Here is a 57,671-nt window from a genome sequence, read left to right as displayed (position 1 = left end):
TACTTATTATTATTACTAAAACTCAAAAGATAGCATTTGGGTTTTAATGTTAGTGTGGAGTTTTAAAAAATAAATCGTAAGGGTTATTATTTTTTTGATATTTAGCGTGGAAACAAAGTTTTCAAAATAAATTTGCAAGATGGAACAGAATCCGATAGACAAAATTAAGGTAGCGGATAACCCGGGCCTAATGGAATATGCTCATACAGCAGGCGGTGCAGTAATTCGGCCTGAAGATGTCGGAAAGGTTAAAGGCAAAGCACAATTAGCCATGCGTCAGCAAACCGGTGAGCAATTAAACAAGATTTACCGGCAAATGGAATTGCTGGCTCAGCAGGCCAAAGAAATCAAAAACAGAATTGATATTTCAGAACGGATTTATGATGCTGCCATTGGCTTTGAGCCTATCATTAATCATGTCTATTTTTTATATGAGAAAAAAGATGGTTCAGATATTCTATCCATGATAGCTCCGGCAGAATGGGGTCGTTCCTTCCCTTTTAACCAGTTTTTAGCAAGAGTTTTTTTATTAGCCGATCATACCTGGAAAGTAGAGTTTTTTCAGGATGACGACCGTTCTGATACTATTGGTTTAGATGAACTGGATTAAGTCAGAAATCAATTAAAGTATAATATGCCAGTAATGAATATTTTTATTAATTATATTTCTTCAGATAAATTATGACTTGGGAAACAATTAAAGAGTACGAAGATATAAAATTTAGTTTCTTCGAGGGGATTGCAAAAATCAGTATTAACCGTCCGGAAAAACATAATGCTTTTCGTCCTCAGACCGTAAAAGAAATGATAGATGCCATGGCATTTTGCCGTGAAGAACCATCGATTGAGGTAATTATTCTGACTGGCGAAGGAGGCAAAGCTTTTTGCAGTGGTGGAGACCAATCTGTTCGCGGACACGGCGGATACATTGGTGACGACCATATTCCACGCTTGAATGTACTTGACTTGCAAAAAATGATTCGTTCAATTCCTAAAGTTGTCATTGCTTCAGTAGCTGGCTGGGCTATTGGTGGTGGACATGTTTTACATGTGGTTTGTGATTTGACTATTGCTGCCGAAAATGCACGTTTTGGACAGACAGGCCCCAAAGTCGGTAGCTTTGACGGTGGATTCGGCGCAAGTTATTTAGCCCGCATTGTAGGTCAGAAAAAAGCCCGTGAAATCTGGTATTTATGTGACCAATACAATGCTCAAGAAGCTCTGGATATGGGATTAGTGAACAAGGTTGTTCCATTGGAGCAGTTGGAAGAGGTAACAGTAGAATGGTGTAAAAAAATACAGGAAAAGTCCCCATTGGCTGTCAGAATGCTGAAGTCTTCATTCAATGCTGAATTAGATGGTCAGGCCGGGATTCAGGAATTGGCTGGTAATGCAACTTTGCTTTATTATCTATCAGATGAAGCAAAAGAAGGGTTCAGGTCATTCTTAGAAAAGCGCAAACCTGATTTCAAAAAATTCCCCAAATTTCCTTGATAATATTTCTGGATAATCAGCCCCTTTACTGGGGCTTTTTTTATATTTACATTATCACTTAAAACTATCGATCAAAATGAACTATTGGCTTGTAAAATCAGAACCTTTCAAATATTCTTGGGACGATTTCGTTAATCAAGGCGTAGGGATGTGGGATGGTGTACGAAATTATGCTGCCCGTAATAATTTAGCTGCCATGAAACTTGATGATCTTGTGCTTTTTTACCATTCAAACGAAGGATTAGACGTAGTTGGAATTGCCAAGGTTGTCAGAGAATCTTATCCTGACCCTACAACTGAAGATCCACGCTGGGTAGTTGTAGATTTGTCGCCAGTCGAAAAATTGCCTAAAGGAGTTACATTACAAGCCATTAAAGCCGATGAGAGATTACAGGACATGGCCCTGATACGTCTATCCCGGCTTTCAGTACAACCAGTAAAAAAAGAGGAGTTTGACATTATTGTCGCTAAAAGTTATGAACGGTAACCAAAAATATGAGCATCAAAAGCCCAATCTTACATATGCTACCCTACCCTTATTAAGGCTATGTATATTGGCAGGCGTTACGCTTTTTTTAACATTAACTGCACAGGCACAAAGTGTTAAGCGTATTGAAATACAAACCAGCGGTGAGGACAATAAATATCAGGTTATTACCTTGAAAGATGAAGGTTTACTGATTTTATCAAAAACCTCAAAAAAATCCTTTAATATCACCAAATTTGATAGTGAACTGCAGCAATCTTGGTCTGTAAACGGAGATCTGGAGGAAAACCAGTCTTATGTTGACTATTACCGTGATGGCCGCGATGTGTATTTTCTTTTCAGCAAATTCAATAGTGATCTCTACCAGATTATTAAGGTATCAACGGGAATAGGGATCATGCAGAAATTCTTTTTTGAGAATATCTCCCGGTTTGAAGTATCAGAATTTAAAGTACATAATGATTTTGCCTATCTGGCAGGAATGGTAAAAGACGAGCCAGTATTGATGAGTGTGAATCTGCATAAACTACAGCCTCGTATTTTAGCAGGGGGGCTTAAAGGCACTGCAAGCATTTCATCAATAGATTTTGACGATGAAAACGATCTTTTGGTAGTTTCATATTCAGTTAAGAAAGGTCGCTCAAGCTACATGGTAGTTAAGAGAATTAACCAGAACGGTAAAATTGTTGAGCAACTAAGTGTTGAACCCGAGGATGACTATGGACTTCTTACCGGTAAATTGTTTTCACTCAAAGATGGGACTCAACTAATGATTGGAAATTTTGGATACAAAGGTTATCAATCTAATGGTGTACTTATGTCGCAAGGCTTGTATATCAGTAAAGTTGACGAAGAAAATCCTGAATATGTAAAGCTCCATAGTTTTACTGAATTTAAAAACTTTTTCAAATTTATGTCTCAGCGACAACAGGATAGAATTGAAAAACAGATTACAAAAAAGAAAGATAAGGGTGGAGATTTGAGATTGAATTATCGTGTATTAGTTCATGATATTATTCAAAAAGACAATCAGTACATTTTAGTAGCAGAGGTATTTTATCCTGAATTCAGAAATAACAATAATTTTTATGGATCAGGAATGTACGGAAGTCCATTTTATAGCCCATATGGATTTAATTCCATGAGTTATTACAGATATTATGGCATGAATTCATGGGCATGGAATCCATGGCTTTGGGCTGGCAACAGAGGCTTTAATAATCAGCAATTTGATGGTTTTAAATATACTCATGCTGTAGTGGCAGCATTTGACCAGAATGGTAACCTGATATGGGATAATAGTTTTAGTTTCGATAACGTAAAAAGTCAGGAATTGAAAGAGAAGGTTAAAATAAAATTAGATAACAATGACATTACTCTTGTCTATAGTAATAAAGGGAAGTTATCGAGCAAAATTGTGCGAGGAAATGAAGTAATTGAGGGTAATAAAGTAATTGAAGTTAGTACTAATATGGAAGGTGACAGGGTGAGAGATACTGCTACTGATGATCTTGAATATTGGTATCAGAACTATTATTTAGCCTGGGGCTACCAAAAAATAGCCAATAAAACTGGCGGTTCGAGAAGAGTTTTTTATCTTAATAAAATTTCATTTTAAAATTCATTTTCAAATATAGACTTGAGTAATTGAACGTATTAACCCATAGAGTTTGAAAATAATAGATTTGATTTCAACTTTCACATTCTGAATCGTTCGATTACTCAATCAAATAGTCAGTAAATTAGATTATTGATGAGAAAAGCATTCTTTATTATTTTTTTAATCAGTTGGTTTGATGTTTCTGCACAGATTTTAAAAACAGTAGAATTTGAAATTAATGGCCGGCCAACCTGGCAACAGTTAATTCCCTTAGGTAAAGATGGCATCATCCTGTTTGCCAAAAAAGACATTACGAAAGCTGTTATCGTTAAGTTTGATACTGATTTAAAGAAAGTGTGGGAATCGGAGATATTTCTTGACGTAGAAAAAAAACCCTCTTCTTATACCATTGATAAAGACCAAATTAGCTTTATGTTCAGCGAAAATCAAGGTATGTATTATCAGGTATTCAGTATTTCACTGGAAGATGGCAAATTTAATAATAATGGTTTTGAGCTAAGAGAATTTTTTCAGGACCAGGATTATGTCTTTTTCAAGAATAGGATTCTAATGGCAGGAGTGAATGAAAAAGGGGCAACTTTCTATAATTATAATTTTGATGCCGATTTAGGTGAATTCATAACTGCCGAACTCATAGGTAAAGCCCAGGTGCAATACTTTAATTATGATGCGCAAAAGAATACTATAGAAAGTCTTTGGGCTATTAAAGAATCAGCCTATTCTAATGAAAAAAAGAAAAAGGGAGAGTTTATAAAAGATGCTTATGTGGTTTATGCTAAATATGATACAACTGGAAAGCTAATTATTAAAAATACCATCGCCTCAAATGCAGGAAATTTTCCACTAACAGCCACTTTAACTGAGATTAGTTCTACCACTAAGTTTATTTCAGGGACTTATCAATCGAATTCAGGTGCTAAAGGTATGTTTATTTCCAAGGTGGAAGATGGCAAAACTACAATTACTAAATTCTACGATTATCGTCAATTATTAAAAGGTGTCCCTCCTATTGATGACACAACATTAAAAAAAATAATTGATAATTTTGTATTGCTTCCAGTCAAACCAGTATTTGGACAAAACTCGCTAACGATAGGTGGCACTTTCTTTCAGGCAAATTTCCAGACTGTTACTACCAGTACCCCATATTATAATGGATATGACCCGTATCCAAGTTACGGCAGATACAGTAATTCAAACTATAACTTTCCTCGTTCCCAGTCTAAACAGGTTTTTAAGGGATACAATTACCTGAATGGCTTTGTGGCTAATTTTGATCTTAATGGAAATTTAATTTTCCAACATAGAATTGATATGAACCTCATTTCACCTCAGGTGGAAGAGGCTTTGGCAGTTTCAGAAGATAAATCAACAGCAGTTTGTATCAAGGGAGCACTGACAGTCAATAATTTAGCCGAATTTGCTCGACCTGTGGTATTCAAACTTTCGGAAGAACCTATTGATGTAAAAAACATTCAGTTTGTGCCGAGTTATCACGGTGTACGAAATTGGTATGGAAATTATTTTATTGCTGATGGAAGTCGTATTAAATTTGAAGCCATAAAAGATTTAGATGCCCCAAAAGAAAAGCCTAATAGGCGAAAAAAAGGGCAGCAGCAACTTCCTCAGACAAATATCAAGAAAATCATTTATTTGAGTAAAGTGCAGTAAAATTGGTCTCATTAAAACATATTAACCTTGTATCTCCTTCTACAACCAAAAATAACTGACTACGAATTAATAGATTCGGGTAATTTTGAAAAATTAGAACGTTTCGGCGATTACATTCTGGCACGTCCAGAGCCACAGGCTGTGTGGGATAAATCTTTGAGCGAAGAGGACTGGCAAAAACGAGCATCGGCTATTTTCAGAAAAGCCAAAGGCAAAGACCAGTTAAGCCCTGATGAAAGAGGCGAATGGCATAATCTAAAAAAAATGCCTGAAAAATGGTACTTGCACTATGGGCAAGGTGGCCGGAAATATAAATTCAAACTCTCTCTCTCTGCATTCAAACATGTAGGTATCTTTCCTGAGCAAGCCGAAAACTGGCAATATATTGAAGACAAACTCCAAAAAATGGGTATCCAAGACCCAAAAGTATTAAATCTTTTTGCTTATACGGGTGGTGCTTCAATTGTTGCCAAAGGTAATGGTGCGGACGTAACGCATGTAGACTCTATTAAACAAACGATTTCGTGGGCAAAAGAGAACATGGAAATAAGCCATTTGAGTGATATTCGATGGGTGGTAGAAGATGCCTTAAAATTTGTAAAAAGAGAAGTAAAAAGAGGCAAAAAATATAATGGGATCATTCTTGACCCTCCCGCTTATGGACGAGGCCCGGATGGTGAAAAGTGGATTTTAGAAGAGGGAATTAATGAATTAATTAAAAGCTGTCTCCAGTTAATTGATGATAAAAATTTCTTTTTTATATTAAATCTCTACTCAATGGGTTTTTCGGTTGTGATTGCCGAAACTATTATCAAACAAAATTACGCAACTATCTCAAATGCTGAAATGGGAGAATTGATTTTACAGGATTCCTTTCAGAAACGTTTGCCATTGGGTGTATTTTATCGGTTTGCATCTATTTAATACGCTTTATAAAAAAGTGAGCGAAATCTCCTTTCATTCAACCTTATACTTATTAAATATATACCCATATTCTCTGCAAAGGTTTTTATTGTTAGAAAATTTTCGGATTTTTGTGGGAATTATTGGATTATGCCGACTGGCAAACCATTTAACAGATGCAAAAAAGCGTAAATATATATTTTTTACTGAGTATAACCGTATTACTTGCTGCTTGTGGGCAAGGCAACCGTGACCGCTCGAAGATTCCCCCCTCACCTTTTCAGGTAGAGAGTGTAATGAATACTGCTGCTGTTGATGCTTTAACCGATGCTATCAGGAGCAACCCAAGCGTGGCAGAAAATTATTTTAAAAGAGCCTCAGTCTTTCTTAAAATAGGTAATACTGAAAGAGCTCTGGAAGATATTAACCGGGCAGACCAATTAAAACAGAATACAGGAAAATATCTGTTTATAAAAGCCTTGATTTTAAGAAAAATGAAAAAGTATAATGAGGCTTTTTCATTTGCACAGAGCGCCGAAATCCTGAATGTCGATACCCCTGAATTATATACATTGCTGGGCGATTTATCACAGCAAAAAAATGACAATGCGTCTGCAGAAAAGTATCTGGCAAAATCTTTACAAATTGCCCCTTATGACGGTGAAACACATTTTTATAGAGGAACGTTAGCTGCAAGAAAAGGCGATACCCTAAAAGCTATCTCTCTGATTAATAAAGCGATAGAATTGAAGCCCTCTTTTAGAGAGGGATACTCTAAGTTAACAGAAGTTTTGCAGAATTACAGAATGTATGACTCAGCTCTGGTGGTGAATAAATCAGCTTTGATACAGTTTCCTGATAACACGGATTTATTGGTTGAAAGGGGGCTTGTATTCTTTAAATCAGGACGCTTAGATAGTGCATTGGTAAATTATGAAAAAGCTGCTATCATAGATAGTAAAAGAACTGATGTATTATTATATTCTGCGGCCATTTATTACCGTTGGAAAAACTACACCAAGGCTCTTGAAAACTATGAGAAAGTACTTGATATAAATGAAGATACTCCAAAGGTGAACTATTTAATAGGACTCACTCAGGAACAGTTGGGCAATATTGATGAAGCAGAAAATGCACTGAAAGAAGCCGTTGAAAAAAACCCGAATGATGAGCAGGCCATTATTGCTTTAAATCGGGTGTCAGGTCGCGTAAATGCCGGATTAGGCAACTATTCTCCTCCCGTTAATGTTAGGAAACCAGTAGCTGCTGCACCTAAACCAGTAGTTGTAGAAGAACCAAAAAAACTTTTAGATACTTCGCGTTTGAGAATCAATACCATCAAGCCCAAAGCAAAAGTGAATGTCAAAACAGATTCTACAAAAAGAATCGGGTTCTAAATGAACCATCGAATAGCCATTATTGATTATTTATATATATAGTACAACCAAGTGTTATGATTAAAATTACATTACCGGATGGAAGCGTAAGAGAATATCCAAAAGGAAGCTCGAGTTATGATGTTGCCCTTTCAATTAGTGAAGGGTTGGCAAGAAATGTATTGGCCGCCAAGGTGAACGGAAAAGTTCAGGACACCAATCTACCTATTGAAGAAGACTCAACCTTGCAACTTTTGACGTGGAATGATACGGACGGTAAATCGACATTCTGGCACTCTTCGGCACACTTAATGGCAGAGGCATTGGAAGCATTGTATCCGGGAGTTAAATTCTGGGTGGGCCCTCCTTTGGAAAATGGTTTCTATTATGATGTTGATACAAATGGCGTTATTATTTCGAATGATGATTTCAAGAAAATAGAAGATAAGATGTTGGAGTTGGCTCGTCAGAAAAACGATTACCAACGTATTCCAATGTCAAAGGCTGATGCCATTAAATATTTTGAAGAAAAAGGCGATGAGTATAAATTAGATTTATTATCTGGCCTGGAAGATGGTTCTATCACCTTCTATACTCAGGGTAATTTCACTGATTTATGTCGCGGGCCTCACATTCCTAATACTGGCTTTATCAAAGCAGCCAAAATTATGAATGTAGCCGGAGCTTACTTTAAAGGCGATCAGAATAATAAAATGCTGACTCGTATTTATGGGGTTACTTTCCCAAAACAAAAGGAGTTGGACGATTATCTGCAATTTTTAGAAGAGGCTAAACGCCGTGACCATCGTAAATTAGGGCAGGAATTAGAGTTATTTACATTCTCTGAAAAAGTTGGTAAGGGTCTTCCTTTATGGTTGCCAAAAGGTGCCATGTTGAGAGAGCGATTAGAGAATTTCTTACGTAGAGCACAGGTAAAAGCCGGATATCAACAGGTAGTTACACCACATATTGGTGGAAAACAACTCTATATCACTTCTGGTCACTGGGAAAAATATGGTAAAGATTCGTTTCAACCGATTACCACACCGGAAGAAGGTGAAGAGTTTATGCTGAAACCAATGAACTGCCCTCACCACTGCGAAATTTATCGGGCGCGTCCAAGAAGTTATCGTGAATTACCTTTGCGTTTAGCTGAATTTGGAACTGTGTATCGCTACGAACAAAGTGGAGAACTACATGGTTTAACACGTGTACGTGGATTTACTCAGGACGACGCGCATATTTTCTGTCGTGAAGACCAGGTAGAAGATGAATTCAAAAAAGTAATTGACCTCGTATTATATGTTTTCAGAGCCTTAGGATTTGAGAATTTCTCAGCTCAGGTTTCGCTGAGAGACCCGGAAAACAAAACCAAATACTTTGGAACTGATGAAGCATGGGATAGCGCAGAGAATGCCATTCGTAAAGCAGCCGCAGAAAAAGGTCTGGATACTGTTGAAGAATTAGGTGAAGCTGCTTTTTATGGCCCTAAGCTCGACTTCATGGTAAAAGATGCGTTAGGCAGAAAGTGGCAGTTAGGAACTATTCAGGTTGATTATCAGTTACCACAAAGATTCGATCTTGAATATGTAGGTTCTGATAACCAGAAACACCGTCCGGTAATGATTCACCGTGCACCATTTGGCTCATTAGAGCGTTTCATTGCTATTTTGATTGAGAATACTGCCGGCAATTTCCCATTGTGGTTATCACCAGACCAAATTGCAATCTTACCGATTTCAGAAAAATATGAGGATTATGCCAATGATGTATTTCTGACATTACAGGAAAATGACATCAGAGGTTATGTGGATCATAGAGATGAGAAAATTGGCCGTAAAATACGTGATGCGGAGGTGAATAAATTACCTTTGATGTTGATTGTCGGAGAAAAAGAAGCCGAAGAGGGTAAAGTATCTGTCCGCAGAAAAGGTGAGGGAGACTTAGGGTCAATGAGTATCGAAGAGTTTATTACTTATGCCAAAGCGGAGATTAACAAGAATATCCCACAGTTTGGACAGAAATAATTTTTAGAATATTCCAGTCATAAAAACAAACAATCCCTACTAAAAAATCGTTTAAAACGATAGTATTGTTTGTTTTTATGATTTTTATTTATAATTTCGTAAAATTCAATTATTAGCAACCTTAAAATCGTTAAATGGCACAACAACCATTCAATCGTAATTTCAGAAGACCAGTACAGAAAGAAGACGAACATCGTATTAACCAGAGAATACGAGTACCTCAAGTCCGATTAGTCGGCGACAATGTTGAGCAAGGAATTTTTGACGTCGAGCAGGCGTTAGCTATGGCAAAAGCCCAGAGTCTTGATTTAGTTGAGATAGTTCCTACGGCCAATCCACCAGTTTGTAGAATTGTTGATTATTCTAAATTTAAGTATGACCAAAAGAAAAAGCAGAAAGAAATAAAAGCTAAAGCTGCTAAGACGGTCATTAAAGAAATTCGTTTCGGTCCGCAAACCGATGACCATGACTTTAATTTTAAATTGAAACATGCCATCAGTTTCCTGAAAGAAAATGCTAAAGTAAAGGCTTATGTACACTTTGTCGGCCGACAAATTGTATTTAAAGACCAGGGAGCTGAGTTACTGAAGCGTTTCATTGCAGGATTAGATGAGTATGGTAAACCTGAAGGAGAACTAAAATTAGAAGGCAAACGTATGATTGTTTTCATTGCTCCTAAAGCGCAGAAGAAATAATTCAGATTATATAATTCATAAACAAAAGATGTATCGATTTGATTGATACATCTTTTTGCTATTATAAAGTTATTTGGTAACCTCTACCCGCCAGTCATTCCCGCTTGAAACGCCGTATTTATTGGCAAAACTATCCATATTGATTCCGATAGAAAGGTTCATCAGGCTGTTCAAGTAAAGGAGATTCTCCCCCTCTTTCACATCTCCAAAAGTATGTACATAAGGCATCAAGCCTTGAAATACAAGACTATCCCTGGTTAGAACCTTCACATTCAGCATATCTCCTGATTTTACTCCTAATTTATCAAAAGTATTCTTATCAATATTCGTCCACACATTACCATATTGAATATCTAAAATAGGAATACCGCCTGATACAATACTGTTTTCAAACCCGGGCTTTGGATAATTCAACATAACCAGCTGATTATCAGGGATAGCGTTTCCTACTTCAACAAAACTAATCTTACCAGATGCTAATTTAGCGCCTGAATAAGCAAAAACGTCTCTCCCATGAAAAGTATATGAGCCTTGCGAGTTTGGCAGTCTATTAGCTGCTGAAATTTCTCTTACCTCTTCTACTCCTTCACTTTCTGCCACTAAGGTAAAGAGTCCATTATCTGGCCCTACATAATAATGATTAGCCTTTGTTTTCAGCATGATTGATTTCCTTTCTGTTCCTACCCCGGGGTCAACTACGCAAACAAATACTGTTCCTTCGGCCCAGTAAGGAGCAGTTTGTTGCAAACGATAAGCACCCTCCCAGATATTATACGTAGGTATTTCGTGTGTTAAATCATGAATGGTTAGTTCAGGAGATAGTTTCAAAGCTACCCCTTTCATAGCTGCCACAGCCCCGTCTTTCATTCCAAAATCAGTCATTAATACCAAAGTCGATTCTGATTTATCAGAGAAAACATAAAAAATACCTAAGACACCAAGTACTATCAATAAGAGAACAGTTAATAGAATTTTGCGTATCATAGCTGAGGAAGTTTAGATTTAAGATAAGTTTTAGGGATAATATTTGACAAAATAACAATTTAAAGCCTTAAAATGCTATTTTTGCAGAAATTTTAACAAACACGGGCAACTGGGGCTCATTTACACAATAAAAAAACTATATGTCGGAGTATAACCATCGTGAGATTGATAAGAAATGGCAACAATTCTGGGAAGAAAATAAAACCTATGAAGTAAAGATTGACCATTCAAAACCTAAGTTTTATGTATTAGATATGTTCCCGTATCCATCCGGGGCTGGCTTGCATGTAGGTCATCCACTGGGTTATATTGCCAGTGATATCTACTCAAGATACAAAAAACTAAAAGGTTTTAATGTCTTGCACCCGATGGGCTTTGACTCATTTGGCTTACCTGCCGAGCAATATGCTATTCAGACAGGTCAACACCCGGCCATCACAACAGAAGCCAATATCAGTACTTATATCAGCCAGTTAAAAAAGATTGGTTTCTGCTATGACTGGAGCCGTGAAGTACGTACCTCTGACCCGAAATACTACAAATGGACCCAGTGGATTTTCATGGAATTGTTTAAAAGCTGGTATAATAAGGATGCCGATAAAGCAGAACCCGTTGAAACCCTGTATGAAAAGTTTGCTCAGAATGGCACTAAAGGCGTAAATGCGGTCTGTGATGAAGAGGTACAGAACTTTACAGCGGAAGAGTGGAATGAATTTTCAGAAACAGAAAGATATACTATTTCATTAAAATATCGTTTGACCTACCTTTCAGAAGCAGTAGTAAATTTCTGCCCTGCTTTGGGTATGGTGCTATCGAATGATGAAGTGAAAGATGGTGTTTCTGAACGTGGTGGCTACCCCGTGATTCAAAAGAAAATGCAGCAATGGATGATGCGCATTACTGCCTACGCTGACCGTTTGATTAGTGGTTTAACTACGATTGACTGGTCTGATTCATTGAAAGAGCAACAACGTAACTGGATTGGCCGCTCGGTTGGTGCAATGGTAAAATTTGAGGTTGAAAATAAGCCAAATACCTTGATTGAAGTCTTTACCACACGTGTTGATACCATTTATGGCGTATCATTTATGGTTTTAGCTCCGGAACATGAATGGGTAGTAGATCTAACAACTCCTGAACAAAAAGAAAGTATTGATAATTATATTACTGAAACCCAGAAACGCTCCGAATTAGACCGTATGTCTGATGTAAAAAAAGTTTCAGGTGCATTTACGGGCAGTTATTGTATTAATCCATTCAGTGGTGAAAAAGTACCTATCTGGATTGCTGATTATGTATTGGCAGGCTATGGTACTGGTGCAGTAATGGGCGTACCCTCAGGCGACCAACGTGACTGGAATTTTGCAACTCATTTTGGTTTACCAATAGTACCAATTTTAGATTCTCAGCAAGATATTGACCAGCAAGCTGATGCCACAAAAGAAGGTAAATATATCAATTCAGGTATTATTAATGGTTTAGGCTATCAGGAAGCTACCAAAAAGTTGATTGATGAATTGGAGGAAAGAGGCATTGGTAAAGGTAAGGTTAATTATCGTTTAAGAGATGCGGTTTTTGCTCGTCAGCGTTATTGGGGTGAACCTGTTCCTGTTTATTTTAAGGATGGTATCCCTTATTTGATGGATGAAAAAGATTTACCATTGATTTTGCCGGAGATTGACAAGTATTTACCAACCGAAGACGGAGAACCACCATTAGGACGTGCCGAAGGATGGAATTATAACGGTGAGCAATACGAATTGAGTACTATGCCAGGTTGGGCAGGCAGTAGCTGGTATTGGTACCGCTATATGGATGCGCATAACGAAAACGAATTTGCTTCTAAAGAAGCTATCGATTATTGGCAGAATGTAGATTTATACTTAGGTGGAACAGAACATGCCACAGGACACTTATTATATAGCCGTTTCTGGAATAAATTCCTGAAAGACAGGGGTTATGTACCACAAGAAGAATATGCCTTGAAGTTGATTAACCAGGGTATGATTCAAGGGAAATCAAGCTTGGTTTATCGTTTGAAATCGAGTGAAGGAGCGGACAAAAATCCAGTCTTTGTTTCTTACAATTTGAGAAACCAGTATGAAACTACTACGATTCACGTGGATGTAAGTCTGGTTAAAAATGATATTTTGAATATTGAAAAGTTTAAAACATGGAGACCAGATGTAGCTAATGCTGAATTTATTCTTGAAGAGGATAAATATGTTTGCGGCTCACAGGTAGAAAAAATGTCGAAGAGACTTTACAACGTTGTTAACCCGGATGACATTGTTGAAGAATACGGCGCTGATACTTTCAGATTATACGAAATGTTTTTAGGGCCATTGACAGAAAGCAAGCCTTGGGATACGCGTGGGATTGAAGGAACCTACCGTTTTATCCGTAAACTATGGCGTTTATTCTACGACCAGAATGGTAAATATATTGTTACAGATGCCGAACCAACTAAAGCAGAATTAAAAGCATTACACAAAACTATCAAGAAAGTAGGAGAAGATATTGAAAGTTTCTCTTTCAATACATCAGTAAGTACATTCATGATTTGTGTGAATGAATTATCTGATTTGAAATGTTCAAAAAAGGCTATCCTTGAACAATTAGTGATTGTTTTATCTGCTTATACACCACATATTTCGGAAGAGCTTTGGGAGATATTAGGTAATGAACATGGTACAGTCACTCAACAAAGTTATCCTGAATTTAATGCAGAGCATTTGATTGAAGATTCATTTGAGTATCCTATTCAGATAAATGGCAAGGTAAGAACCTCTATTTCTTTCCCAGCAGATATGAGTAAAGAAGACATAGAAAAAGCCGTTTTATCTAATGAAAACGTTTTAAAATGGTTGGAAGGCAATACTCCGAAAAAACTGATTGTAGTACCGAAACGGATTGTAAATGTGGTGATTTAAAAAAACACAGCCCCTAACCCCTAAAGGGGAATAAAAAAAAGCTCTTCTACTTAATTGCGGAAGAGCTTTTTTCGTTCCCCTTTAGGGGTTAGGGGTGTTTATATCATTTCCCCACTGAAATCATATTAGCAAATAAGCGATAGGCACCAGGCACACCCGCAGGTAATTCTCTGAAAAAGGCTAAGCCGGTAAATACAAAATTTCCTTTGCCGTATTTGGCATACAACACACTTCCCTCCTCTTCTCTTTCATTGGCATCATGCATCGAGAAAATCGTTTCATATTCTTTTGCCCATTTATCAGCAAAATACAAACCTCTTTCCTGAATCCATCCCTCAAAATCTTTTTGGGTAATTTTATTTGGCGCGTTCAATAATACGTGTGCCGGGTTCAGGATTTTAACTTCGGCATTCTCATCAGTCACACGACCGCGACCAATACCAAAATTATAAGGACCCATTTCTTTTACTTTCGAAGTACCATAAAAAGCATTAGTTTGGTATTGTGTAACAACGGTTCCACCATTTTTTACATAATCCATCAATTTATCCTGAAAGAATTTCAGATGATCTTCTGTATTATAAGCCCTAACACCTACAATAATGGCATCATAACCTGATAAATCTTTTCCTAATTCAAGAGGAGTAAGCATAGTTACCTGATAACCAATCTGTGTTAATGCAGCTGGTACTTCATCACCTGCTCCGGCAATATAGCCAAGCTTTGTGCCCTTTTTCTTTAAATCAATTCTGATAGCCTTTGCTTCTGAAACAGGGTAAAGTGTAAGTGTTGGAATATGCTTATAGTCAATAGTAGCAATACCTCTGTTATAAGTGCCATTTGCTGTTTTTACAACTGCTTTCAGGCTTATTTCTGATGCAGTAGTAGACGGGAATACTTTGAAAGTAACGTTTTTCTCTTCATATTTGTCTTTCAATTCAAAATTGATAGCGGCAGGTTCAATTCTCCATCCTTTCGGAACAGCTAAAGATATGGAACCTGATACATTTTTTCTACCCGCTTTCACAGTAACATGCACATCCTTAGGCTGGTTATCCGCAAAGGCATACACCTTTTCATCAATTGTTGCCATTACTTCAGGTCGGACTTCAAAATAGCGATAAATCTCCCCAATTGATGGTTCAACGAATTTGTAAGTAAGAGGCGTCTGGAAATTAAATTGCTTACCATCAATTGAAAAAGTATAATCACAAACAAGGTCTGAAGGTTTCATTGGTAAACCTCTTAAGAGTTGGTCATTTACTTTATAGAAACCTTTTTCTTTCTCTTCCATAAGCCAATAAGGTTGTGTAATAGGAATGTTAACAGGTATCTGTAAATCAAAATTCTGATTGACTGGGACATTATTAACCAATTTTAGATTCAAAACCGAGTCCTTGCCTGTACCTTTGAAACTTACTTTTTCTAAAACTATATCGCTATTTGAACGTTCAACAACATTAAGGTTTACCTTGATTTTATCTCCGCCTGCAATAGAATAATCTGTAGGATTCGCCTCAAACCACAAACCCGCACAGGCTAATATCAAATCTTTTACCTCATTTTTTTTGTAGATTGTCCAAACATTTTCCTCTAAACTATTGATTACATCATAAATATTAATCAAAGCCGGTACTGATGCAGAAGGATTCTCTACTTTAAAATTGCCTAACATTTCATTTACTAAGCCTTCAACCTTTTCGCCTCCTTTCACACGTTTCCAGGTCATATCAATACCATCAAACAAATCGTTCTGGGCTGGGTCTCCAACTTTATGTAAAGCATAATCTACACGTTGGCCTCTGGTTTTAGCAGAACCAAATCCCTGGCTTTTGTGCATACTCCGAGCTTCGGCAGCAATTTCAGTATAGGATTTACCCAATAATGGGTTAAAATTACCCAATTGAATCTTGATATAACTCCCCCCTTCTGGTGTAATATTCTGAAAATTCGGTGAGAATGAATTCCAGACTACACGCTTTACCTGCCATGGCTTTATGTAAGCCAACTGCTCAGGGAAACGAGTTGGGTCAGCGGCGGCTTTATAGGCTTCTTCTGATAATACAGCCGAGGCTGAATGGTGTCCATGCCCAGCACGTGCATCTGGTGGAAAACGATTAACCATTACATCTGGTTGAAAATTACGGATTCGCCATACCAAATCTGACAAAATCTGTTCTTTGCCCCAAGTGCTTAATGCTTCATCAGTTGTTTTAGTAAAACCAAAATCGTTAGCTCTTGTAAAATACTGTTCACCTCCATCAATACTTCGAGCCCCTAAGAGTTCATGTGTGCGTAAAAGGCCAACATATTCACCTTGTTCAGATCCAATCAGATTTTGTCCTCCATCTCCTCTTGTCATGGCAATATAGCCTGCACGTACCATTTTTTCTTTTGAAAGCCATGTAATAAAAAGTGTATTTTCGTCGTCCGGGTGGGCTGCTACATATAATACATTTCCTACTACGTTCAGCCTTTTCATAGCCTGTATAATCTCTCCCGCACTCATTTGTTTGGTTTGTCCGAAACTAACCGTTGAATAAAAAAGAAGTAAAAAAATTAGGGTTTTCTTCATTGTTTTCAAAAATTTGCGCAATATTATCAATTGAGTCATTCTGGTTTGAGTAAATGTCTCATAAAAACTAAGAAAGTTCGCTTGTAACCTTAAAGAATTTCAAGCCTTTTTATGTAATCATAAATTGATTTCAATAATTACATATTTTCAGAGTAAAATGTTCATTGTTAAGACAGACATTTATACAAAAATATCATATTACTTTAGATGCTTTAACATATGTAGACGTAATAACCAACTAAGTCTGCAAAAGTAAATCAAATACCCATTTATACTAGCCAGGCAAATAAAAATTTATTTCAATCTATGCGTATATTTCTACTAATTGTTACCACACTAATCACATTTTCATCAATAGGTCAGAAAGTCAATAAAGATTTTATTGAAGGAGAAATTTATTTAAAGGTAAAACAAAAGCCTTTTGGCATAGTTTCAAGCACTGTTAATTTAACAAGTGAACTACTATTTCTACAAAAGTTTTCTTCTGAATTTGTGTTAGAACAGGCAAGTAAACCTTTTTACACTACCAATTCTGAAAACCTTCAAAAGATTTATAGGTTGAAGCTCAAAAGCCCGGATAAAGCTGATGAATTGCTTAACCAATTAATAAAAATGCCTGAAGTTGCAATAGCTGAAAAGGTCAGGCTTAGACAAACCATTTCTACTCCAAATGACCCCGATACTGAAACTCAATGGCATCTAAACAAAATTAAAGCCTTTGAAGCATGGGATGCAAACCCTGGAACTGCGACGATTGTTGTGGCTGTAGTTGACAATGCAATTCAGACCAACCATCCGGACTTACAAGCTAATATGCTTGCGGGCAAAGATTTGGGAGATAACGATAATAATCCAAATCCTCCAAACACGAGTTTCAGTCATGGCACACACGTGGCCGGGATAGTAAGTGCCGTCTCCAATAATAACCTGGGAATTGCATCCGCGAGTAATAATCGTGTAAAAGTATTACCTGTCAAAGCTACTCCTGACGGAGCAGATCCAAGAGGAATTTATTACGGATATGAGGGTATTGTTTGGGCCGCTGATAATGGTGCCAATATTATCAGTTTGTCTTGGGGAGGAATCGGTTTTTCTCAGGTTGAACAAGAGGTTATTGACTATGCTCATGACAAAGGGATAATAATTGTTGCTGCGGCCGGAAATGAAGAAACATCTATAGAAAGCTACCCTGCCGCCTACAGGCACGTAATATCGGTTGCAAGTTTAGATAATGATGATAAACTGAGCTCTTTTTCTAATTTTGGAACCTGGGTGGATATTGCTGCTCCAGGGCGGGGTATTTTGAGTACTATTCCTTTTAATAGCTATGCTACATTTAATGGCACTTCGATGGCCACACCTTTGGTTGCAAGTGCACTGGGATATGTATGGTCATGTTTTCCTGCTTTAACACCGACACAGTTAGAGAGTGTGTTGTTTCATACAGCAGATAATCTGGACACTGTAAATCCTGCCTTTAAGGGTCTTTTAGGTGCAGGAAGGGTAAATCTTCTTAAAGCAATCTCCTGCCCAAACTTAGGTTTAGTAACTGCTACAATTACTCCTGATGGTAGTACATACATTTGTCAGGGACAGTCTGTTACTCTCAATGCGAGTGTTGTTAATGGTAATACGTTTCAATGGTTTAAAAATGACATATTAACCAATATTACTACTCCTAACTTTTCTGCAACGCCCGGAGCCAATTATCATGTAATCATTAAAAATGGTAATTGTAGTATAATTTCAGACAAAACGAAAGTACTTTTAAATACAGCTTTTACAGATACCCCAATTGTCTCTGATAAAGAAGTTACCTATTGCGCAGATCTGAATCTGGCAGGTGGCCTTATTGCAACTACCATTAACTGTAATTATGGTGGACCAACTACTTTCGTTTACAATGGACCAATGGTGGGATATGATGGTTTTGATAAGAGTGGTGATGACCCTAATGTAAATGTATTCAGCTTAACCGGAACCATAATAAAGGTAAAGGTCTCAATTACCTGGGAAAAGAAAGACCAGTTTGATAAAAATTCATGTGGATTTACGGACGGAGGTGACTCACCTTATAATGACGAAGTTTCTTTCAAATTGCAGTCTCCCACGGGTAAAATCATTACATTAATAGCTTCAGGAACCTATTCAGGTGGAGCAACAACCTCTGGCGTTGTAACAACAGTTTTTGAAACTGAAGCAAGTCCAATAACACAAGGTTCATTGCCTTCCTCAGGCACTTTTGCTCCGGCAGAATCATTTAATGCATTTCTTAATGAAAATCCAACCGGAATATGGACATTATTACCAGAAGATGATAATGCCATTGATCCTCTTTGTGTCAAAGGGTTTTCGGTTACCATTACTACAAATGGACCAATCCAGCCTCCAGTGATCTCATGGTGGAGTGCACCAAATGGAGGCAACCAATTAGCTAATGGTTCTGAATTTTTTCCACCAACAAATATTACCGGAGAAAAAACTTTTTATGTACAGGCACTTTGTGAAGGCTTATGCCCAAGCCCAAGAATTCCTGTAAGGCTGAATGTTCTGACCATTCCACAAGTATATGTTTTTCCTGTTTCTTCTACCCTAACCAATTCTCCTGAGTTTAAGGAACTTATTCAGAAACAGACACTTCGATTCACGAAGAATACTGATAATATTTATCAGATTTACGACGCCTCCAATCTCCAATCAGAATATATACCAATCGGGGACACCCCACCATTAACAAGCCCTGTTACAATTTGCACTACTACTGAATCCTATTTGCTTATCGCTCAGGATTGCCCGACAAATGTTATAACCTGGAATAATGGAGAGAATGGTCAATCATTAGTGGTTACACCTTCGTCTCCTATCGGCTACAATGCGTATTGTCATAAAGAATGGTCTCCTTGCGCGCCCATCTCTTCTAATAATATTTTGTTTGTTTCACCCTCTGATGCAGTTACAATTATGAATAGAGTTTATGCTAATTCTATTCAGACTTTCACTGGCAATACCATTACAGCTACTAATTTTATCGAAACGCCAGCCCAAACCACTTATAAAGCGAATAAATCTGTTATGCTCAACGCAGGGTTTAGTGTAAGTGGGAATAGTGTGTTTACAGCTAAAATAGGTGGATGTAGTGATTGATTTATCGGATTTACGGCCAAGCTACATTTTAATTCAATTTAGGTATCCATTTCATTCAAACAAAAAGCCTACCATGAAATTCACAGTAGGCTTTTAAGTATTGCCTTATTGGTGATAATAGTAGGCTTAGGCTACTTCCAGACGTGAAGCGTTGATACCTAACCCAACTAAAGCAGCTTTTACAGCCATTGCACGTTTATCAGCTAATTCTTTGTCATTGCCTCCCTTTTCAGAAATTCCTGCTGCTTTTATACTTACATTCGGATACGCTTTCAGGATTTCAGCAATGTTTAGTATTTCATTCATTGAGGTAGTCTCAATTGAAGCGCTTCCGGTTGCAAAGTTTAAATTATTGAAATTGAATGAAAGGTTTTCTTTTGAATCAGAAGTTTCAATTAAATTTATCAACTGATCTTCTACACCACCTTCAAGATAATTCAATGTGACACCAGTTGATAAAGTTTTGTTAATGCTTGAAGGAAGTGAAGACTCTATCACAGGGGCAGTATTTTTTGAAGAACCTACTTCTGTTGATTTAACAGCAATATAAGGCGCAATTACCAACGAAACGATTGACATCAACTTTATCAAAATATTCATTGATGGGCCTGAGGTATCTTTGAATGGGTCTCCAACGGTATCACCAGTGACAGAGGCTTTATGAGGCTCCGATTTTTTGTAATAGGTTTCGCCATCAATTACTACTCCTTTTTCAAAAGATTTCTTGGCATTATCCCATGCACCACCAGCGTTTGACTGAAACATCCCCATAAGCACACCTGAAACTGTAACCCCAGCTAATAAACCACCAAGGATTTCGGCAGAGGAAGTACCCTCAAAAACTCCTTTAAACCCAAAACCTACTAATACTGGCACTATCAGAGCTATTGCTCCGGGTAAAATCATTTGTTTGATTGATGCTTGAGTAGAAATTGCGACACATTTTTCATATTCAGGTTCAGCTTTGTATTCCATAATTCCCGGAATTTCACGAAACTGTCGACGCACCTCATTCACCATTTCCATAGCAGCTTTACCAACTGCCGAAATACATAATGCGCTGAAAATGAATGGAATCATGCCACCGATAAATAAGCCGGCCAGTACTGGAGCTTTATAGATATCAATAGCTGAAATGCCTGCGATACCTACGAAAGCAGCAAATAATGCCAATGAGGTTAAAGCAGCAGAGGCAATAGCAAAACCTTTTCCGGTTGCTGCTGTTGTGTTACCAACTGCATCAAGGTTATCTGTACGACCACGAACTTCTGACGGTAATTGAGACATTTCAGCAATACCACCTGCATTGTCAGCAATCGGGCCGAAAGCATCAATCGCTAATTGCATGGCAGTGGTTGCCATCATACCTGCAGCTGCAATAGAAACACCATAGAGACCAGCAAAGCTGTAAGAAAGAATAATACCTGCAGCCAATACAATGATCGGTAATACTGTGGATTCCATACCTACGGCCAATCCACCAATAATATTTGTAGCATGCCCTGTGCCTGATTTCTGAACAATAGAAAGCACCGGGCGTTTACCCATGGCTGTATAGTATTCTGTGATAATTGACATCAAAGCACCAACAACAAGACCCACAACAATTGCCCAGAATACTCCCATTGAGGTAAATTCATGCCCACGCAGGCTTAGTGATTCTGGTAAAATTTTAGTAACTAAAAAGTACGAAGCAATAAGTGTTATTACAATAGAAGCCCAGTTGCCTAAATTCAATGCATTCTGAACAGATGCTTCTTCGTTACTGATACGCACAAAAAAAGTAGAAACCAAAGAAGCTAATAAACCCACACCGGCAATCATCATCGGAAGAATTACTGGCGAGAAACCTCCAAAATTATCTATAACGCTTATTTCCTGTCCTAATACCATAGTAGCGAGGATAGTTGCAACATAAGAGCCAAATAAGTCAGCCCCCATTCCGGCCACATCACCAACGTTATCACCCACATTATCTGCGATAGTAGCCGGGTTACGAACGTCGTCTTCAGGAATACCCGCCTCTACTTTTCCTACCAGGTCGGCACCCACGTCAGCAGCTTTTGTATAGATACCACCACCTACACGCGCAAATAGTGCAATCGACTCTGCTCCTAATGAAAACCCTGCTAATACTTCAATAGCTTTTTTCATGTTATCCGAAGTAAGCAATTCGCCTTTTGCAAAGTAGTTATAGAAAATAATAAAGAGTCCACTCAAGCCTAAAACGGCTAATCCTGCCACACCCATTCCCATTACTGAACCTCCGGTAAAAGATACCTGAAGTGCTTTTGATAATGAAGTGCGTGCTGCCTGTGCTGTGCGTACGTTAGCCTTGGTAGCGATTTTCATACCAATATAGCCCGCTGTTGCTGAGAAAACCGCTCCTATCAAAAATGCCACAGCAATAATTGGAGAAGAATGTATTGGGGATTCGGGAGTGCCTTCTCTTGAGCCTAACCAAGCTAATAAAATAGCGGTTGGAATGGCAAAAAAAGCTAAGATTTTCCATTCTGCTTTCAGGAATGCAATTGCTCCATCGGCTATATAGCCAGAGAGCTTTTGCATATTGGCATCTCCGGTTGGTTGGTTAGACACCCAACTAAATCGCCAAGCAGTGTAAAGTAATCCGATTATTCCGAACACCGGAACAAGATAGACAATCATTGAATCCATAATGAATTATTTTGAGTTTAGTAAGTATTTTTATCTAAAGTCTGCAAATTTAATATAAGAAGTTGAATTAGAAAATGTGAGCGTTTGAAAATTAAAAGGTTGCAACAAACATAGTGTCGTAAATATCTAATTATCAATAAATTAAAGAATTTATATTTTAAACAACCCAGAGATTTTATTAATAAATTAAGTTTTTTTTGTACTTTGTTTTATTTAATTGGCACAACCATCTTCAATACGTGCAGTAAAAACACTATTCGTATCGACTGAAAATCCGGGAAGAAACACAATTGAATTATCTGCCTTAATCGAGGTATCTGAAGTTGTGCTAACAGTGGTAGTTGCAGTTATCCTTTTGCCAACAAAAGTCTGTAAACCCCTTTGAGGAATATGATTATTTATCATTACTTCTACAGGCTTTACATGAACAATCTGCTCTTTATAGGGTGTCCAGCAACCAGAAGATTGTTCTCTGCATCTGACTGAATAGCTATTTGTTAATGTCGGAGAAATTATAATCCCGACTCCATCACTATTTGGCAGCCATTGATAATCACCGTTGCATCCGACACCTAATAGCAAAACTTTAGTGCCATTACAAACCGTAACTGGATTAACTAATGGTGCTCTATCTGAAATAACAGCCACATAGCTTCCATTCTGAATAGTTACAGGATTTTGGTTACTCATATTTGCCTTTGAAAGCAGTGGACTAATCTGGGCTGCTATCTCTGAGCTAATAGTGTAAGCTATAACTGACGGGGGTGTAATAGCAGCTGTATTGATTGAGAGATTAACAGGGACTCTTATACTTGGACAAACTCCTGAACACTGATTTTGAACATAGTAGGTATGTATGCCGGCTAAAGTATCTGAAGCAATGAATTCACTGCCAATACCCAATCGCTTACCATCTGTGGGTGAATTCCACCAGCTAAATGTATTCGGCAGGATTACATTGTCTACCTGAATATCAATGGAAAAAGCGGAAACGCAAAGAGGATCACCGCTTGAATTATCATTTGGCAATAAGGTCCAGGTTCCATTAGCGATTTGCCCATTAAAAAAAGCTAATTCCTCACTCGGAGCAAATATTCCAGATACCGGGCCTGTTTGAGGAGTTATCGATGGTTTACCATCTTCAAAAGTGAGAACTACCTGACCACCATATGAATAATAATTATAGGTGTTATCCTGTAAAAGGGATATGATAGTTCCATTAGGTGACTTTAATCTAAAGGAAATTTCATCGTTATATGGTTGGCCTCCACCATGTGGTAAACTGCAAGCATTTAAACCCTCCTGATCTTTTTTCTCAAAGGTTATGGATACTTTTATTTTTCCGATCACATTTGTCCCTAAATCTGTAATATTAATTGATGGATTATCGCCAATTCTTTCATTGCCATCGTAAGCAACAACACCCCCGGTGTAAGAATAAGAATTTATAACCGAACCCATACACATATCAGCTGTAGCCTGTAATCCATTGCCTGCACTCAGGCTTTTACCTTCACAAATTTCTCTACCTACAACTCCTGGGCTTTGTGCACTTTGTGTGGTTATTGTAATTTTGATCTGATTTGACTTCGCAATACATTGCCCTGATTTCTGTTCTACATAATATTCACCTGCTTCCGATGCAGTAAAACTTAAATCTGTAGCTTCATTAACAGATTGGTTATCCTTTTTCCACTGATAGTTAGCGTTACTAATGCCATTCACAAATAATGTTGTACTTTGACCTAAGCAAAGGACTGTTGAGTTTTCAGATATTATACTGGGATTAAGAGTAATAAAGGAAACGTTGACAGCAGGTGACGTTGTTGTGCAATTATTACCTGATAAACTTACTGTATAATAACCATTTTGTTTTGCATACAACTGAAATGATCCCGTACCTATATCTAATCCATCTTTTTTCCATTGGTAGTTAATCCCTTCTAAATTCGATACAGAAAGCAGAATGGAATCTCCAACACAGGCAATCGTTGACGCAACATTAATTACCACGCTATCAGGCACAACACTAACCTTTACTGAGGAAGCAGCAATAGTACAGGTATTTTTTGTAACAATTACAGTGTACTGACCGGTTTCAGAGGCATTATAAGCAGGTTGATTGCTGCCTATATTAACTCCATTTTTTTTCCATTGATATGAAGCTCCTTCATAAGTATTACAAGAAAGTTGAACCATACCCCCACTGCACAAAACATTTGTTGCTGATGGGTTAATAACCGGTTGAATGTTATCCTCCATACAAGATATGGCTTTTAGGACATTTACTCTACCGCTACCTAATAGTCCTATATACCCTGAATTGTGAATATCAATATTATCGCAGGTACTTTTAATCAGATTTTCTAATTGCGCCGGATTCAAATTGGGTTTAACAGACCAGACGTAGGCAAAAATACTGCTTACGATTGGAGCAGCCATAGAAGTTCCGCTCCAATAATCATACTTATTAGTAGGAATAGTGCTATAAATTCCGCTTCCGGGAGCTACTAAATCAACAGAAGAACCATAATTTGAAAAATAACTTTTCTCATCATTTGAAGTTACACTACCTACAGAGATAACATGATTATAAGAGGCCGGGTAGTAGCTTGTATTCTGATTATTATTACCTGCAGCTGCAATAATTATCACCCCTGAATTATATGCGTTATCAATCACTGCCTGGTCAGTAAGAGAATAACCACTGCCACCCCACGATATATTGATAATATTCGCTCCGTGAGCTACTGCCCATTCTATCCCTTCAAAACCATGATAAACACTTTGCGGGTCGCCACTATCAGGAGTAACTTTTATGGGGAGTATCTTCACTCTGTTGATTCCTACCGAAGCAATGCCATTATTATTATTGGTAACAGCACCAACTAAACCAGCAACATGAGTACCATGAAAAAAGGTTGAGTCGGGCGGTGAGGGGTCGTTATCATTATCAGATATGTCTCTTCCAGGTAAAATATTCGCGGCCAGATCGATATGGTTTACTTGAATGGCATTATCAACTACAGCAACAACAAGATCAACTCCACCTTGAGATATATCCCATGCTTCATATGCTTTTATTTTACTCAAGTAGTATTGATTCCCTATTTTTGGATCACTGGGGACGGAGATAATCTGATGGAAAGGAACACGTTCAATATATTCAATCCTTTTGTCTTTCTCTATTTCCTTAATAAATTGATGCAAAAGCTTTGGATTTGAAATCTTCAGACGATAAACCCTTTGCAAATCTACTACGTTGGAAAAATAAAAAGCCCGTTTTACTCCCGAGACTTCTGAGATATGGGCCGCCTTTGATAGGAAAGGAAGCTCCTGAGCCATATTAACGGCTCCATTAGGCAGGTTCAGGGTAAATTTTGGAAATTCTTTAAGTTTGATATATACCTCGCCATCAACATAATCTTTATCAATGGTTTGAGCAAAAATGAAATTTCCTGACAAAAATAGTAATACACTTGAAAACAATAGAAGTTGTGTTCTCATGCAACGAGATTTTAATTAGATTTATGGTGTGGCTACATAGAATGGGTCAGGAAAGACTAAATCGTGTTTTATTTAGATACAAGCATTATTCATGCCATAAATCGTCATTAAATAGCATTAAATTTGGTGATTATAATTGCTGTAAGAGTAGACATACGCATTTTTTTATGCAAAAACCTCTCATGAAAATCACAAGAGGTTTTCTAACACTCAGATACATCAGGACAGAACGATTAATTCTTTCCTATTACTTCATCATTGTATATAACAAATTGATTCAATACGTCTTTGATTTTCTTACGATTGGTCGCTGAGTCATTTTTTTCTTTCTCAATTGCTGAAAAATACTCACTTAACATTTTGCTTCTTACAAATTGCTTGATGCTAATATTTTTATGTTTATCAAATACTTGTGCCCACTCAGCACGTACATCTGCCCAGAAGGCCGAATGCTCAGCCCACCATTTTTTGGTTACTTCACATGCCTTTTCATCGCTTAATTTTCTATAGTCATTGATACCCTTTTCCTGAACAATCAATAAGTCGTTCCCCTCTTTTCTCAGAATCTTGTCATTATCCTGTTCATGCAAATAACCTGTTTCATTTACATATATTCTATTACCGCGTTTCAAGACATTATAGTCTTTTCTTTTAGTGTACTCGCGGCGTGGAAGTGGTGCATCTACTTTACTTTCCCAAAGGTGTTTGCCATTGGCATGAGACCATTGCGCAAATCCTTCATAACGTGGCGCATCATCAACCTCATATACTTTTTGAGTCCATCCCTTTTTTATATGATTTTTATCAAACTGGCTGTACTTCCAGACGCCTTCTTTATAAAAGCTCAACAAGTTCGGATCTTCGTAAGTCCAGTCTTCACGCCAGTGTTTCACCACCATAGTATCTGCAATAGCTAATAAATGCTGGATAACAATTTTGTCTTTTGATTCTTCAACCACAAAAACGTATTCCGTTCCTTTGGCATGATACTGATCTTTCAGTTTATATTCTTTATTCGGAGTAAAAGTCTCTGCATAATCAAATTTTACTTCGTGGCAACCGCATTGCCCTTTGATGGCAGCAATATCAGCAGATTTCTGAGCAAATGCACCGAAGCCCGCTAATAAAAAAATAACTATTTTTTTCATATTTAATTAATTTTAGATTTTGATTTATGGTTGTTTTAAATTGAAAAATTGTAAATCGAGAATTGTTGAGCAGTGAATAATTATATAATTAGAAGGCCTTTTTTATCTTATTATATTCGCGAATTCATCATTCGCCAAAGTACTTTTATCTCACCTCAATTGTGGTTTCTGAATGGTAACGAATTGATTCATACTCTTTTTCCTTATAAGTACCTGGGGTTTTATCGATCCACTCGGCTTCTATTAAGTAAATACCTTTGGTATTAGGTATAAAAGAAGCCCTCCCTCTTTCACTGGTTATTCTTACTTTCTCCCAACCATCAGGGCTGATAATTGTCAGTTTTGCTTTATCTACAGGAAAATTATTTTTGAATGCATTCAGGTTAATCCCATTGTCGGATTCAGTAGCTATAATATCCAGAAAGTTATTTGGTTTAGTCACAGCAGTAAATTTGCCAACAACGTAGTTAGTTCTCAGGTATTGCATTGGTCTCACAATTCCTAAGTTATGCTTTGCCCAATCCTGAACTTCTCTTGTTTCGTTAATCCCCATAATCTGATAATTCCCCTCGGTTTTTGGTGTAAAACTCCCCTCCCAGTGTGTTTCAGTCTGAAATGTTGGCACATTAATGCGATCTCCGGCTTCATCAATTACAAAAAGTTTTATTTCATTCATTTTATCCAGAAATTTTCCTTTCATTCTCCCCTGGTTTACAAATTCACCATAAAAAATCTGAATTTTAACAGGCTCTCCTACTTTGCCAGAGCCTTTCACTTCAAGCCAGTAGCCATGCGCCTCTGATAAAAAAGGAATAAGCAACAAGGCGAAAATTATAATTTTATTTTTCATAAAGTTTAGTATTAAATAGGTATGTACAATCAGATTTAACTTAATAACTGTTCAATAGTACCTTGGCTTAAAAATCTGCGATTTTGATGTAGCTGGTCTGGCAACTCCTTTAGTTGCTTTCTTTCTTCTACCCCACCATATACAGAACCCTGTAACTGGCAAACTGGCCGCAATGAGGCTGGCAAAGAAAGCCAATACTTTACCCGCAAAGCCAAATGCAGCCCCAACATGAATATCATAATTCATCCTCATAATTTTATCTGCCATCGAAATGTCCTTTAAACGTCCATAAGGGTGAGTAACTGAAACCTCTTTCAATGTATATTGATCAAAATAACGATAGTCGTGCTTCCAATAAACATCTGCATCTGTTGTAGTAGCAGTAACGATTGTTGATTTGGAGGTTTCAGGTGGATGTACTTCAATTGTTGCTGCATCAGGAGTTTCGGTTCTCATCTTTTTCCAGATTTTGTCGATAGCCGGAGTTTTGTCGGTAACAGCAGCAACAGGTTCTCCAGATTCCGGCTCATAATATTCCTGGATTGTTTTTCCGCCTGATATAGTATAATAATAGGTTTTTGAAAACCATTGAAAACCCCATACTAAACCTGTAACTGCAATAATAATTACTACCCAGGTCATATAAAATCCTAAAACATTGTGTAGATCATAATTAACCCGACGCCATTTTGCATTCCATTTAATAGTAAATCTTTGATTAGCTGCTGACTTATTTTTTGGCCACCAGAGAACCAGTCCGCTAATCATAAGAAAAATAAAAATAAGGGTTGCAGAAGCTACAACAGGCTGTCCGATTTTCTCAGGAAGCCAAAGATAAAAGTGACCGTCCAGAATAAACCGGAAGAAATCCTCATCCATATTCACTGCTTTTAATACTTGTCCACTATATGGATTCACGTAAACCAAATAATAATAGGTAGGTTCATAGTGATAAATGGTAGCAATAGCAGCCCTGCCAGGTCTTTCATACGTTATACTGTGAATAACTTTATCTGGAACTGCTTTTTCTACAATAGATTTGATGGTCGATGGGGGCAGGATCGTTTTTTTTTCAATCTCAACATATCTGTAAGATTGTATTAAGTCCTGAATTTCTACCTGAAATGCGTATATACACCCTGTAATACTTACGATGAACACCACCAGCCCGGACACAAGTCCGAGCCAGAGATGTATTTTACCAATTGCTTTTTTAAAAGTCATTCCTCTTAAAATTTGTAATTAACTGATAGACGTAGATTTCTTTTTGCTTCTGTCTGGTAATAAAAGAACTGACTCCATTCATAATATCCCCCCATATATAAATAAGCATTTGTGAGATTATTTATATTTAGAGCTACTGCAAATTTGTTTGCCTGATAAGAAATCGCACCATCCATTCTGAAATAGTTAGGCAAGCCTTGTTTTGTACCATCAAATACATACCAGGATGAACGGCCAGCCTGATACTGACCTCCTAAAGAGATACCAAAGCCTTGTAAACTACCATTGGTTGCTTTATAGCTTAACCAGGCATTCGCAACATTTTTTGAGGTTCCGGGTATCTGTATTCCTATCTTTTCTTCATCAGTATCCTTAGTTACTTTGCCATCTGTATAGGCATAATTTATAGTTAAATCTAATCCATGAGTAATTTGTCCTCGCAAGTCAAATTCAATACCTTTTACCTGGGTTTGCCCTAATTGAATTGAGAAGAACTGATTATTAGGATCACTTGTAAGGACATTATTTTTAGTAATATTATAGGCAGAAACCGAAGTTGACCATAGCCCTCCCAGCCATTCGCGTTTAATCCCGATTTCCTTGTTATCGCCGGTAATAGGGTCAAACGCCTTGCCTTTAACATCAGCACCTGCTTGTGGAACAAAGGCCTGATCAAATACTGCATAAACACTGGTGTTCTGGTTCAAGGAGTAGCTTAGGCCAACACGCGGAGTAAATTTCTCTGCGTTGGCAAAACCAGAGTATGGGTCACTATTTTGTGCCTTTGTGTATCTTCCGGCAATGGTTAATCTTAATTTATCCTGCATGAAACGAAGTTCATCCTGAGCATAGATGGCTGCATAATTTTGTGCATAATATACACCTCTCTGACGTAAGCTCAGGCTTCGGTCATATTTAGGATAAGCAGATGCCGGAACCGTACCATATACTGGATTATAGATATTAAAACCATTCGGTCCTGAATACGTGCCTCCTTGATTCCAATCATGAAAAAAGTCTTTCTGCCCCATATCAAGGCCTGCTAAAATACGGTGGTTGATAAATCCTGTTTTTACATCTCCATTGGCAAAGAACTGACCTACTTTAGTAATTCCTAATACATCCCATATAGAAGCTCCTCTTATCAGCGTATCACCATTAGCAGAGAAACCAGTCGGCCATAACGATTGCCCGATCTGACTGTATTTCATGTAGGCCAGTTGTCCTGTCAATTTCCAGTTATTATTAAGACTATGCGCTAATGTCAGAAAGAAAGTATTATCATTGATATTTGATGGATCCATATTCGGTTCTGCCGTTGTAAAGTTTACAGGCAAATCACCCATACCTTTTTTAGAAAAGGCATAGTTTGAGCCAATTACCGACATCTGATTGAACTGATAAGTATATTCAGCAGTCAAAGAAGTATTTGGTGTGAATTGGAATTTTAAAACAGGAGCAATCGAAATGCGGTTATTGAATTCATAATCACGGTGGGATCCTTTAGTTTGTCCCATAAGATTGAGGCGATATAAAAGTTTACCATCTTGTGATAATTTACCATCAAAGTCAAGTGTTGAGCGATAAGTATTGAAGCTACCTACGGTCATAGTCGCTTCACCTTTATTAATACCTGTAGGTTTTTTTGTTACGATATTATAAAAACCACTTGGTTCACCATTGGCCAACATAAAGCCCGCAGGCCCCTTTACAAACTCAATACGCTCAACCATACTCATGTCTTCAACTAATGGACCCCATGTAGATTGTACGTTCATCCCATTTCTGAAACCAGCAATCTGGGAACCTCTCATGTTTATTTGTGCATAAATATCCCAGTGCTCAACACGCGTAGCACCACTCACATTACGGGTTACACCCTCGAGCATATCAAAAATCTGCTGGTCTTGTATTAATTGTTTGGTAACTACCTGAATATTTTGAGGCACTTCTAAAAGAGGAGTTTTTAACCGAAGTGAGATTGAAGGGTAGTCCGTTACATACTTACTTGGATTTGCCTGTACAACCACCTCTTGCAATTGATTAGCACTAATCTCCATTTCAAAATCAAGTGTTATTGTTTCGTCCGCGTTAATACTGAATTTTTTTGTTTCTGCCTTTAATCCTACAAAACTTGCTTGAGCAGTGTACTCACCTGCTTTCAAATTCTTGATCTCATAATTACCTTCAGTATCAGCAGAAGCTCCTTTATTTGCTCCTTTTATAATCACATTTACAAATTCGGCTGGTTTACCATCATTGGTTGTTATCCTACCCTTTAATGTGCCATTTTGTGCCAAAACCCATCCACTGCACATCACTAATAATACTGTAAAAATTGACTTCATTTTTCTGTGTGTTTGTTTACTCATTATTCAAATAAATTTTCTGTGGTTGTTTGTTGCTGCAAATGTATATCTTATTTAGACTAATTAAAAATAAAAACGGAAATTTATTTGGATTAATTCTAAATAAGCATTTACCTTTGTATCGCAGGGCTGGAATAAGACAGTTCAAAACCCGGATAAATACTAATATATAAGCCCCATAAGGGATTTTTTTGTAAGGAAGGCATAATGAAAGATATACATTACGAGAAAGCGGTAGCTAAATTCCTGATTTTTTTAGAAGAAAAAGGATTAAGAAAAACCACCGAACGCATGATGATGCTTGAAGAAATATATTCTCGTCATGATCATTTTGATGCGGAAGATCTGTACAAAACCATGGTTGACAAAAAGCAATATGTTAGCAGAGCAACTATTTATAATAACCTTGAAGTTTTGTTGGAATGTGGATTGATTCGCAAGAACCAATTTGGCAATAATGTAACTAAATACGAAAAAGCAGCCAATTTCCGTCAGCATGATCATTTAATTTGTCTGGATTGCCAACAAGTTAAAGAATTCTGTGATCCGCGATTACAGCAAATTCAGAAAATGATTGGTGAAATGATGAAGTTCGAAATTACACAACACGATTTGTTATTATATGGACACTGTGAAAAATCTGATTGTGAGAATAAAATAATACTTAACAATTGAATAATAATTTTAATCACTCACCATGCCCTTGTAAATTCACTCAATAAATAAAAAGAAAATCGACTACAAAAAATGACTAATCACAAACTATTAGTACTCGCTTCAAGTGCGTATGGCTATATTGGTAAATGCCACTGTTGTGAAAAGTATAATCTGGTTTTTAACAATCAGTTATTCATTTTTTCAGAAGATGATTTAAGACAATTCAGACGAATGTTTGAAGATGAAAATACCATTTTTGAAGCAGGAGATTTGTGTTGTAACGGAAGATCAAAGGGGATGCGTACACCAATAAATAATTTTTATCTGCTATTTACTCCTAAAGAATTAGCGTACTTCAAAAATATGCTTGATGATACATTCGTAATGATTGAGGTCAATAAAGTATTACAATACTGAAAAATCCACACAGCAAAAAATTTATATTTAAGTCGTAAATAACTGTCGTAGTAAGCAATCTTGTCACCATTTTGTGTGGCAAGATTTTTTTTTCACCAAAATTAAGTAAATAGTAGCAAAATAGTACCAGAAACAACCATTCAATAAATAATATAGAATTAATCTAAATTATAATAATGATACCTCTAATTTTGACTATCCTAATTATAAAGAGAAAATCGATCGGTACTCTTTTAAAAACACCAACTCTATAAGCTATGAAGATATTCTTGCCTTTTATATGTTTTTTCACAGTTTATTTCTCCTGTAAAGCTCAACAACCTATTATTGAATGGCAAAAAACTTATGGTGGGAGTTTTTATGACAAAGCCGTATCTGTTGTAGAAACTTATGATGGAGGTTATTTTGTGTGTGGACACTCTCAATCAGACAATTATGACCTCGAAAATCACTATGGTTTTTTTGATGGGTGGGTAGTAAAGCTCAACCATACCGGAGAATTGCAGTGGAAAAGGTCGATAGGTGGTAGTGGAGAAGACTATATTAATTCGGTTATTGAAACTAATGACCATAAATATATATGTGTAGGATATAGTAATTCTGTAAATTATGATATTACTGAAAATTACGGGCATAATGATTTCTGGTTAATAAAATTTTCAGAAAACGGTGACATAGAATGGAAGAAAAGTTTAGGTGGTGGTAGCAATGATTATGCTTTTTCAATTTGCAGGTCGGATGATGACAGCTACCTTATTGCCGGATATTCAGAATCTAATGACAGTCTTGTAACAGGAAATCATGGTTTATTTGATGCCTGGTTGATTAAAATTGATGGTGGAGGAAATTTCCTATGGCAAAAATCTTATGGAGGTCTAAAAAACGATCATGCACATTCAGTAATAAAAACAAATGACGGAGGATTTGCTTTTGTAGGCTATTCAAGTTCGGAAGATTTACCAGGTCTCCCGAACAAAGGCGGTTTGGATTTCTGGATTGTTAAACTTGATAAAAATGGGGTCTTGCAATGGCAGAACACCTTCGGAGGTACGTTAGATGAATATGCCAAATCAGTTGTTCAATGCACAGATGGTAGTTTTGTTATTGCAGGTGAAACCTATTCTCACGACTTTGATGCTTCTGAAAACCATGCAGACTACGATAACCCAAGTAATAGAGATTTTCTTGTAGTAAAAATTGATAGTTTAGGGCAAAAACTTTGGAGTAGATGTTATGGTGGGCTAAAAAATGAATATGCCCGCTCAATTTTACAAATGGTTGATGGAGAATATTTAGTAGTAGGAGAATCATATTCCGCAAATGGTGAAGGAGACCCTATCGGGAACCACGGAAGTGCCGACTTCTGGCTACTTAAGCTTAATCCGATGAACGGAGATATGCGCTGGCAAAAAACCTATGGCGGTAGTGGGCATGATGAGCCTAATTGTTTGCTCAATACATTTGATAACGGATATCTGATTATAGGCAACACCGCTTCACCAAACGACGGTGATGTATCTGGTTGGCGGGGAGATGACGATTTCTGGATACTGAAACTTAAAAATAATGAATGTCAATCAGAAATGAATCTGACAAAAAATATTCCAAGCGGTAACTATGATTATTCAGCTTCGGAAAATATTAACTTTAATGGGCAAATATTGAACAATACCTCTGTCATAAAAATGCAGGCGAGTAAAAGTATTATTCTGATGAATGGTTTTCAGACACAACCGGGGGTTACATTTGAAGCTAAAATGGGTGGTTGCACTAATTGAAAAAATGGCGAGCTGTAGCCAGCCCGCCATATCTATTAGCGATAATTTACGGTCTTACTATTGACGTAAAGAACGTGGAATTGTAATAACTGCCACGGGATTACTCAAAGAATCTAAAACTTTTACACCTTCAATTTCCGCAATTGCTGAAACCTTGATAGATTTACCTAAATCCAGATCTTTGATGTCAACGTTTACGTAATCAGGGATATTTTTGGCTGGCCCTTGCAAACGTAGTTTTTGCATTTTTTGTACCAGTTTACCCCCTTTCTTTTGTCCTTCTGACGGACCGTGCAATTTAATCGGAACTGCTACTTTAATAACTTTATCCGGTGTGATTTCTAAGAAATCCGCATGAATAATCTGGTCATTTGTTGGATGGAATTGTGAATCCTGCAAAATACCAGTATAGATTTTTCCTTCAATGTTGATAGTTACTTCGTACACATCAGGAGTAAAAAGTAAATCACGGAATAAATAAGCCGGAGCATAAAACGATACCTGATCAGTACCACCATACAATACACACGGAACCATTCCTTGCCCACGTAATTCCTGTGAAGCCTGGCGTCCGAGATTCGCTCTGTTATACCCTACAATCTCAGTTTTTTTCATTTTCTTAAATTTTAATTAATGAATTTGGTCTTAACCTTTGTTGATTAAAAACCTAAATTCTGTTGATAATTTATAAATAAAGTGCTAATAGACCCATTATCTCTGATTCTTCCGATAGCCTTACCAAATAATTCGGCAACTGATAACACCTTAATCTTAGGGTTATCGTATTTTAATGGAATGGTATCAGTTACTATTAATTCTTCTAATACTGAATTAGAAATATTTTCATGCGCTTTACCTGAAAGAACACCATGAGTACAGAATGCTCTCACAGACTTCGCTCCTTTGGATAGAATCAACTCAGCTGCTTTACAGATAGTACCACCAGTATCAATTAAATCATCGACCAAAACCACATCAGAGCCTTCAACATCTCCTATAAGCTGCATTGAAGCAATCTCATTGGCTTTTTTCCGGTGTTTATCACAAATTACAATATCCGCATCGAAATAAGAAGCAAATTTTCTACAACGAGATACACCTCCAACATCAGGAGAAGCAAATTTAAGGTTTTCCAGTTTTTGAGTTTTAAGATAAGGCACAAAAACTGAAGTACCTTCAAGGTGGTCAACAGGAATATCAAAAAAACCCTGAATCTGCCCTGCGTGTAAATCCATCGTCATAACCCGGTCTGCACCAGCGGCTGTAAGCATATTAGCAATAAGTTTTGCTGTAATACCTACTCTTGGCTTATCTTTACGGTCTTGTCTGGCATATCCGAAATAAGGGATAACAGCACAAACATAGTGAGCTGAAGCACGTCTTGCGGCATCAATCATCATCAACAACTCCATGATATTATCACTTGGTGGAAAGGTCGACTGAACCAGAAAAACATCACACCCTCTTACAGACTCATCAAAACTTACCGAAATTTCACTATCAGCAAAGCGATTGATGCTTACCCCGCCTAAGTCTTTGCCATAATAATCAGCAACACGACTGGCTAAATACTTTGATGTAGTACCTGAAAAAATCTTAACTTCTGCCATTTTTTTTATGCCTCAAAAAAAGATGCGCAAAGGTACGCTTTTTGCTTAAAAAAACATATACCCTATTGGAATATTTTCGACTTTTTGTATAGATTTGCAATATTCATGGAATAATACCAGAACGAACCATGACAAATAAACGCCTAAAGCTGATGCAATTGTCGCTACTTGATGAAGTTCCTGAACTTAACAAAGTTTTTTTTCTGGATGTTTTTGCTGAGTCTTATTATGACAACAGTAAGAAACGTATGCGGCTCAGTACTATAAATGGCCAACAGGTGCCCTGCGATATTAAAGTGAGTTGTCCTTCTAAATTAGTTGCAAACTATCCCGAAGGAACAATCTTCAAATTAGATGCAAGACTTGTGAGAAGAGGTAATGGCAGAAACCCTTATTTTATTGCTATTAACCGTACTCATTTACAAAGGGCTTTAGAGTTTTTTGATTATAATCTGAAAGTGCAGAATGGTTTTGATTATGTATTTCCTAAAAAAGGAAAAAGCATGATAAGGCCTGCACTCCGGTCTTAATAAACTGAAATAATTAGACTCTACAAATTAAGAATCTCCTTGATTCTACTAATGATTTTTAAGGAATTAATTATTTCACACAGCGTTTTAACAGGTTATTTACGTCTTATCAAAAATAGTTTCACTATTCAATCGTAAATTTCCCGTGATAACTCAAACAGCAGAAATTTACTTAAAAACCTTAACCAGAAAAAAGCTATTGACCTCAAATAGTTTGATGGAGGTTGTCGCAGACTGCCTGAAAGGCAATGAAAAAGCCATGAAAATTTTTTATGAGCATTTTCACGGGTTTGCTTTGTCTGCTTGTATGAGTTATTGTGAAAACAGAGAAGACGCATTGGAAATAATGAATGATGGTTTCTTGAAAGTCTTCAAAAATCTCAGCAAAATAGATAATATTGAAAGTATTAAACCTTGGCTTCGGAGAATTATGATAAACGGAGCCATAGATCATTATAGAAAAAATATTCATAAACAATCAGCAGAACTAAACGATAATATTGCTGAATCAAATTATGGAGACGAGTCTGTTTATGCTAAACTCTCTTCTGAAGACATAATGCAGGCAGTTCAGAGCTTACCCACCAACTATCGTGTTGTTTTTAGTCTATATGCCATAGAAGGGTATTCTCACAAAGAAATTGCCGAAATGTTGAACATTGCAGAAAGTACTTCAAGGGCAAATCTGTCTTTAGCAAATGGTTTACTTCGTCAGAAATTAACAAAAAGATTGTAGTCATGTCAGAAGAAGAAAAATTCCATCGGATTATCAGGGAGAAATTAAAACATTTCCAGCCCGAATATTCGCCAGATGACTGGAGGAAGATGAAACGTAAAATTATGATAGATAATCTCTTGCGTTTCTCCATTCCAAGTGTTGTTGTATTGGTATTAGGATTAAGTTATTACTGGTTTACAGGTGATGACCCACTATCTACCAAATCTGAAATTCTTTCGCAAAAAACACCGATCACTAAATTAACGCCTAAACAAGAAGACTCAATTAATGATAAGACATTTACTAAACCAGAACTACCTGAAGAAAACAAATTAAGCCCTCCTCTACTCACGACTAAATTGCCCATAGTAGAAAAAACGTTTATTGAATCAGAAAATGTAGTTTCAGAACCTTTGACCAATTTAAAAGTAAGTAAATTAGTTTCAAGAAATATTGCAGCTCCTTCAGAAAAACATTCCGAGCTTCTTGATAAAGAAATCCGTTTTCTTAATGCTTCTGCTGTTTCAATGAGTGATAAAATTTTAAGGGTACGTGAATTAGGAAAAACTTATGAATTAACCTCTTACGAAGCACTTGATAGAAACGTGGATAAATGGAAAAATGTTGTTATTGTCTGTGATATGACTTCCAGTATGTTTCCGTACACAACACAAGTGTTTGACTGGATGATGGAGAATGTGGATAATAATAGTATAAAAGGTATAGTTTTCTTTACGGACTGTGATAGTTTAGGCAATGAAACCAAAGGGAAACTGCCGGGTAAAATGTTTACAGTAAAGAAAAAAGACGAATTATTATTGTGGGATACAATGTTTGCGGCTATAAATAATACTGAAAATAATAAAGATAAGGCCGAAAATAATATTGAAGCATTGCTGTATGCACAAAAGAACTTTCCAGAGGTAGATGAGATTGTTATGATTGCTGACAATAGCAGCCATGTAAAAGATATAAAAAGCCTTTCCAGACTTAAGAAAAAGACTCATATCATTTTATGTGGTGAAACCTATCAGAAAAATTTAGCCTTTCAGTCTGACTATGTGCAAATCGCAAAAAAAACAGACGGAAGTATTCATACTTTGGAAGATGATATCGAAAATCCGGCAAATATTAAAGAAATGACTGTTATACGGGTTGGCCGAATCTATTTCAGATTTCAGAAAGGTAAATTTTATACTACTAAAATGAGTTTCCGTCCTTAATTGCTACTTCTACTATCAGAATAATAGCATTGTTTGACAGTGCTTCAAATTCTATTTGTAGTGCTTCGTTATCTTCGTTCCACAAAGCTATACCATCTCTTGTTTCAACCAATCGGTTCTGAAACTCAAATGCTCCTTCAACTACAAATCCAAAAACGCCTTTATCTCTATCATTAATTGTTAAACCCCCTTCTTCCCTACCCGAAAATTTACCGATATAACACTTGTCCCCGATAGTCTTTAATTGATTTTTGTTGCCATCTAAATCAAATGAAATTTGCCTATTAGTTAAATTAATACTTACTGGATCGTTCTCAATCCAGATTTGTAAAAAATTCACCAACTCATCTTTGAAAGGGTTTGAAACCTGATAATAATCTCCCTTACTGAGCTTTAAAATCAAAGTTTCTCCTGCATCTAAAAAAAACTTTTGATCCTTATTGTCCTTTACCTCTATTCCTCCTACAATCGGAATTATGAATATTTCTAACGCTTTATCAACATTAGTAATAATCGCATTTCCGGCTGCCAACGTATCATCATTACAGGCAATCAGATTTCCAAAAGGTTTTTTACTTTCGTCAGAATAAGAACCGTGATTGAATGTATGAAAGCTCCTGAATATTTTTCGGTTAGTAATACCTCTTAGGTTCGACAGATAAATCTGCCCTTCTGTTTGAGTAAGCATGATGTTAAATAGTTTGAAAAGAAGAAATACTTAATAACAGCTGCAAGGATATTAAATCTGTTGAAATTTCATTTCCTGCACCTAATGCCTCTTTCTGTTTACTATAAGAAATTAATAATTGATTATCAATTGTATCAATCCAGATGATAGGTTCGCTATAAAAATAGATAGCCACTATATGTTCTTCCTTATTTTTATTATGAGACTGAACAATTTCAAATCTGAAATTTTTGAATGGTAAACACAATTGGTGATGCGCATTGGTAATGTCAGGAATGAGGTCATTCAATTGTCGAATATAGTTAATGGCGGCTGTACTTACCAGATAATGCAGTTTATCGGCAGCAGGAACATTCGCTATCAATTCCTGAAAAGTAGGGTACTTTTCTTCCTGATTATAGAATTGTGATTGCATAAAAAACTCCATATAAGTATCCTCAAAAACATGCTTTTCCCACTGTTTTTGCGCATTCACATCTATCATCTTCTTATAACACAAGCGAATGATTCCTTTTGCCATTGTTCATCTATTTATTGATTGGGTGATTTAGTGATTGATTTTGAATGGTGAATTGCGAATTAGCGATTAATTCAATCCCACAATAAAAATTAAACATTCACAACAATTGTATGCGTAAGCACGTAACCTGCTGCGGCACTTCCGGTTATGGCGGACATTTCTGTTGAGGTACCATCACTGAATACATTGTCTCTTGCATTGGTTGTGTCTGCCTGTCCATGGCTGGCATAAACCCCTTGCGCATAAACCACCTTATTGATATCCTCAGGAAAGGCTATCTGTGTTACAAGCAAAGATTTACCGCTGCTATTGTAAATGTGAACATGAATATGAGTAGCTCTACCAGAATACCAACCAGGGTAAATCGTTGTAAAAGTTACCAGACCATTAGCATCTGTGATCTGTCTGCCTCTCAGGAAGTGTACATTAGTGTAGTTGGTGCTTTGCATACCCGTTCCGCCATATTCTGAATAGTTTCCTTCGGCATCACAATGCCAGATGTCTACTAAGGCATTAGCTAAGGCAGCACAGCTATTGTTTTTATTCTGAATAGTGATTTTTACCGTAAGCTTAGTTCCTTTTCTATCAGAAGTAATATCGTTTGTAACCAGAGAGCCCGGGGTTTTCGTTGGGAAAGGTCCTTCTGTTTCGGTAGCTGTGGTTGTACACGAACCAGTAGTATTAGAACCTGTTGTAGAACCTGTTGCATCGGTACCTGTGGTATCAGGTGCTACATTTGTTTCGTTGCAAGCCGCAAACAGCGGAATAATGGCTAATGAGCCTAACCCCTTTCTTAAGAAATCTTTTCTGTCCATCGTATTCTTTTTCGTTTTATATCTCTATAGACGACGAAAAGAAAAATTTAATTGCATGTAAATCAGATTTATCGGTCAATGAAAAGTTTGTATCGGTAAACTGATTACTTTTTCTGCCAATCTTTAATAAAATGCTGGTAGGTATTACTAACAGGTAGCTCAATACCGGAGGTTAATAAAACATTTTTCTTTAAAACGGATTTTACTTTGGCATTAGCAACGATATAACTCCGGTGGATACGACTGAATTGATGAGCAGGTAATTGTTCTAAAATGCCCTTCAACGACATCAAGGTAAGTATGGGATGGGGTAATCCTGTTATATGAATCTTGATATAATCTTCAAGGCCCTCAATATATTCAATGGCATTCAATTCGATTTTAATTATACGGTATTCAGCACGTACAAAGACGTATTCCGGTGTTTCTATGATCAGATTGTTTTTAAAATTATTGTATTCAATCGCTTTTTTTACGGCCTTGCCGAATCTCTCAAAATCAACTGGTTTTAGCAGATAATCAATCGCCTCTAAATCAAAGCCTTCTACGGCAAATTTACGGTGAGCGGTGGTGAATATAATCATAGGTCGGATTTTCAAAGATTTTACCAGTTCTAATCCTGTAATATCTGGCATATTAATATCTACAAACAGTAAATCAATTTCATTTTCTTTCAGAAATTCCTGGCCTTGAATGGCATCATCAAACACCTGAATCAGGTCTAATTCAGGTAACCTTGAAATATATTCTTTTATTAACTCCAAAGCCAGGGGCTCATCGTCAATCGCAACACATTTGAGTAACATATTATGCTTCAATAATTAATTCGACATGATAAAACCCTGCTTCCTCACCACTACATAATGTATATTTATTTTTATATAAATGAGCCAATCTCTTATGAGTGTTTATCAATCCTATTCCGGTTCTTTCTACTTTTTTTGATGTAGCAAATAAAGTATTTCTACAATCGAACTTAATGGAATTGCTTTCGACAGCTATTTTAATATCAATAACAGAATTTTCATGATTACTAATGCCATGCTTAAAGGCATTTTCAACAAAAGTCATTAATAATAAAGGTAAAATCTGTTTTGAATCCGTTTTGCCTGACACTTCAAAAATTACACCTGTTTTTTTGCTTAGTCGTAATTTTTGCAAATCAATATAATTACTGATACACGCTATTTCGCTTTGTAGCGGAACAAAATCTTCAGCTACTTCATCAGTTACGTACCGCATAATCTGTGATAATTTCATAATACTCGCAGCCGTATTTTTATTGTTCGTTACCGCCAGCGAATAAATATTATTGAGCGTATTGAACAAAAAATGCGGGTTAATTTGGGCTTTTAGAAACGATAATTCAGCATATGCTTTATCTGCTTCTGCTTGAATAGCTCTTTGTTCCGACTCCTGCCATCGCTGACTAATTTTTAGCGCCATTCCCAATGCCCAAATCAGACCGAATAAAAATATACTGATTACATCAATTTTATTAGGAGGTTCCTGCCTTTGCCCTCGTTGAAAGCCTCCTGGCGGCTCTATTCTGGGTTCGTTAAAGTTTGGAGGTACTTCTCCTCGTGGTGGCGGAGGTCTATCAAATTCCGGAAATCGCTGGTTTACCTGCATTACACGGTTTTCTCTTTTTCTTTCAATAGCCAATCTATCAAATGGTTTAATAATGGCTATGCCAATTAACAAACAGAGAATAATGCCGAAATAAATAAAATATCTTTTTTGAAAAAAGAATTTTGGAATAAGCCAAAGTGTATTAAAGTAGAAAAGAACCATATAAATCAGGAAAAAGAACCAGAGATTAGGTCTTAAGAAAACCTCTGCTATGCTTCGGTTCTCTGATAGGAATAAAGTTGTCAGGCTGAAAACGGTGAGCCAGCCAACCAGATGCGTGATCAGTGAAACATTCTTCAATTGAAACATATTTAAAGATATAATCCTCAATGTGATTCCTCGAAAAAGAATCGGTCATTTAAACGAATGTATCGGTTAGTTTAAAACATTCCGGTTATTTAATCGTTATAATTTACAATCCATAGACTCAAAATTTGCCAATTGATTAAACCCATGCAACATTTTTTTATCTAATGTTCGTCTCTACTATTGCACGGCAAAATTTTTGCTTCTCCTTTTATAAATAATAAAATTAATGATGATTATGAAAACCACAGCATTTTTAAAAGATTCACAAGGAAGAGTTATTCAAAAACAAAATCTTCAGGTAGGCTGCCAGCAGGAGTTTGATGTAGAGAAATTAAAAGATGGTGTTTACTTTGTAGAATTACAATTAGCAAAAGGTAAATCAATTACGCATCAATTCTATATTAATCATTAAAATATACGCCGCATAACCATGGGAGGCTTTACCAAATCAGTATTGCCTCCCTAAGTTTTATCTGTATATCTCTCTTCTTGCCGATAGTAGTGTGTTATACATTAAGGCAGCTACCGTCATTAGTCCAACCCCTCCCGGTACTGGCGTAATAAAGCTGCATTTGGGTGCAACCTCATCAAATTTCACATCACCTTTCAGTGCAAATCCACTTTTCTTGGTATTGTCGACCACACGTGTAAGCCCGACATCAATTACCACAGCACCCTCTTTAACCATATCAGCAGTAATAAATTCAGGTTTGCCTAATGCTGCAATCAGAATATCTGCCTGACGAGTAATTTCAGATAAATTCTGAGTACGACTATGAACCAGCGAAACTGTGCAATTGCCGGGGTAAGTGTTTCTTTGCATCAGAATACTCATGGGTAAACCAACTATCTGGCTCCTGCCTACAACTACACAGTGTTTTCCTGATGTTTCAATATTATATCTCTTAATCAGTTCCAATACACCGAATGGTGTTGCTGAAATATAGGCTGGTAATCCTTTAGCCATTCTTCCTATATTAATAGGGTGGAAACCATCAACATCTTTCCGGGGCTCAATCGACTCAATTACTCTTTCTACATTTATCTGAGCAGGAAGCGGCAATTGGACAATAAACCCATCAATATCATCATCTTCATTCAATTGTTTAATTACCAGAAGAAGTTCTTCCTCTGTAATACTATCATCTCTACGAATTAAAGTTGATTTAAACCCAATTTCTTCACAAGATTTAATTTTACTTGCTACATAGGTTTCGCTTGAGCCATTATTACCAACTAATATTGCAGCCAGATGTGGAATTTTACTTCCGCTTGCTTTTTGTTTTTCTACTTCCGATTTTAATTCTTGTTTAACCTGAGCCGAAATTAATTTTCCGTCTATGAGATTCATTGAGCTAATTTTTAATGAGAATGCAAAGGTCTGTTAAATCAAACAAATTCAAAAATTAATCTTCTAAAAAATAGAATAAACAATTGCAAAAAAAGAGTAGTTTCAAGCACTTAATTTTTGGCAGTATTCTTATCTAAATACTTAATTACCTTATCCATATCAAATTCATCTTCACCACTGATAGTTAGAATATCTTTCATTTTGACATATGGTTTACCAAATTTCTGAAACGAATGCCAGATATGATCAATAAACCATGTTGGTTCATACCCCCATCGTGTATCCATTGATTTTCTTATCAGAAACGTCCTTTTAGAAATCTTTACAAATAGTTTTTTATCCAGCAGTGTATTGATTGATTCATCATGAAAAGCAAATAAACCCTCCGCAATCACCACATCAAATTTTTCATTAAAAAGAATCAAGACCTCTTTGAACAATTTAAAGTCAATAGAATGAGGGGATTCCCAATCTGTCCTGCTTTTGATTTTCGGGATCTGTGTTTCAGGAAACACAAAATCATCCTGGTGAAAAATTATTGCTTTCTTTCCATTCTTACGAAAATGAGTTACCAAAAGATTGGCTAAAGTACTTTTGCCTGAACGACTGACACCTCCGATTCCAATAAGCATAGTGTTTAAGATTTTTTGTAAAAATGTAAATTTTAGATAAAAGAATTAAATAAAATTTTATTTTTGGATAAAATTCAAATTTACACCCTAACCTACATATACATGGATAAAAACAAACTTACAATCTACGCCAGCTATGTGGCTATTACTTGCGGCCTATTAATTCTTACCCTTAGTCTGTTTTTCCCTGAGGTGACTACTTTCAAAATCCTAATGGGACTTCTATTTATAGCGGTCGGTATGATAGGTTTGAGATGGTTTCGTAGATAGCAACCGAACAAATGTAACAGACAGTGACTAAAATCCTTTTAATAATTATTCAACCAAAACTTTCATGAAGAAACTCATAATCTTTTCAATTACTTTACATTTCATCTTTACAAACATCTTATTCGCCCAACAATCAACCTACCTGAAACCTGAAAGAATATTTGATGGAGAAAAAGTTCTGGAAAAATACGGTGTGCTTCTTAAAGCCAACAAAATTGAAAAGGTCGCTTTACACACTGATATCGAAAAAAATCTTGCTAGTGATACAAAAATAATTGAGCTCAAAAACTGCACTTTATTACCTGGTTTAATTGAAGGACATACCCATTTATTTTTACATCCGTATAATGAAACATCATGGAACGACCAGGTACTCAAAGAATCGCGTTCTTACCGAACAGCAAGAGCAGTGAAACATGCGGAAAGAACACTGAAGGCAGGTTTTACAACCGCGAGAGATTTAGGAACTGAAGGAGCTGAATTTGATGATGTAGGGCTTAAAAGGGCCATTAATGAAAATGTAATCCTGGGGCCAAGATTATTGATTGCAACCAAAGCTTTGGTTGCTACCGGAAGCTATGCTCCCAAAGGATTTGCCTCTGATATTGATGTGCCACAAGGAGCGGAAGAGGCAGACGGGCATGATGATCTGATAAAAAAAGTGAGGAATCAGATCGGCAGAGGAGCAGATGTCATAAAAATTTATGCTGATTACCGATGGGGTCTAAAAGGTGAGGCTGCTCCTACTTTCACTCTTGAAGAAATTAAATTAATTGTTTCAACTGCTAAGAGTTCGGGCAGACCAACAGTAGCTCATGCCTCTACAGCAGAAGGCATGAAAAGAGCTATTCTGGGAGGAGTAGAAACAATAGAACATGGAGATAATGGCACCCCTGAAATTTGGAAACTGATGGCCGAAAAAAATGTATTTCTTTGCCCTACCTTAGCCGCAGGTGATGCCATTTTACAATATGGAGGCTGGAAAAAAGGAATTGACATGGAGCCTGAAAGAATAAAACAGAAAAAGGAAACATTTAAAGAAATTCTGAATTCAGGTGTCAGGATCTGTATGGGTGGTGATGTTGGGGTTTTTCCACATGGTGATAATGCCCGTGAAATAGAAATGTTGGTTGAATACGGTATGAAACCAATTGAAGCACTTAAATCGGCTACAAGTACTAATGCGGATGCTTTCCACATAGAAAAACAAGTCGGTAGAATTAAAGACGGGTTATTGGCTGATATTTTAGTGGTTGAAGGTGACCCATCTAAAGATATTAAGAGTATCAGAAATATTAAGCTTGTGATAAAAGATGGGCAGGCCATCGAATAAAACTTAAACTAACAATATTACCGTTTCATAGAAATCATCTTTGTTTATTGCAGAAGTCTAACAACCGCAATACCTGAATGCTTCTTAAACCTATTGAGATAATCAGTTAAAGGCTCTGGCGAAATCACTATCTTTTTCAGCTCCTGTGAGGCGTGCAATAAATGAATCCGTCCGTTTTTTCGAATGGCAAAACCCTCATGATTAAAATCAAGTCCTTCAATAATTGAAGTTATAGCGATAATATCGCCATCCTGAATCTCGCTTTCAATTTTCTTTACATCTGCTTTTGGTATATAATAAAAATCATACTTATTAAGTTGATTCTCATAATTTTCTAATGCAGAAAATGTTTCGATATTCTTAAGTTGGGGATACAAGTCACGGTGGCTGGTCATAAAGTGAATTTGTTTTTCAGATAATTTCCCTCCAATCATTTCAGTCATATCCTGCACAATCTTGTTCTCTTCTGCCCTGATTGCCCACTCTTTGAAATAATGCAAACGTGAAGCATATCCATCTATTTGCCCATCTCTATATCTGAGTTTCTTCAGATTATTCAGAAAAGATGTAAAACTCGGCTTTGAAGAATGTCTGGTTACAGCCATAGCAGAAACCGTTTCAACAAAAGTCCAGCAATCAAATTCTTTCAGATTACAAACTAATTGTTCTTTTGGAGATGCCTCAAGTGTGCCGGATTTATAAGTTTGACCTAAAAATGATTGTGCAATAGTAATAGCCGTTTGAGCAGTAGTTTCTCCTTTTTTTAACTCCATTTTTTGTCGAAAAACGATCTCATCAACATTCTGAGCAAATACTGACTTTGAAGCAAAAATCAGTAAAGTTGTACAAAAAAACCTTATTGAAAGCACTATATTTTTCATTTTATTAAAAAAATTATCAGACCTGTAAAGATAGTATAAAACTATCTTCGATTAATATTCTTTTACAAAGTCAGCAGTTAATTATTCATTAAATCCTCTACTTCATCAATCTCAATCGGAATATCTTCCATTAAATCTATATTCCCGCGTTGAGTAATCAGAATATCGTTTTCTAAACGAATACCTAATTTTTCTTCTGGGATATATATTCCAGGCTCACAAGTAAAAACCATTCCTGGCTTAAAAGTTTCGTACCGATTGCCAATATCATGAACATCAAGACCCAAATGATGAGAAATACCATGTGGGAAATATTTTCTGTACAATGGGGTGTCGGGATCTTGTCTGGTGACATCACTTTTGTTTAGTAACCCTAATTCAATAAGTTCCGTTTCCACCACTTTGCCTACGTCTTTCCGCAGTTTATCCATAGTATTACCTTTCACGATCATATTACGTGCAATGCGCAATATCCTGAGAACTGAATTATAAACTTCTTTTTGCCTTGGGGTAAATTTGCCATTAACAGGTAAACAACGGGTTATATCGGCATTATAATTGGCATACTCCGCGCCAAAATCCATCAATATAACTTCTCCATCTCTACAAATATTATTATTGGTAATATAATGTAATACGCAAGCGCTTTGTCCTGACGCCATAATCGGATGAAAGGCATGGCCACGAGACCTATTCATTAAAAATTCATGGGTCAACTCAGCTTCCAATTCAAATTCGCGTACATTAGGTTTCAAAAACTTCGCCATTCGTTTAAACCCTTTAGCCGAGATTTCTATCGCTCTTTTCATTAATTCTATTTCATGCGGCTGTTTAATCACACGCAATTGTCTCATCAAGGGTGCAAGTCTTTCCATACGATGTAATGGGAATTTTTGGTAAAATTCATCTATAAACCTTCTTTCACGGCTCTGAAATTTCCAGTCTGCGCCATCGTGTTCATTCATGTTCAGATAAACCTGATCCGCTTCGAAAACAAGTTTTCGGAGAATCGACTCAAAACTATTTGCCCAAACAACCTTAGGAATATCTGAAATATTTGTTGCCTGTAATTTGGTTAGCTTGTCTCCCTCCCAGGTTTTAATATGCTCACTTGTTTCACGAATTAATAGGATCTCTCTAAAATTTTCGTCAGGAAAATCCGGAAACAAAATCAATATACTTTCCTCCTGGTCAATACCAGTTAAATAAAAAAAATCGTTATTCTGTCTGAAACCCAGTGTCCCGTCTGCATTACTCGGAATCACATCGTTCGACAAAACAATTGCCATTGATTTAGGTTTTAATAATGAATTAAGACGCTTTCGATTGCTTAAGAACAAAGTTGAGTCAATTGGATCGTAACGCATATTGGGTGATTTTTAGTTGACTTTTGTGGTTCGGGTTATATTATCAATATTTTTAGTTAAATTTATCAATCAAATTTCATTTTAATAAAAAAACTATTCTGATAGATTGCTAAGTAGGTTATATTATAGCAGGAATTGAGCATTCTAAAATTATAGATTATCTAATAAGTATGACAAGGGTCGGACATTTTCTTATTACTACTTTGCTTTTTGTTTTTATTTCTTTACATGTATTTTCACAGCAAAAGTACTGGGTTCTTTTCAAAGATAAAGAATTAAACTCAAAAGCCTCCATTTCTGAAAAATGTAGAGAGAACCGAAGGGAATTAGGCATTTTAGAAACCCAAATCACTGATTTACCTGTTAATAGCAACTATATAAGCCAACTCAGGGTAAATGGTATTTCGGTTATCAATGCTTCAAAATGGTTAAATGGTATTTCGGCAAATCTTACTCATTCTCAGATACAATACATTAAAAACCTGCCTTTTGTTCAGCAAATCATACCTATTGATTGTAAACTGATTTTAGCAAAGACTAATTCTGGAATAAATTATCTGAAAGTTGATGATTTAAGGGTAGACTATGTAATGAAACAAGTAGGAATAGAGGGATTTCTGATGGCAGGTCTAAACGGGAAAGGGGTAACTATAGGTGTAATTGATGCCGGATATTTTGGTGTAAGCGAATCTCTGGCTTTAGGACATTTATTTACAGAAAATAGAATTTTAGGCATAAAAGATTACGTAAATCCTAAAAAAATCAATCATTTTGATGAACGTGAAACTTCATCTGACTTTCATGGAACTGAAGTCCTGACAGCTATTACAGGTAAATCCCATGATGATAAATTACTATTCGGATTGGCAACTCAGGCGAACTTTTATCTGGCACGAACTGATACCGGTGGCCGAGAGTTTCGTGGAGAAGAAGATAACTGGGTCTCGGCTATGGAATGGATGGATAGCTTAGGAGTACGTCTGATTAACACTTCTTTAGGTTATGCAAAAGGCTTCTCAAATCCAAAAGAAGATTATAAACCAGACCAAATGAATGGCAATACAAGTATTATTGCTCGAGCAGCCAAAATCGCCACCGAAGAAAAGGGAATGATCGTTGTAGTTTCGGCCGGAAATGAGGGTGACGACCGAGATTGGCGGATTATTTCAACTCCGGCTGATGCCGAAGGCACCATTGCTGTCGGGGCTACTAATGAGCTCGGTCTTAAAATGGGTTATAGTAGTGTCGGTCCAGATTTTTTGGATTATCTCAAACCCAATGTTGCCTGTTATTCATTATATGGCACATCTTTGGCCGCTCCTGTTATTACAGGGTTTGTTGCGTGTATGCTACAGGCAAATCCTAAATTAACCAATAAAGAAATCAAAAACTACCTTCAAAAATCTTCCAGTTTGTATCCTTTTGGTAATAACTATATTGGTTTTGGCATTCCAAATGCAGCTAAAGCCTTAGATTTAATTCAGAATCCTTCACGCGAGCCATTAGAAACCCGAAATATCACCAGAACAATAAATGTTTCTGAAAACGAACAGCAAATTGAGATTGCAGTAAAGGAGGGCGAAATCGTAACGGTTTTCTATAAAAAAACACCATTTCTGGTGCTTTCTCAGGATGCACAGAAAGTAAAGCATAACTTTATTACACTCAAACGTAATTCAAGGGTAAAACACACTACAGTAGTTACAAAAGAAGAGGTAGTTGAAGTAATCTGGTTATAATTTCCTACTCCCTTGCTGATTTCAACTTATTATAGCTAAGTGAAAGTTTTTTCATAAAAAATCTTATTTTTGTATCTGTACGCTACTCGTCCTGATTCATACCAGATACCTATTATGAAAAAATCCATCTACCTCGTTCTCTTTTTATGCTTTATTGCACCACATTCTTTTGCCCAATTCCCTAAAACTGTTGATTCCCTCAGGGTTTTCCTAAAAACGCATATTCAGGATACTACCTACATTTTAGGTCTTAGTGAATATACCTTCCAGAGTATTCAGCAAGGTGCATACGCAACAGCTGATTCAGGAATTACAGCTTTGGAGTCATTAAGTAAAAAACTGAACTATGGAACAGGTTTTTACAGAGCTATGAATTCAAGAGGATTTCTTGCCTACTCTAAGCAAAAATACAATGAAGCTCTCAGTTACTTTATAAAATGCAAGGAGGTTATTGAAAAATATAAACTTCCCAAAAAAACATATCAGAATGCTTTAAATAATATCAGTGTAGCATACGGCGCATTAGGCGATCGGGAACAGGCAACAAAATATGCTATGGAATTAATTGATTTTCAGGAGAAAAACAATATAAGACCCTATAAAAGCAGCCCTTATGACCGGATTGCCAACAACCTGCAGCATTATAAAAAATATGACGAAGCCATGAAGTATTACCAGAAAGCGCTTCAAATAGAAAAAGAAAATAATAACAAGATTTATATTGCAATTGCTGAAAACAGCATAGGAAATCTTTATGAAATGCTTAAAAAGCCAAAAGAGGCAATAAATTGCTTTTTAAGAGGATTGAAAATGGCAGAAGAAGCAGATTATGCGCTTTTACAGACTGATTTTTTAACCAATCTTGGCCGAATCTATTTTTCGCAGAATGATTTTGTAAAGGCTGAATCTTATCTCAAAAAAAGTGAGAAAATGATTAAAGAATTAGACGCAACTGCATCTTTGAAAATAGTTTATCATAATTTAGGTGATTTGTATTCAAAGCAAAATAAAAACGTACTTGCCGAAAAATATTATTTAAAGTCTTTAGAATTAGCTAAAGAGCTCAAGGATATTTATATGCTTTACAGTATCAATGAAAACATATCTGCCTTCTATGCAGACACAAAAAATTATCAAAAAGCATATGAGCATAAGCTCGCCGCAGAAATAGCCAAGGACTCAACTTTTAAGGTTGAAACTGCAAATAACACAGAAGAATTGCAGACAAAATATGAGACCAAACAAAAAGAACAAGAAATTGCTTTACTCAACGAAAAAAATGCCAAAGCCTCACTTCAAAACAAAGGTATCATCATAGGCAGTTTTCTGCTCCTTTTACTCATTGGGGTTTTCACAATATTTGTATTAAACAGAAATAAGTTAAGACGCTTACAGGAAGCTGAAAAATTGCGGAATAGAATAGCTTCAGATTTACATGATGAAATTGGGAGTACACTAAGTAGTATTTTGTTGATTAGTGGCATGGCTAAAAATCAGACATCTGTTGTAACAAATGACAAAAACAACAAGATGTTTACTAAAATACACTCAGACTCACAGCATGTGCTGGAATCGGTTGATGAAATCATCTGGTCTGTTAACCCCGTAAATGATTCTTTGCAGGGTATTCTGCTTCGGTTAAGAGAGTTTGCTTTCCCCTTGGCTGAATCAAAGAATATTGCTTTCGATTTTAAAATAGATGAAGGCATTGAAAGTTTAAGTCTGCCTATGGAAATTCGCAGAAATTTGTATCTGATTATTAAAGAGGCAATTAATAACCTGATTAAATACTCTGATGCTACTCAGGCGAGTGTACATTTTATAAAAAACAAAAAAGACCTGTCAATCACTGTAAAAGATAACGGGATGGGGTTTGATACTTTGCTGAATACCTCAAGAAATGGTTTAAAAAATATGAAATTGCGGGCTGCCGAAATTGGTGCTAAAATTGACATTTCGTCTTCTTCAACAGCAGGTTCTTCCATAACTCTCAACTTTTCTATCACATAAATACGCCATTTAATAGTAATACTTAAAATTTTATCTTTGCTCACAATACTATTTAATTCTCGGAGATGATTAGAGTTTCTATTTATGAAGACAATGCTCAATTGAGTGAAACGCTTGTTTGGGTGATAGAATCGTGTGAAGATATAATTCTAACAGGGGCACATCAGAATCCTGTAAATATATTGGAAGATGTGACTACTGAACAGCCAGATGTGATACTAATGGATATTGAAATGCCATTTATGACAGGTATTGAAGCTACTGGTCTATTGTCTAAAAAACTAAGTAAAATACCTAAAATACTTATGCTCACTGTATTTGAGGACCCAAATCGAATTTTTGATGCACTCAAGGCAGGGGCAGTCGGATATTTACTGAAGAAAACTTCGGGGGATAAAATAATTGAAGGTATCAAAGACATCTACAAAGGTGGAGGGGTCATGAGCCCGTCTATCGCCTTGAAAGTTCTGTCAACTTTTCAAGAACCAAAACTCAATCCTTACGAGCTTACAAGCAGAGAAATTGAGGTATTGCAAAGATTAGTAGAAGGCGATAGCTATAAGCTCATCGCCTATCATTATGATATTAGTATAAACACAGTTGAGAAGCACATTTTACATATTTACCAGAAACTGCATGTAAATTCAAAAGGCGAAGCAATTACCAAGGCCATCAGAGATAAATTGGTGTAGCGGTTTTTAGAATTAATTAGCTGATAGCCACACCCAGACCAATTATGGCTGCTTTACTGCGTCTTCTTAGAAAATAAAAGCCAATAAAAAAGCCAATTAAGGTCAATAAGTCTGTGTCCTGACCTGATTCAAGAATACTGATTTTCCCTTCCTGATTCAGAAAATTTCTATCTCTATCATAGTTAACCACAACAGGGTCATTATCGGTAAATGGCAAATCATGAATCAATTCCCATTGCTTCATAAAGAAATCTGCCCTTTTCCAGATATACTTTTCCCCATTTGTCAACTTGGCTTCCGCCTTGCTTCTGAAACCTAAATTTATTTTAGCTACTTCATTAATAGTTTCATCCGTAACTCTTACTTCCTTATTCACAAAACCAGAAACATCGAATCTGAATTTTTTACCATATAGTTCAGCCTCTATTTCTCTATCAAATAGTTTGAATGTAATTATCCCCACTACACTTCCTTTTTCATCTTTAAATTCAATATTTCTATTAAATGCTTTTCTTGTCCAGTTCAATGATTTTGTCATCTGAGTTTATCTGTTTTGAATGGTTAAATGAGTAATGTCGTATTTTTCTAATACTAACTGCTTTAAAATTATTTAATAATACATCATTTCTCATAATCTTACTACTGTTAAGAACTTTTAATTAATATCATACTGATAGGAGTTCATTATTCTATGATTCTGTCCTGCTATTTTATCTATACAAAACTAAATTTTGTCTCATAAAAACTCGAAAGAATTAAATTTTAAAGTAACTTTATCTTTCCAAATATTCTCCTTATGAACCGACGTATAGCTATCAGAGACCTGACTTTAGCATTAGGTGGGCTTGTCTCTATTCCTGCCTGGGCAACCGATGGCTGGAACACTCATTCTTTTCAACTCAATCAAAGCTTTTTAAAGGTAAGCGAGCAGAATATGCTTGAGGTAATAGTAGAGACTATTATTCCTGAATCTACTACCAAAGGAGCGAAATCTTTAGGTGTACCTGCTTTTTTACAGAAAATGCTACAGGATTGCTACGAAGCACCCGTTTCAGAAAATATAAGGAATGGATTAGCAGCTACTGACACCACAGCACAAAAGCAATTCGGAAAATCCTTTGCCGATTGTGATACCCAACAAAAACAGCAAATTTTATTGAGTTTTGAAAAAAGTCAGGATACCAAGCTAAAAGATTTCTATAGCCTTGTCAAAAACCTGACTATTTTAGGGTATACAACTTCGGAATATGTGCAAACTGAGTTTCTGCGCTATAATATGGCACCAGGACACTATTATGGCTGTGTACCTGTAAAAAAATAAGCTATTCACCTTAACCAAAGATATAAATGGCAAATCTGAATATTGAGGCTAAAAAACAGAATACTTACGATGCCATCGTGATTGGCTCAGGTATTAGTGGGGGTTGGGCAGCCAAGGAATTGTGTGAGAAAGGTCTGAAAACAATTGTCTTAGAACGGGGACGAGATATTAAGCATATTGCAGATTATCCTACTGCCATGAAAAATCCCTGGGATTTTGAACATCGTGGACAAGTACCTTTAGATATAAGAGCCCAATATCCCAAAGGAAGATCTGCTTTTTTAAGAGAAGAAACGCTCCCTTTTGCTCTGAAAGATGGGATTCAGCCCTTTGTTGAAGAAAAACCCTTTACATGGACCCGTGGATACCATGTAGGGGGTAAGTCTCTTATGTGGGCAAGACAAACCCAACGCTGGAGTGACCTGGATTTTGAAGGCCCTAAGCGTGATGGGTTTGCTGTAGACTGGCCGATACGTTATGCTGATATTGCTCCGTGGTATAGCCATGTGGAGAAATTCGCGGGTATTTCAGGAAATAAAGATGGTTTGCAGGAATTACCTGATGGAGAGTTTCTTACACCAATAGAACTCAATTGTGTAGAACAACATCTGAAAAAGGTTTTAGCTGAACATTATGAACAAAAACGCCATGTAATTCAAGGACGTTGCGCCCATGTTACCGAGCCACAAGCCATTCATCTGAAACAGGGAAGAGCCAAATGTCAGCATCGTAATCTCTGTAACCGTGGTTGCCCTTATGGAGGCTATTTCAGCAGTAATGCCTCTACCCTGCCCTGGGCTGCCAAAACAGGCAATATGACATTAAGGCCTTTTTCGACAGTTCATTCAATCATTTTTGATGAAAAACTGAATAAGGCAAGTGGAGTAAGGGTAGTTGACACAAATACGAAAGAAATGATTGAATACTATGCGAAAATCATTTTTGTAAATGGCTCAGCGCTTAATTCAAATTTAATTTTATTGAATTCCATTTCTGGCCGTTTTCCTAATGGATTAGGAAATGATAGTGGGCTTTTGGGGAAATTTATAGCATGGCATAATTACCGCGGCAGGATTTCTGCCGAAGTTGAGGGCTTTTTAGATAAAATGACTGATGGGAAAAACCCAAGCAATGGATATGTGCCAAGATTCAGAAATCTATTTTCTCAGGAAACTGATTTCTTAAGGGGTTATGCCGCAGGTGTTGGTGCTGGCAGAGGGTACTATTCAAGCCGCGAGGGGATTGGAGAAGATCTAAAGAATAATTTATTGTATCCGAAATTAGGCAACTGGGGAGTAAGTTCGTGGATGATGGGTGAAATTGTACCTATTGAAAAGAACCACGTGAGATTACATGAGACTTTAAAAGACCCTTATGGTATTCCTCAATTGGTTACATCTGCCGAATGGACAGATAATGATGTGAAGATGGTACAGGATTATATCGAACAGTTTACCGAAATGTTTACCAAAGCCGGATTTAAGAATATAAAGGCATCTGATGGTAAATCAAATCCGGGTTCAGATATTCACGAAATGGGTGGTGTCAGAATGGGATACGACCCCAAGACCTCCTTGCTTAATAAGTGGAATGCTTTGCATCTTTGCAAAAATGTTTTTGTAACTGATGGTGCTTGCATGACTTCAACCGGAACACAAAATCCATCGTTGACCTATATGGCATTAACAGCCCGTGCTGCCAATTATGCTGTTGGTGAGTTGAAAAAAAGAAACCTTTAAATAACTATAATTAACCCGGCGGAAATCGCTACATTGACAATGAAAAAAATCCTTTTTTACAGTTTATTAAGCCTGTTATTTAGTCAGGAAGTGAATGCACAAAAGAAAAAGCCATTGTATAAAGCTCCATTTGCAGTGCAGACCTATACCTATAGGAATGTGATGCCCAAAGATGTGCCAGGTACTTTAGACCTCATTAAATCTTTAGGTGTTACAGAAATAGAAGGTGGCGGTGCTAAAGGTGTTACCCTGGAAGAATTTAAAAAAATGTGTGATGATCGCGGTATCAAAATCCCTTCAACAGGAATCGGATATGAACAATTAAGAACCCCTGAAGAAACAGTTAAAAGAGCTAAAATCCTAGGCTCAACCTATGTGATGTGTGCCTGGATACCTCATAAAGGTGATAATTTTACGATTGAAGAAGCTAAAAAAGCCGTGGAGGATTTCAATTATGCGGGTAAAATTTTTAAAGAAAATGGCATTACTTTCTGTTACCATGATCACGGATATGAGTTCAGACCTTATGAAGATGGCACTTTGATGGACTATATCATCAAAAATACCAACCCTGAATATGTTTCTTTTGAAATGGATGTATTATGGACAATTCATGGTGGTGGAGACCCGGTAGCCTTGATGAAAAAATATGGTAATCGCTGGAAACTGATGCACGTGAAAGATTTGAAAAAGGGTATTACAGGAGATTTTTCAGGCCATACACCTGCTGAAAATGATGTGGTTTTGGGCACAGGGCAGGCTGATTGGGTGAATATCTTTAAAGAAGCTAACAAAATAGGTATCAAGCATTTCTTTATTGAAGATGAAAGCAATAACGAACTTGTGAATGTTCCGAAAAGTATTGAGTATCTGAAGAATTTGAAAGAGTAATATCCATTAAAACTTTTTCATGAAGAAAACCTTGCTTTCTAATATTGAAACAAGGTTTTTTTATTAAATTTTGATGTGAGAATAATCCATTAATTACATTAAATTATGCGACTCTTTTTTCTGTTTTTGCTAATTAACCAGAGTGTGCGCGCACAACTTTATTTACCACATACAAGAAAAGAAGCGATAGATATTGTAAATAAAAATTTAAGTAAAGAAATATTCGAGAACTATAACCCAGACCAATATATAAAAATTGGTAGTTTCATTTCAAAATCTAAACGACATGCTTTGATTTGTTATTTAGATAAAAAATTAAATTATCATCTTGAACTTTTTGAAATAGTCAAAAATAAACTTGTTCAAAAATACCATATTCCTGACTTTGATGGAAATACTCTTTATTTTTCAATAGATTTTCAAGACTGGAACTATGATGGATATAAAGACATTCTTATTAGAATAAGCGCATCAAATGGTTATACTATATCTCATTATCAATTGTTTTTATATATTCCACAGAAAAACTCTCTCCTTTTAAAAAAACAATTTGTAAAATTACCCAATCCTAAAAGGGTTCCCACAAAGAAAATTGTAATATCAGAAATCTACATACAATGCACAAAAGATTTTACGATCAATGTTTGCAAACGTCGTTATAGATGGTCGAAAAATAATCTTTATTTTATTGATGAAAAATGCCCCTGCAAAGATTTCTGGACTAAAGCAAGGTAATAAGGATGTCTGGTCCTAAAAATACGATACAAGATTTATTAATATTAAAGGTACACTTTAAGCAGTAGTAATCAATTGGTTACTACTGCTTTTGCTTTATAAGATTTTATGTTTAATTGATTTTGATTG

47 protein-coding genes are annotated in these 57,671 nt (G+C 36.5%); 27 read left to right on the top strand and 20 right to left on the bottom strand.

Going from position 1 to position 57,671, the window contains the following annotated elements; genetic code table 11:
• Positions 1-139: 139 nt before the first annotated feature.
• The 9 genes from H1R81_RS24130 (at position 140) to infC (ending at position 10,274) form a co-directional block, all read left to right on the top strand.
• Positions 140-610, top strand: a complete 471-nt coding sequence (locus tag H1R81_RS24130; protein ID WP_181843322.1) for a DUF2452 domain-containing protein — start codon at positions 140-142, stop codon at positions 608-610.
• Positions 611-681: 71 nt separating this feature from the next.
• The gene (gene menB / locus H1R81_RS24125) at positions 682-1,494 is read left to right on the top strand and encodes a 1,4-dihydroxy-2-naphthoyl-CoA synthase (protein ID WP_181843321.1); all 813 of its coding nucleotides are present in this window, start codon (positions 682-684) and stop codon (positions 1,492-1,494) included.
• 76 nt (positions 1,495-1,570) lie between these two features.
• Entirely contained in the window at positions 1,571-1,981 is a 411-nt protein-coding gene (locus H1R81_RS24120) for an EVE domain-containing protein (protein WP_181843320.1), read from the top strand.
• Positions 1,971-3,599 carry a hypothetical protein gene (locus H1R81_RS24115; protein WP_181843319.1) on the top strand — a complete coding sequence of 543 codons (1,629 nt, stop codon included), beginning with the start codon at positions 1,971-1,973 and terminating at the stop codon, positions 3,597-3,599. The genes H1R81_RS24120 and H1R81_RS24115 overlap by 11 nt, the downstream gene beginning before the upstream one ends.
• Positions 3,600-3,734: 135 nt before the next feature.
• Entirely contained in the window at positions 3,735-5,273 is a 1,539-nt protein-coding gene (locus H1R81_RS24110) for a hypothetical protein (RefSeq protein WP_181843318.1), read from the top strand.
• A 27-nt stretch (positions 5,274-5,300) separates the two neighbouring features.
• On the top strand, positions 5,301-6,197 hold the full coding sequence (locus H1R81_RS24105) for a class I SAM-dependent methyltransferase (RefSeq protein ID WP_181843317.1): 897 nt from the start codon (positions 5,301-5,303) through the stop codon (positions 6,195-6,197).
• A 155-nt stretch (positions 6,198-6,352) separates the two neighbouring features.
• A complete protein-coding gene (locus tag H1R81_RS24100; protein ID WP_181843316.1) occupies positions 6,353-7,573 on the top strand; it encodes a lipopolysaccharide assembly protein LapB in 1,221 nt (406 codons plus the stop codon).
• A gap of 56 nt (positions 7,574-7,629) precedes the next feature.
• A complete protein-coding gene (gene thrS, locus H1R81_RS24095; RefSeq protein ID WP_181843315.1) occupies positions 7,630-9,579 on the top strand; it encodes a threonine--tRNA ligase in 1,950 nt (649 codons plus the stop codon).
• Between the two features lie 134 nt (positions 9,580-9,713).
• Entirely contained in the window at positions 9,714-10,274 is a 561-nt protein-coding gene (gene infC, locus H1R81_RS24090; RefSeq protein WP_181843314.1) for a translation initiation factor IF-3, read from the top strand.
• 69 nt (positions 10,275-10,343) lie between these two features.
• Here the strand turns inward: infC and H1R81_RS24085 are convergent, their stop codons facing one another.
• The gene (locus H1R81_RS24085; RefSeq protein ID WP_220275303.1) at positions 10,344-11,258 is read right to left on the bottom strand and encodes an S-adenosyl-l-methionine hydroxide adenosyltransferase family protein; all 915 of its coding nucleotides are present in this window, start codon (positions 11,256-11,258) and stop codon (positions 10,344-10,346) included.
• 140 nt (positions 11,259-11,398) lie between these two features.
• Here H1R81_RS24085 and leuS point away from each other — a divergent pair, with 140 nt between their 5' ends.
• On the top strand, positions 11,399-14,191 hold the full coding sequence (leuS, locus tag H1R81_RS24080) for a leucine--tRNA ligase (RefSeq protein ID WP_181843313.1): 2,793 nt from the start codon (positions 11,399-11,401) through the stop codon (positions 14,189-14,191).
• A 103-nt stretch (positions 14,192-14,294) separates the two neighbouring features.
• On the opposite strand, the gene H1R81_RS24075 is transcribed toward leuS, so the two are convergent.
• On the bottom strand, positions 14,295-16,766 hold the full coding sequence (locus tag H1R81_RS24075; protein WP_181843312.1) for a PIG-L family deacetylase: 2,472 nt from the start codon (positions 16,764-16,766) through the stop codon (positions 14,295-14,297).
• Between the two features lie 306 nt (positions 16,767-17,072).
• On the opposite strand from H1R81_RS24075, the gene H1R81_RS24070 reads away from it, so the two are divergent.
• Positions 17,073-19,910 carry a S8 family serine peptidase gene (locus H1R81_RS24070; RefSeq protein ID WP_181843311.1) on the top strand — a complete coding sequence of 946 codons (2,838 nt, stop codon included), beginning with the start codon at positions 17,073-17,075 and terminating at the stop codon, positions 19,908-19,910.
• Between the two features lie 126 nt (positions 19,911-20,036).
• On the opposite strand, the gene H1R81_RS24065 is transcribed toward H1R81_RS24070, so the two are convergent.
• The 6 genes from H1R81_RS24065 to H1R81_RS24040 all read right to left on the bottom strand — a co-directional run bounded on the left by H1R81_RS24065 (position 20,037) and on the right by H1R81_RS24040 (position 31,663).
• Positions 20,037-22,586 carry a sodium-translocating pyrophosphatase gene (locus H1R81_RS24065; protein ID WP_181843310.1) on the bottom strand — a complete coding sequence of 850 codons (2,550 nt, stop codon included), beginning with the start codon at positions 22,584-22,586 and terminating at the stop codon, positions 20,037-20,039.
• Between the two features lie 213 nt (positions 22,587-22,799).
• Positions 22,800-26,093, bottom strand: coding sequence for a S8 family serine peptidase (locus H1R81_RS24060; protein ID WP_181843309.1), 3,294 nt, complete (start codon positions 26,091-26,093; stop codon positions 22,800-22,802).
• Between the two features lie 233 nt (positions 26,094-26,326).
• Entirely contained in the window at positions 26,327-27,241 is a 915-nt protein-coding gene (locus tag H1R81_RS24055) for a DUF6607 family protein (protein ID WP_181843308.1), read from the bottom strand.
• Positions 27,242-27,386: 145 nt separating this feature from the next.
• Positions 27,387-28,091 (bottom strand): nickel transport complex, NikM subunit,transmembrane, encoded by a 705-nt coding sequence (locus H1R81_RS24050; protein WP_181843307.1) that lies wholly within the window; start codon positions 28,089-28,091, stop codon positions 27,387-27,389.
• Between the two features lie 51 nt (positions 28,092-28,142).
• Complete coding sequence (locus H1R81_RS24045; protein ID WP_181843306.1) at positions 28,143-29,315, bottom strand: PepSY domain-containing protein; 1,173 nt, start codon at positions 29,313-29,315, stop codon at positions 28,143-28,145.
• 5 nt (positions 29,316-29,320) lie between these two features.
• Positions 29,321-31,663: a TonB-dependent receptor gene (locus H1R81_RS24040; protein ID WP_181843305.1), complete on the bottom strand. Its 2,343-nt coding sequence runs from the start codon at positions 31,661-31,663 to the stop codon at positions 29,321-29,323.
• Positions 31,664-31,891: 228 nt separating this feature from the next.
• On the opposite strand from H1R81_RS24040, the gene H1R81_RS24035 reads away from it, so the two are divergent.
• From H1R81_RS24035 to H1R81_RS24025, 3 genes are all read left to right on the top strand, one after another.
• Positions 31,892-32,359, top strand: coding sequence for a Fur family transcriptional regulator (locus H1R81_RS24035; protein ID WP_181843304.1), 468 nt, complete (start codon positions 31,892-31,894; stop codon positions 32,357-32,359).
• 72 nt (positions 32,360-32,431) lie between these two features.
• Entirely contained in the window at positions 32,432-32,758 is a 327-nt protein-coding gene (locus H1R81_RS24030) for a DUF6686 family protein (RefSeq protein WP_181843303.1), read from the top strand.
• 257 nt (positions 32,759-33,015) lie between these two features.
• Complete coding sequence (locus tag H1R81_RS24025; protein ID WP_181843302.1) at positions 33,016-34,536, top strand: 3-coathanger stack domain-containing protein; 1,521 nt, start codon at positions 33,016-33,018, stop codon at positions 34,534-34,536.
• 57 nt (positions 34,537-34,593) lie between these two features.
• Here the strand turns inward: H1R81_RS24025 and H1R81_RS24020 are convergent, their stop codons facing one another.
• Complete coding sequence (locus H1R81_RS24020) at positions 34,594-35,151, bottom strand: 50S ribosomal protein L25 (protein ID WP_181843301.1); 558 nt, start codon at positions 35,149-35,151, stop codon at positions 34,594-34,596.
• Between the two features lie 44 nt (positions 35,152-35,195).
• The gene (locus H1R81_RS24015; RefSeq protein ID WP_181843300.1) at positions 35,196-36,146 is read right to left on the bottom strand and encodes a ribose-phosphate pyrophosphokinase; all 951 of its coding nucleotides are present in this window, start codon (positions 36,144-36,146) and stop codon (positions 35,196-35,198) included.
• A 128-nt stretch (positions 36,147-36,274) separates the two neighbouring features.
• On the opposite strand from H1R81_RS24015, the gene H1R81_RS24010 reads away from it, so the two are divergent.
• From H1R81_RS24010 to H1R81_RS24000, 3 genes are all read left to right on the top strand, one after another.
• A complete protein-coding gene (locus tag H1R81_RS24010) occupies positions 36,275-36,676 on the top strand; it encodes a hypothetical protein (protein ID WP_181843299.1) in 402 nt (133 codons plus the stop codon).
• A gap of 145 nt (positions 36,677-36,821) precedes the next feature.
• Positions 36,822-37,412: an RNA polymerase sigma factor gene (locus tag H1R81_RS24005; protein WP_181843298.1), complete on the top strand. Its 591-nt coding sequence runs from the start codon at positions 36,822-36,824 to the stop codon at positions 37,410-37,412.
• A 2-nt stretch (positions 37,413-37,414) separates the two neighbouring features.
• Positions 37,415-38,617 carry a hypothetical protein gene (locus H1R81_RS24000; protein WP_181843297.1) on the top strand — a complete coding sequence of 401 codons (1,203 nt, stop codon included), beginning with the start codon at positions 37,415-37,417 and terminating at the stop codon, positions 38,615-38,617.
• On the opposite strand, the gene H1R81_RS23995 is transcribed toward H1R81_RS24000, so the two are convergent.
• The 5 genes from H1R81_RS23995 to H1R81_RS23975 all read right to left on the bottom strand — a co-directional run bounded on the left by H1R81_RS23995 (position 38,595) and on the right by H1R81_RS23975 (position 42,581).
• A complete protein-coding gene (locus tag H1R81_RS23995) occupies positions 38,595-39,305 on the bottom strand; it encodes a pirin (RefSeq protein ID WP_181843296.1) in 711 nt (236 codons plus the stop codon). The genes H1R81_RS24000 and H1R81_RS23995 overlap by 23 nt on opposite strands.
• A 4-nt stretch (positions 39,306-39,309) precedes the next feature.
• Entirely contained in the window at positions 39,310-39,825 is a 516-nt protein-coding gene (locus H1R81_RS23990) for a hypothetical protein (protein ID WP_181843295.1), read from the bottom strand.
• An 89-nt stretch (positions 39,826-39,914) separates the two neighbouring features.
• Entirely contained in the window at positions 39,915-40,640 is a 726-nt protein-coding gene (locus H1R81_RS23985) for an intradiol ring-cleavage dioxygenase (RefSeq protein ID WP_181843294.1), read from the bottom strand.
• 104 nt (positions 40,641-40,744) lie between these two features.
• The gene (locus tag H1R81_RS23980) at positions 40,745-41,446 is read right to left on the bottom strand and encodes a LytTR family DNA-binding domain-containing protein (RefSeq protein WP_181843293.1); all 702 of its coding nucleotides are present in this window, start codon (positions 41,444-41,446) and stop codon (positions 40,745-40,747) included.
• Between the two features lies 1 nt (position 41,447).
• The gene (locus H1R81_RS23975) at positions 41,448-42,581 is read right to left on the bottom strand and encodes a sensor histidine kinase (protein ID WP_181843292.1); all 1,134 of its coding nucleotides are present in this window, start codon (positions 42,579-42,581) and stop codon (positions 41,448-41,450) included.
• A 235-nt stretch (positions 42,582-42,816) separates the two neighbouring features.
• Between H1R81_RS23975 and H1R81_RS23970 the strand changes: the two genes are divergently transcribed.
• Entirely contained in the window at positions 42,817-42,993 is a 177-nt protein-coding gene (locus tag H1R81_RS23970) for a T9SS type A sorting domain-containing protein (RefSeq protein WP_181843291.1), read from the top strand.
• 57 nt (positions 42,994-43,050) lie between these two features.
• Here H1R81_RS23970 and H1R81_RS23965 read toward each other — a convergent pair whose 3' ends face one another.
• Positions 43,051-43,932 carry a bifunctional 5,10-methylenetetrahydrofolate dehydrogenase/5,10-methenyltetrahydrofolate cyclohydrolase gene (locus tag H1R81_RS23965; protein WP_181843290.1) on the bottom strand — a complete coding sequence of 294 codons (882 nt, stop codon included), beginning with the start codon at positions 43,930-43,932 and terminating at the stop codon, positions 43,051-43,053.
• A 110-nt stretch (positions 43,933-44,042) separates the two neighbouring features.
• A complete protein-coding gene (locus H1R81_RS23960; protein ID WP_181843289.1) occupies positions 44,043-44,564 on the bottom strand; it encodes a uridine kinase in 522 nt (173 codons plus the stop codon).
• A gap of 102 nt (positions 44,565-44,666) precedes the next feature.
• Between H1R81_RS23960 and H1R81_RS23955 the strand changes: the two genes are divergently transcribed.
• The gene (locus H1R81_RS23955) at positions 44,667-44,834 is read left to right on the top strand and encodes a hypothetical protein (RefSeq protein WP_181843288.1); all 168 of its coding nucleotides are present in this window, start codon (positions 44,667-44,669) and stop codon (positions 44,832-44,834) included.
• A gap of 64 nt (positions 44,835-44,898) precedes the next feature.
• Positions 44,899-46,167: an amidohydrolase family protein gene (locus H1R81_RS23950; protein ID WP_181843287.1), complete on the top strand. Its 1,269-nt coding sequence runs from the start codon at positions 44,899-44,901 to the stop codon at positions 46,165-46,167.
• A 44-nt stretch (positions 46,168-46,211) separates the two neighbouring features.
• Here the strand turns inward: H1R81_RS23950 and H1R81_RS23945 are convergent, their stop codons facing one another.
• Together H1R81_RS23945 and H1R81_RS23940 are read right to left on the bottom strand one after the other, a co-directional pair.
• Positions 46,212-46,940, bottom strand: coding sequence for an N-acetylmuramoyl-L-alanine amidase-like domain-containing protein (locus H1R81_RS23945; RefSeq protein WP_229251210.1), 729 nt, complete (start codon positions 46,938-46,940; stop codon positions 46,212-46,214).
• Positions 46,941-47,125: 185 nt separating this feature from the next.
• The gene (locus tag H1R81_RS23940) at positions 47,126-48,415 is read right to left on the bottom strand and encodes an aminopeptidase P N-terminal domain-containing protein (protein WP_181843285.1); all 1,290 of its coding nucleotides are present in this window, start codon (positions 48,413-48,415) and stop codon (positions 47,126-47,128) included.
• A gap of 170 nt (positions 48,416-48,585) precedes the next feature.
• Here H1R81_RS23940 and H1R81_RS23935 point away from each other — a divergent pair, with 170 nt between their 5' ends.
• The 3 genes from H1R81_RS23935 (at position 48,586) to H1R81_RS23925 (ending at position 52,856) form a co-directional block, all read left to right on the top strand.
• Positions 48,586-50,154, top strand: coding sequence for a S8 family serine peptidase (locus H1R81_RS23935; protein WP_181843284.1), 1,569 nt, complete (start codon positions 48,586-48,588; stop codon positions 50,152-50,154).
• Positions 50,155-50,268: 114 nt separating this feature from the next.
• Positions 50,269-52,164 (top strand): tetratricopeptide repeat protein, encoded by a 1,896-nt coding sequence (locus H1R81_RS23930; protein ID WP_181843283.1) that lies wholly within the window; start codon positions 50,269-50,271, stop codon positions 52,162-52,164.
• A gap of 65 nt (positions 52,165-52,229) precedes the next feature.
• Entirely contained in the window at positions 52,230-52,856 is a 627-nt protein-coding gene (locus tag H1R81_RS23925) for a response regulator (RefSeq protein WP_181843282.1), read from the top strand.
• A gap of 16 nt (positions 52,857-52,872) precedes the next feature.
• Here H1R81_RS23925 and H1R81_RS23920 read toward each other — a convergent pair whose 3' ends face one another.
• The gene (locus H1R81_RS23920) at positions 52,873-53,394 is read right to left on the bottom strand and encodes a hypothetical protein (protein WP_181843281.1); all 522 of its coding nucleotides are present in this window, start codon (positions 53,392-53,394) and stop codon (positions 52,873-52,875) included.
• A 258-nt stretch (positions 53,395-53,652) separates the two neighbouring features.
• Here H1R81_RS23920 and H1R81_RS23915 point away from each other — a divergent pair, with 258 nt between their 5' ends.
• The 4 genes from H1R81_RS23915 to H1R81_RS23900 all read left to right on the top strand — a co-directional run bounded on the left by H1R81_RS23915 (position 53,653) and on the right by H1R81_RS23900 (position 57,542).
• The gene (locus H1R81_RS23915; protein ID WP_181843280.1) at positions 53,653-54,177 is read left to right on the top strand and encodes a gluconate 2-dehydrogenase subunit 3 family protein; all 525 of its coding nucleotides are present in this window, start codon (positions 53,653-53,655) and stop codon (positions 54,175-54,177) included.
• A 26-nt stretch (positions 54,178-54,203) separates the two neighbouring features.
• Positions 54,204-55,916 carry a GMC oxidoreductase gene (locus H1R81_RS23910; RefSeq protein ID WP_181843279.1) on the top strand — a complete coding sequence of 571 codons (1,713 nt, stop codon included), beginning with the start codon at positions 54,204-54,206 and terminating at the stop codon, positions 55,914-55,916.
• A 39-nt stretch (positions 55,917-55,955) separates the two neighbouring features.
• Entirely contained in the window at positions 55,956-56,807 is an 852-nt protein-coding gene (locus H1R81_RS23905; RefSeq protein ID WP_181843278.1) for a sugar phosphate isomerase/epimerase, read from the top strand.
• A 144-nt stretch (positions 56,808-56,951) separates the two neighbouring features.
• Positions 56,952-57,542, top strand: coding sequence for an XAC2610-related protein (locus tag H1R81_RS23900; protein ID WP_181843277.1), 591 nt, complete (start codon positions 56,952-56,954; stop codon positions 57,540-57,542).
• Positions 57,543-57,671 lie beyond the last annotated feature (129 nt).

Source organism: Emticicia sp. BO119 (assembly GCF_013912375.1).
Classification (GTDB): domain Bacteria; phylum Bacteroidota; class Bacteroidia; order Cytophagales; family Spirosomataceae; genus Emticicia.
The sequence above is the reverse complement of the archived record's forward strand: the minus strand, read 5'-3'. Positions and strand labels throughout refer to the sequence as shown.

Bases quoted from the DNA above. Each gene is read 5' to 3' on its own strand.
- H1R81_RS24130 (WP_181843322.1), top strand. From the start codon at position 140: ATGGAACAGAATCCGATAGACAAAATTAAGGTAGCGGATAACCCGGGC.
- menB (WP_181843321.1), top strand. From the start codon at position 682: ATGACTTGGGAAACAATTAAAGAGTACGAAGATATAAAATTTAGTTTC.
- H1R81_RS24120 (WP_181843320.1), top strand. From the start codon at position 1,571: ATGAACTATTGGCTTGTAAAATCAGAACCTTTCAAATATTCTTGGGAC.
- H1R81_RS24115 (WP_181843319.1), top strand. From the start codon at position 1,971: ATGAACGGTAACCAAAAATATGAGCATCAAAAGCCCAATCTTACATAT.
- H1R81_RS24110 (WP_181843318.1), top strand. From the start codon at position 3,735: ATGAGAAAAGCATTCTTTATTATTTTTTTAATCAGTTGGTTTGATGTT.
- H1R81_RS24100 (WP_181843316.1), top strand. From the start codon at position 6,353: ATGCAAAAAAGCGTAAATATATATTTTTTACTGAGTATAACCGTATTA.
- thrS (WP_181843315.1), top strand. From the start codon at position 7,630: ATGATTAAAATTACATTACCGGATGGAAGCGTAAGAGAATATCCAAAA.
- infC (WP_181843314.1), top strand. From the start codon at position 9,714: ATGGCACAACAACCATTCAATCGTAATTTCAGAAGACCAGTACAGAAA.
- H1R81_RS24085 (WP_220275303.1), bottom strand. From the start codon at position 11,258: ATGATACGCAAAATTCTATTAACTGTTCTCTTATTGATAGTACTTGGT.
- leuS (WP_181843313.1), top strand. From the start codon at position 11,399: ATGTCGGAGTATAACCATCGTGAGATTGATAAGAAATGGCAACAATTC.
- H1R81_RS24075 (WP_181843312.1), bottom strand. From the start codon at position 16,766: ATGAAGAAAACCCTAATTTTTTTACTTCTTTTTTATTCAACGGTTAGT.
- H1R81_RS24070 (WP_181843311.1), top strand. From the start codon at position 17,073: ATGCGTATATTTCTACTAATTGTTACCACACTAATCACATTTTCATCA.
- H1R81_RS24065 (WP_181843310.1), bottom strand. From the start codon at position 22,586: ATGGATTCAATGATTGTCTATCTTGTTCCGGTGTTCGGAATAATCGGA.
- H1R81_RS24060 (WP_181843309.1), bottom strand. From the start codon at position 26,093: ATGAGAACACAACTTCTATTGTTTTCAAGTGTATTACTATTTTTGTCA.
- H1R81_RS24055 (WP_181843308.1), bottom strand. From the start codon at position 27,241: ATGAAAAAAATAGTTATTTTTTTATTAGCGGGCTTCGGTGCATTTGCT.
- H1R81_RS24050 (WP_181843307.1), bottom strand. From the start codon at position 28,091: ATGAAAAATAAAATTATAATTTTCGCCTTGTTGCTTATTCCTTTTTTA.
- H1R81_RS24045 (WP_181843306.1), bottom strand. From the start codon at position 29,315: ATGACTTTTAAAAAAGCAATTGGTAAAATACATCTCTGGCTCGGACTT.
- H1R81_RS24040 (WP_181843305.1), bottom strand. From the start codon at position 31,663: ATGAAGTCAATTTTTACAGTATTATTAGTGATGTGCAGTGGATGGGTT.
- H1R81_RS24035 (WP_181843304.1), top strand. From the start codon at position 31,892: ATGAAAGATATACATTACGAGAAAGCGGTAGCTAAATTCCTGATTTTT.
- H1R81_RS24030 (WP_181843303.1), top strand. From the start codon at position 32,432: ATGACTAATCACAAACTATTAGTACTCGCTTCAAGTGCGTATGGCTAT.
- H1R81_RS24025 (WP_181843302.1), top strand. From the start codon at position 33,016: ATGAAGATATTCTTGCCTTTTATATGTTTTTTCACAGTTTATTTCTCC.
- H1R81_RS24020 (WP_181843301.1), bottom strand. From the start codon at position 35,151: ATGAAAAAAACTGAGATTGTAGGGTATAACAGAGCGAATCTCGGACGC.
- H1R81_RS24015 (WP_181843300.1), bottom strand. From the start codon at position 36,146: ATGGCAGAAGTTAAGATTTTTTCAGGTACTACATCAAAGTATTTAGCC.
- H1R81_RS24010 (WP_181843299.1), top strand. From the start codon at position 36,275: ATGACAAATAAACGCCTAAAGCTGATGCAATTGTCGCTACTTGATGAA.
- H1R81_RS24000 (WP_181843297.1), top strand. From the start codon at position 37,415: ATGTCAGAAGAAGAAAAATTCCATCGGATTATCAGGGAGAAATTAAAA.
- H1R81_RS23995 (WP_181843296.1), bottom strand. From the start codon at position 39,305: ATGCTTACTCAAACAGAAGGGCAGATTTATCTGTCGAACCTAAGAGGT.
- H1R81_RS23990 (WP_181843295.1), bottom strand. From the start codon at position 39,825: ATGGCAAAAGGAATCATTCGCTTGTGTTATAAGAAGATGATAGATGTG.
- H1R81_RS23985 (WP_181843294.1), bottom strand. From the start codon at position 40,640: ATGGACAGAAAAGATTTCTTAAGAAAGGGGTTAGGCTCATTAGCCATT.
- H1R81_RS23980 (WP_181843293.1), bottom strand. From the start codon at position 41,446: ATGTTACTCAAATGTGTTGCGATTGACGATGAGCCCCTGGCTTTGGAG.
- H1R81_RS23975 (WP_181843292.1), bottom strand. From the start codon at position 42,581: ATGTTTCAATTGAAGAATGTTTCACTGATCACGCATCTGGTTGGCTGG.
- H1R81_RS23970 (WP_181843291.1), top strand. From the start codon at position 42,817: ATGAAAACCACAGCATTTTTAAAAGATTCACAAGGAAGAGTTATTCAA.
- H1R81_RS23965 (WP_181843290.1), bottom strand. From the start codon at position 43,932: ATGAATCTCATAGACGGAAAATTAATTTCGGCTCAGGTTAAACAAGAA.
- H1R81_RS23960 (WP_181843289.1), bottom strand. From the start codon at position 44,564: ATGCTTATTGGAATCGGAGGTGTCAGTCGTTCAGGCAAAAGTACTTTA.
- H1R81_RS23955 (WP_181843288.1), top strand. From the start codon at position 44,667: ATGGATAAAAACAAACTTACAATCTACGCCAGCTATGTGGCTATTACT.
- H1R81_RS23950 (WP_181843287.1), top strand. From the start codon at position 44,899: ATGAAGAAACTCATAATCTTTTCAATTACTTTACATTTCATCTTTACA.
- H1R81_RS23945 (WP_229251210.1), bottom strand. From the start codon at position 46,940: ATGGAGTTAAAAAAAGGAGAAACTACTGCTCAAACGGCTATTACTATT.
- H1R81_RS23940 (WP_181843285.1), bottom strand. From the start codon at position 48,415: ATGCGTTACGATCCAATTGACTCAACTTTGTTCTTAAGCAATCGAAAG.
- H1R81_RS23935 (WP_181843284.1), top strand. From the start codon at position 48,586: ATGACAAGGGTCGGACATTTTCTTATTACTACTTTGCTTTTTGTTTTT.
- H1R81_RS23930 (WP_181843283.1), top strand. From the start codon at position 50,269: ATGAAAAAATCCATCTACCTCGTTCTCTTTTTATGCTTTATTGCACCA.
- H1R81_RS23925 (WP_181843282.1), top strand. From the start codon at position 52,230: ATGATTAGAGTTTCTATTTATGAAGACAATGCTCAATTGAGTGAAACG.
- H1R81_RS23920 (WP_181843281.1), bottom strand. From the start codon at position 53,394: ATGACAAAATCATTGAACTGGACAAGAAAAGCATTTAATAGAAATATT.
- H1R81_RS23915 (WP_181843280.1), top strand. From the start codon at position 53,653: ATGAACCGACGTATAGCTATCAGAGACCTGACTTTAGCATTAGGTGGG.
- H1R81_RS23910 (WP_181843279.1), top strand. From the start codon at position 54,204: ATGGCAAATCTGAATATTGAGGCTAAAAAACAGAATACTTACGATGCC.
- H1R81_RS23905 (WP_181843278.1), top strand. From the start codon at position 55,956: ATGAAAAAAATCCTTTTTTACAGTTTATTAAGCCTGTTATTTAGTCAG.